The 57,671-nt window shown below is 60.2% G+C and carries 35 protein-coding genes (2 of these 35 cut by a window edge); 8 read left to right on the top strand and 27 right to left on the bottom strand.

Annotation, left to right across the window (positions count from 1 at the left end):
- On the top strand, positions 1-88 hold the 3' end of the coding sequence (locus D2E23_RS06060; protein ID WP_126030084.1) for a tautomerase family protein. It extends 260 nt beyond the left edge of the window; the window shows 88 of its 348 coding nt (coding positions 261-348); the start codon falls outside the window, past its left edge; its stop codon occupies positions 86-88.
- 424 nt (positions 89-512) lie between these two features.
- Here the strand turns inward: D2E23_RS06060 and rplI are convergent, their stop codons facing one another.
- From rplI to rpsF, 4 genes are all read right to left on the bottom strand, one after another.
- A complete protein-coding gene (gene rplI / locus D2E23_RS06055; protein WP_093961240.1) occupies positions 513-965 on the bottom strand; it encodes a 50S ribosomal protein L9 in 453 nt (150 codons plus the stop codon).
- Positions 966-980: 15 nt separating this feature from the next.
- Positions 981-1,229 (bottom strand): 30S ribosomal protein S18, encoded by a 249-nt coding sequence (rpsR, locus tag D2E23_RS06050; RefSeq protein ID WP_093961239.1) that lies wholly within the window; start codon positions 1,227-1,229, stop codon positions 981-983.
- 133 nt (positions 1,230-1,362) lie between these two features.
- A complete protein-coding gene (locus tag D2E23_RS06045; protein ID WP_126030083.1) occupies positions 1,363-2,025 on the bottom strand; it encodes a single-stranded DNA-binding protein in 663 nt (220 codons plus the stop codon).
- 135 nt (positions 2,026-2,160) lie between these two features.
- The gene (gene rpsF / locus D2E23_RS06040) at positions 2,161-2,457 is read right to left on the bottom strand and encodes a 30S ribosomal protein S6 (protein WP_126030082.1); all 297 of its coding nucleotides are present in this window, start codon (positions 2,455-2,457) and stop codon (positions 2,161-2,163) included.
- A gap of 480 nt (positions 2,458-2,937) precedes the next feature.
- Between rpsF and D2E23_RS06035 the strand changes: the two genes are divergently transcribed.
- Positions 2,938-3,570, top strand: a complete 633-nt coding sequence (locus tag D2E23_RS06035) for a hypothetical protein (RefSeq protein ID WP_126030081.1) — start codon at positions 2,938-2,940, stop codon at positions 3,568-3,570.
- Between the two features lie 412 nt (positions 3,571-3,982).
- Here D2E23_RS06035 and D2E23_RS06030 read toward each other — a convergent pair whose 3' ends face one another.
- The 3 genes from D2E23_RS06030 to D2E23_RS06020 form a co-directional block, all read right to left on the bottom strand.
- Entirely contained in the window at positions 3,983-8,101 is a 4,119-nt protein-coding gene (locus D2E23_RS06030) for an AAA family ATPase (protein WP_126030080.1), read from the bottom strand.
- Positions 8,098-9,861, bottom strand: a complete 1,764-nt coding sequence (locus tag D2E23_RS06025) for an exonuclease SbcCD subunit D (RefSeq protein WP_126030079.1) — start codon at positions 9,859-9,861, stop codon at positions 8,098-8,100. Before D2E23_RS06025 ends, D2E23_RS06030 begins: the two co-directional genes overlap by 4 nt.
- A 234-nt stretch (positions 9,862-10,095) precedes the next feature.
- The gene (locus D2E23_RS06020) at positions 10,096-11,289 is read right to left on the bottom strand and encodes an SLC13 family permease (protein WP_126030078.1); all 1,194 of its coding nucleotides are present in this window, start codon (positions 11,287-11,289) and stop codon (positions 10,096-10,098) included.
- Positions 11,290-11,733: 444 nt separating this feature from the next.
- Between D2E23_RS06020 and D2E23_RS06015 the strand changes: the two genes are divergently transcribed.
- The 3 genes from D2E23_RS06015 to rfbB all read left to right on the top strand — a co-directional run bounded on the left by D2E23_RS06015 (position 11,734) and on the right by rfbB (position 14,486).
- Positions 11,734-12,513 carry an SDR family oxidoreductase gene (locus D2E23_RS06015; RefSeq protein WP_126030077.1) on the top strand — a complete coding sequence of 260 codons (780 nt, stop codon included), beginning with the start codon at positions 11,734-11,736 and terminating at the stop codon, positions 12,511-12,513.
- A 159-nt stretch (positions 12,514-12,672) separates the two neighbouring features.
- Positions 12,673-13,314 carry an SGNH/GDSL hydrolase family protein gene (locus D2E23_RS06010; RefSeq protein ID WP_126030076.1) on the top strand — a complete coding sequence of 214 codons (642 nt, stop codon included), beginning with the start codon at positions 12,673-12,675 and terminating at the stop codon, positions 13,312-13,314.
- A 68-nt stretch (positions 13,315-13,382) separates the two neighbouring features.
- The gene (gene rfbB, locus D2E23_RS06005; protein WP_164520712.1) at positions 13,383-14,486 is read left to right on the top strand and encodes a dTDP-glucose 4,6-dehydratase; all 1,104 of its coding nucleotides are present in this window, start codon (positions 13,383-13,385) and stop codon (positions 14,484-14,486) included.
- A 250-nt stretch (positions 14,487-14,736) separates the two neighbouring features.
- Here rfbB and D2E23_RS06000 read toward each other — a convergent pair whose 3' ends face one another.
- From D2E23_RS06000 to D2E23_RS05970, 7 genes are all read right to left on the bottom strand, one after another.
- Positions 14,737-15,432 carry an NUDIX hydrolase gene (locus D2E23_RS06000; RefSeq protein ID WP_126030074.1) on the bottom strand — a complete coding sequence of 232 codons (696 nt, stop codon included), beginning with the start codon at positions 15,430-15,432 and terminating at the stop codon, positions 14,737-14,739.
- 522 nt (positions 15,433-15,954) lie between these two features.
- Positions 15,955-17,130 (bottom strand): UDP-galactopyranose mutase, encoded by a 1,176-nt coding sequence (gene glf, locus D2E23_RS05995; protein WP_126030073.1) that lies wholly within the window; start codon positions 17,128-17,130, stop codon positions 15,955-15,957.
- Between the two features lie 499 nt (positions 17,131-17,629).
- The gene (locus D2E23_RS05990) at positions 17,630-19,732 is read right to left on the bottom strand and encodes a glycosyltransferase (protein WP_126030072.1); all 2,103 of its coding nucleotides are present in this window, start codon (positions 19,730-19,732) and stop codon (positions 17,630-17,632) included.
- 5 nt (positions 19,733-19,737) lie between these two features.
- Positions 19,738-21,183 carry an ABC transporter ATP-binding protein gene (locus D2E23_RS05985; protein ID WP_126030071.1) on the bottom strand — a complete coding sequence of 482 codons (1,446 nt, stop codon included), beginning with the start codon at positions 21,181-21,183 and terminating at the stop codon, positions 19,738-19,740.
- Entirely contained in the window at positions 21,183-22,007 is an 825-nt protein-coding gene (locus D2E23_RS05980; protein ID WP_206432006.1) for an ABC transporter permease, read from the bottom strand. Before D2E23_RS05980 ends, D2E23_RS05985 begins: the two co-directional genes overlap by 1 nt.
- Before the next feature lie 132 nt (positions 22,008-22,139).
- The gene (locus D2E23_RS05975) at positions 22,140-22,520 is read right to left on the bottom strand and encodes a type II toxin-antitoxin system PemK/MazF family toxin (RefSeq protein WP_126030069.1); all 381 of its coding nucleotides are present in this window, start codon (positions 22,518-22,520) and stop codon (positions 22,140-22,142) included.
- A complete protein-coding gene (locus D2E23_RS05970) occupies positions 22,517-22,777 on the bottom strand; it encodes an AbrB/MazE/SpoVT family DNA-binding domain-containing protein (protein WP_126030068.1) in 261 nt (86 codons plus the stop codon). Before D2E23_RS05970 ends, D2E23_RS05975 begins: the two co-directional genes overlap by 4 nt.
- A 97-nt stretch (positions 22,778-22,874) precedes the next feature.
- On the opposite strand from D2E23_RS05970, the gene D2E23_RS05965 reads away from it, so the two are divergent.
- On the top strand, positions 22,875-25,100 hold the full coding sequence (locus D2E23_RS05965) for a glycosyltransferase (protein ID WP_126030067.1): 2,226 nt from the start codon (positions 22,875-22,877) through the stop codon (positions 25,098-25,100).
- Between the two features lie 210 nt (positions 25,101-25,310).
- Here the strand turns inward: D2E23_RS05965 and tagD are convergent, their stop codons facing one another.
- The 3 genes from tagD to D2E23_RS05950 form a co-directional block, all read right to left on the bottom strand.
- On the bottom strand, positions 25,311-25,712 hold the full coding sequence (gene tagD / locus D2E23_RS05960) for a glycerol-3-phosphate cytidylyltransferase (RefSeq protein ID WP_126030066.1): 402 nt from the start codon (positions 25,710-25,712) through the stop codon (positions 25,311-25,313).
- 40 nt (positions 25,713-25,752) lie between these two features.
- A complete protein-coding gene (locus D2E23_RS05955) occupies positions 25,753-26,943 on the bottom strand; it encodes a LicD family protein (RefSeq protein ID WP_126030065.1) in 1,191 nt (396 codons plus the stop codon).
- Between the two features lie 238 nt (positions 26,944-27,181).
- Positions 27,182-29,326 (bottom strand): DUF6020 family protein, encoded by a 2,145-nt coding sequence (locus tag D2E23_RS05950; RefSeq protein WP_126030064.1) that lies wholly within the window; start codon positions 29,324-29,326, stop codon positions 27,182-27,184.
- Positions 29,327-29,557: 231 nt separating this feature from the next.
- Between D2E23_RS05950 and D2E23_RS05945 the strand changes: the two genes are divergently transcribed.
- Positions 29,558-31,189, top strand: a complete 1,632-nt coding sequence (locus tag D2E23_RS05945) for a glycosyltransferase family 39 protein (protein WP_126030063.1) — start codon at positions 29,558-29,560, stop codon at positions 31,187-31,189.
- Positions 31,190-31,229: 40 nt separating this feature from the next.
- On the opposite strand, the gene D2E23_RS05940 is transcribed toward D2E23_RS05945, so the two are convergent.
- The 3 genes from D2E23_RS05940 to D2E23_RS05930 are packed head-to-tail and all read right to left on the bottom strand — an operon-like array spanning position 31,230 to position 33,982.
- Positions 31,230-32,102, bottom strand: a complete 873-nt coding sequence (locus D2E23_RS05940) for a hypothetical protein (protein ID WP_126030062.1) — start codon at positions 32,100-32,102, stop codon at positions 31,230-31,232.
- Between the two features lie 10 nt (positions 32,103-32,112).
- Positions 32,113-32,988: a hypothetical protein gene (locus tag D2E23_RS05935; protein WP_126030061.1), complete on the bottom strand. Its 876-nt coding sequence runs from the start codon at positions 32,986-32,988 to the stop codon at positions 32,113-32,115.
- A gap of 25 nt (positions 32,989-33,013) precedes the next feature.
- Positions 33,014-33,982, bottom strand: coding sequence for a glycosyltransferase family 2 protein (locus D2E23_RS05930; RefSeq protein ID WP_241227239.1), 969 nt, complete (start codon positions 33,980-33,982; stop codon positions 33,014-33,016).
- A gap of 417 nt (positions 33,983-34,399) precedes the next feature.
- Between D2E23_RS05930 and D2E23_RS05925 the strand changes: the two genes are divergently transcribed.
- Positions 34,400-34,633, top strand: a complete 234-nt coding sequence (locus tag D2E23_RS05925) for a hypothetical protein (RefSeq protein WP_126030060.1) — start codon at positions 34,400-34,402, stop codon at positions 34,631-34,633.
- Positions 34,634-35,573: 940 nt separating this feature from the next.
- On the opposite strand, the gene D2E23_RS05920 is transcribed toward D2E23_RS05925, so the two are convergent.
- The 7 genes from D2E23_RS05920 to D2E23_RS05890 all read right to left on the bottom strand — a co-directional run.
- Positions 35,574-38,099 carry an RICIN domain-containing protein gene (locus tag D2E23_RS05920; protein WP_126030059.1) on the bottom strand — a complete coding sequence of 842 codons (2,526 nt, stop codon included), beginning with the start codon at positions 38,097-38,099 and terminating at the stop codon, positions 35,574-35,576.
- A complete protein-coding gene (locus D2E23_RS05915; RefSeq protein WP_126030058.1) occupies positions 38,096-39,904 on the bottom strand; it encodes a pectinesterase family protein in 1,809 nt (602 codons plus the stop codon). Before D2E23_RS05915 ends, D2E23_RS05920 begins: the two co-directional genes overlap by 4 nt.
- Positions 39,905-40,311: 407 nt before the next feature.
- Complete coding sequence (locus D2E23_RS05910) at positions 40,312-41,649, bottom strand: RNA-binding domain-containing protein (protein ID WP_126030057.1); 1,338 nt, start codon at positions 41,647-41,649, stop codon at positions 40,312-40,314.
- Positions 41,650-41,905: 256 nt separating this feature from the next.
- Positions 41,906-46,540, bottom strand: coding sequence for an RICIN domain-containing protein (locus D2E23_RS05905; RefSeq protein ID WP_126030056.1), 4,635 nt, complete (start codon positions 46,538-46,540; stop codon positions 41,906-41,908).
- A 556-nt stretch (positions 46,541-47,096) separates the two neighbouring features.
- The gene (locus D2E23_RS05900; protein WP_164520711.1) at positions 47,097-52,631 is read right to left on the bottom strand and encodes a glycosyl hydrolase 53 family protein; all 5,535 of its coding nucleotides are present in this window, start codon (positions 52,629-52,631) and stop codon (positions 47,097-47,099) included.
- Positions 52,632-53,277: 646 nt separating this feature from the next.
- On the bottom strand, positions 53,278-56,754 hold the full coding sequence (locus D2E23_RS05895) for an RICIN domain-containing protein (protein WP_164520710.1): 3,477 nt from the start codon (positions 56,752-56,754) through the stop codon (positions 53,278-53,280).
- A gap of 539 nt (positions 56,755-57,293) precedes the next feature.
- Positions 57,294-57,671: the final stretch of an MFS transporter gene (locus D2E23_RS05890; protein ID WP_164520709.1), read on the bottom strand. It continues 1,041 nt past the right edge of the window; only the last 378 of its 1,419 coding nucleotides appear in the window; the start codon falls outside the window, past its right edge — the gene reads right to left on this strand; the stop codon is at positions 57,294-57,296.

The following is a 57,671-nucleotide window of genomic DNA, read 5'->3' as shown; positions in this document are numbered from 1 at the left end:
GGAGGATGTGCTCGGCATCCCCTCCAACCGCGTCTACATCCGCTACACGGCGACGACGGACTGGGGTTGGAGCGGCCGCAACTTCTAGTCTTTCTCCGTCGCGAGCCCCTCGCGCTCGACCATGGCTCCCCTCGCTGAGGGGAGCTGTCGGTGCAGCCGACTGAGGGGAGATGGAGATACACACCACAGGGGATAGCACGGTTTGCCTGCGGGGTCTGTTTGGACGCAGGGAAACACTCCCCGCTTCCCGGAATGCAGGACTCCCCTCAGTCCGCCATACGGCGGACAGCTCCCCTCGGCGGCGAGGGGAGCCATGGGTTATGATGCGCCGTGCCAAGTCCACCAAACAAACAAAAAGGGCCCCGCAGACGCGCAACTGCAATGCGCGAATCTGCGGGGCCCTTTGGGCTTAAGCTCGGGTCGGTCGATTATCGACTGACATCATTCCCACGAAGCCCGGAATCAAACCGAATTAAACGGAATCAAACCGGACCGAACCGCGGTGAACGAAATCAGGCGGCGACCACCTTGATGGTGAAGTTGGCGGAGATCTCCGGGTGGAGCTGGACCGTAGCGGCGAACTCGCCGGTGGTCTTGATGTTCTCCACGGTGATGTCCTTGGCCTCGACGGCGGTGCCCTTGGCGGACAGCTCCTGAGCAACGTGCTTGGTGGAGATGGCGCCGAACAGCTTGCCGGACTCGGAGACCTTGGCGGCGATCTCGACGACGGTGCCCTCGATGGCGTTCTTGGCGGCCACGGCGTCCTCGCGAGTGGCGAGAGCGGCGGCACGGCGAGCGCGCTGCATCTGCTCGATCTGAGCGGCGGCACCCTTGCTCCACGCGAAGGCGAGGCCCTGCGGGATCAGGTAGTTGCGGGCGTAGCCCGGCTTCACCTCGACGACGTCGCCGGAGTGGCCCAGGTTGCTAACGGTGGTGGTGAGAATAACCTTGGTATCCTTAGCCATTGCTAAATCCTCCTATCAGCGGCCGGAAGTGGCGTACGGCAGCAGAGCCATCTCGCGGGCGTTCTTGATGGCCTTGGCGAGCTCGCGCTGCTCCTGGACGGTGACGCCGGTGATACGACGGGAACGGATCTTGCCGCGATCGGAGATGAACTTGCGCAGCAGAGCCACGTCCTTGTAATCGATCTCGGTAACCTTGGCAGCCTTCAGCGGGTTCGGCTTCTTCTTGAACGGCTTCACCGGCGGCTGCGGCCTCTTGCGTGACATATGCACTCCTTACAAATTACGACTGATGTCTTTGACTTTGTGTCGGCCTGTGCCGACTTTGTGTCTGTTGTCTGTTCGTCATGCCGCCCGGCTGTGGCCTGTGCCCGCCGTTGACGGTTGACGATGGTAAGCGTTAGAACTCCGGCTCGTCGTCTCCGCCACCGAAATCGTTGGTGGCTCCGAACGAACCGTACGAACCCGAGGCGTCGGCACCGCTCGACCACGGATCGGCCGCGGGGGCGGCCGGCGCGGACTGGTGCTGCGGAGCGGCCTGAGCGGCTGCACCGCCCTGGTATCCGCCCGAATATCCACCGGAGTATCCGCCCTGGTAGCCTCCCTGCGCGGGAGCCGCATTGTTGCGCGGGGCACCGGCGAATCCGCCACCCTGGCCTGCGCCCTGGTAGCCGCCGTTGCCTCCGTTGCTGTTGCGGGTCACCTGTGCGGTGTTGCGCGACAGTGCGGGTCCGATCTCATCCACGCGCAGCTCCACCACCGTGCGGGTGCTGCCGTCGTTGGCGGTGTAGGAACGCTGGGTCAGGCGGCCCTGCGCGATCACGCGCATGCCCTTGGCCAGCGACGCCTGGATGTTGGAAGCGATCGGGTTGTAGTTCGAATCCCATGCCGAGCAGCGGAGGAACAGCGCTTCGCCGTCCTCCCACTGACCCGACTGCCTGTTGTAGGTGCGGGGGGTGGAGGCGATGGTGAAGTTCGCCACCGTGGCACCACTCGGAATGGTACGCAGTTCAGGATCGGCCGTGAGGTTGCCCACGACCGTGATGACGGTATCTCCTGCCATGATTCAGCCTTCCTGGTTCGCCGCACCCTCGCCGTGGCTTGGGTTCGGCCGGGAATCGTACTTCGTTGACGTTCTATGCTCTAGAGGTTCTAGACGTGTAAGACGTGGGAAGTGATTCGGGCTATGCCCGAAGGATCACTTGGCGTCCTTACGAAGAATCTTCGTACGGATGATGGACTCGTTGAGGTTCAGCAGACGGTCGAGCTCGGCGCTGGTGGCCGGTTCGGCGGTGTACTCGACGACGGCGTAGTTGCCTTCGGTCTTGCCGGCGATCTCGTAGGCCAGCTTGCGACGGCCCCAGTAATCGGTGCTGTCGATGGTGCCCTTTTCATCGGTGACAACCGTGAGGAACTGCTCGGTGAGCTTCTTCAGTGCTCGTTCATCCAGCTCGGGATCGGCAATGAGCATCAGTTCATACTTGTGCGCAGACATCACCCACCTCCTTCGGACTAAAGGCCATGGACGGTCCATGGCAGGAGTGTGTAAGCGCGTGCCCAAAATGGGCAACTCTCATAAGCTACACTCCCCCGAGGACTACGACTGCGGCGAGTTGCGTTTTGCACTGCGTCGACTTTCCACAGCGGCCATCCTGCACTGATTTATCGAGATCATGTCGGGACGTCCGCAAACCAAACGATCGGCGACCACCCTTCCCCACCCCAATCTCCACCAAACTCCCAGCCGACTTCCAGCCGCGTCGGCTTAGCTATATACAGATCGTTATTTCAACAGATCATGCAACAGTGTCGTTTCAAGGCGACGATGACGACCTGACCGACACACAAACCGCAACTGCACGGATTACAACGGAAACCGCGCGGGCCACGCGCACGGCATGGCGATCAGATTCGCCGTGTCATTGACGGATCGGCGACATGACCATTGTGGCGCCGACCAACGAAGGGGGACATCATGGTATTCGGTTTTCTCAAAGACGCGTTGTCGAACGGCGCCGGCGATCTGCTCGGTCAGGTGGCCGAAAACGCCGGACTTTCCGACGTCGTGGGTTCGGTGCTGGGTGATGGCACCGCCGCCGCGCAGGATGCGGTAGGCGGGCTCGCCGATGCGGCAGGTGGATTGACCGGAGCCGCCGACGACTTCGGCGCGACCGCGCAGGATGCGGTATCGGGACTGACCGGCGCCACCGAGAATCTTGGTTCGGTCGCGCAGGACGCGACAGCTGGACTAGGCGACGCCGCGAGCGGACTGTCTGATGCCGGTTCGGGACTGGCCGATGCCGGCGCAGGCCTAGCCGATGCCGGGCAGACGGCGCTCAGCGATCTGGCCGGTTCCGGTTTGACTGATGCCGCGAGCGGCGTATGGGAAAGCGTGACCAGCGGCAACTTCAGCGGCGCGCTTGATGGTCTGTCCGCGGCCGATGCCGATCTGGGTGGCACGCTGCAGAGCGCGACCGACGGCTTGGCCGGCGCGGCCGGGGACGCGCTCGGCAACGCAAACCTGCAGGACGCCGCCGGGTCGCTCGGTGACGCAGCGGGATCCCTGAGCGACGCCGCGAGCGAACTGTTCGGCCGTCTTTTCGGCTGATCCGATAATCTCGGAATCTGAGCGAACGCCTTCATCCGTAGGCTCCCTAGGATGCAGGGCCTATCGAAATAGTCGGCCAGACGCTCCCCACCCACAGGCTCCCCTCGCTGAGGGGAGCTGTCGGCGAAAGCCGACTGGGGGGAGCACTGGTCCCATGGCATTTGCCCGTATGCTCCCCTCAGTCACGCTTTGCGTGACAGCTCCCCTCAGGGAGGGGAGCCGGAGCTACTGTGGCCGTCCCTCGGATGGTGGATCGATCTGTGCGGGACCGATGTGGCTCGCCGGCGAACTTGCCCGAGTTCTCATGCACACCGCTGGTATTTTGCCCGCATGCTCCCCTCAGTCACGCTTTGCGTGTCGGCTCCCCTCAGGGAGGGGAGCCGACGCTATTTGAGCCGTGCGGGAATCGTGCTCACACCGTTACGGTGAGGCGGCTGGCGGAGTCCTCGTTGATGCGGGTCACGCTGATCCGTTCGGCGATCTGATCCTTCAGCTGTCCTACGTGCGAGATCACACCGATGTCACGATGCCGGCTCATCGCACGCAGCACGTCAAGCACGTCGTCGAGGTACTCCTCCGACAGTGAGCCGAATCCCTCGTCGATGAACAACGTATCCATGGAAATGCCGCCGTTCTCCGCCTGGATGATGTCGGCGAGCGCCAACGCGAGCGCGAGCGACACGAAGAACGTCTCACCGCCGGACAGCGTGGTGGCCTCGCACGCGAGGTCGCTGCGCCGGTCGAATACTTCGATCGGCAGACCGGTCTTGGCGGTACGGCCCTCGTGCGCGCCGAGTCGCAGTTCGTAGACACCGCCCTTGATGTCGCGGAGGATTTCGTTGGCTCGGTCGAGCACGTCGCGGAATCGTTCGGTGACGGCGTAGGTGACGAGCGAGAGGCCTTCGTTTGCGGTGCCGGTGGCGAGTGATCCCGCGCGGCCGCCGGCGAGTAGCGCCATGTCGCGTACGGGCACGAATCGCGCCGACGACGATACCCACAGATCGAGCGCCGCCCGCAGCGCGGTCGCGGTCCGTTCACGTTCCACGTCGAGATTCCGGTCCTGTTCCTCCATACGGATGGCGGCGTCGCGGTCGGATTCCGCGCGGCGCACGGTCGATTCGAGTTCCCGTACGATCGCGCTCAGCCGGTCGGGCTCGGGCAACGATTCGAGTGCCTCGTCGGTCGATGGACGCGACTGCTGCGACTGACGCAACCGCTGCACGGGGGTCGTCTCCGATTCGACGGTATCGCCTGCCACAGATGCGTTGACCTCGGACACTTCCCCGCCGTCAGTTGTGAATATGCTGCCGACGTCAGTACCGTCGCCATTCGCACCGCCGGCATCAGCACCGACGTCCATACCATTGCCATCTGCATCGCCATCACCGTCGCCCTCAACACCATCATCAGCCCCGGCATCAGCCGCATACTGCGCCAGCACCGACCGCACGATGTCCGACGCCAGCTGGACCCGCAACGCGTCCAGGGTGCGCCGCACCTCGGCCTGGGTCGCATGATCGTCGCGGTCGAATCGGTCGATCTCGGACTGCAACCGCTGAGCCGCGGCAGTGTCGAGGCACGCCGCCAACGCCGTTTCGACCGTCTCGAAACCGCTCTGCGCCAACGCCTCGTCGTACGCCGTCGACACTGCAGACAGCTGGCGTTTGATCTCCTGCAACGCGGCGGCAAGCGCGCCGACCCGCTGCTCCAAAGCGTTGCGTTGTTTGATCTTCTGATCGATCCGGTCGACTTCGCGCGCTGCACGCTCGCACACGGCAATGACGTCGTTCGCTGCACGCTCGGCAACGACCGCACGCTCGGCAACGTCGTCGATGCGTTCGGCGAGCGCGGCCAACTCATCGGATATGGCGGCATCGTCCGACGCGGACATGACGGACTCACCGGATTTCGTGTCATCGGATACGTCGGGAACGAATTCCTTGGATATGCGCACCCCGGCATCCACACCAGATTCGAGTCCTGCTGCCGTCCCGGACTCGACATTCGTCGCGACCGCATCATTCAGCGTATTGACGGCAGCGTCTTCGTAACCGGATGCCTCCGCCTTCCCCGGTGCAGGCATCGCCTGCACCGCCGCCGCGCATGATTCCACGGCCGCACGAGCCAGTTCCAGCGCTCCGGATGCCTCGGCCTTTGCCACGTCCGCGCGATGCTCGCATTGGGCGACCCGATCGCCGGCGTCATGAAGCTTCTGCAGTCGCGCTTCCAACCGGGCTCGTTCCTTGCCGAGCTCGCGTATGCCGTCCAGTTCCTTGCGAGCCTGTGCGACCGCGGCTTCGGCGTCCGCGACGCTCATGTCTTGGGACTGTTCGGTTTCCGCCTCGATACGCGCCTTGCACACCGCCACCGCGCCTTCGGCTTCGGTCACGTGTTGTGCGGCGCGGCGAGCCGCCTGGTCGAGCTGGTTCAGCCTTGCCTCGTCGGGCACTGATTCGCCCGCGAGGGTATCGGCGCTCGCAGTCCGTTGCACGGCCGGATGCGGGTGATCCACGCTGCCGCACACCGGGCACGGCTGTCCGTCCGCGAGCTCTCCCGCCAGCCGCGCGGCACCCGCAGCGAAGAACGCCCGCCGCGCCTGCGTGTAGGCGTCGTCAGCCTCACGCCGCCGCTGCATTGCACGCTCGACGGCGGTCTGTAGATCCACCAGTCGGCCCTCCTCGGTCTGCCGTTTGCGCGCATGGTCGAGCACGGTTCGGGCGGATTGCAAGCGATCCTGCAGACCCGACCGCGTGGCTTCGCGACGGATCGCGTCCTCCAGCTGCTGCCGCAGTTCCGCTTCAGTGGCCTCATGGTCCAGTTCCCGCAGCGTCGCACGGGCCGACTCCGTCGCATCCTCGCACAACCGGACCTGCGACCGGGCACGATCGGCCTTGTTCCACGCGGCACGAGCGGCACCGGCACGCACGCCGAGTTCCTTGGCGGCGCGCAGGTTCGCTTCGGCGGCGGGACGACCGGCCGCCACGGCGTTCTCTCGTTCGCGCGCGGCGGTCAGCTCGTCCATAGGCTCGTACGCGTCGAGCTCGGACTTGGCCTTTTGCAATGCGGCGTCGCTTTCCGCCCGACGCCCCTGTACGGCGTTCAGTTCGCGTTGGGCGCGCGCCACGGGTTCGGCAGACGCGGAATCCCGCAGCCGGTCGCGCATGGCGTCGATATCGCGCCGGCGTCGTTCCAGCGCATCCCGCCGATCGACCGCATCCCGATACGCCTTATCGACGGACGACAGTCGACGCATGGCATCGAGCCTGCGCTGTTCGTTGTCGAGTCGGGTCGATGCCATCGTCAACGCGTCGTGACTGCGTTCAAGCAGATCGGCCGACGCCGTGGCAATGGCCGTCACATGACGGTCGAGCGCGTCCGCGATGTCGGACGGGCTCATGGCGGGCTCGGCCAGATCGCCGTCGTCGGTCAGGCACCAGTTCGCCCTGATCACGTCCAACGGATCGGCAGGAGCATCGTTCTCGGCACTGTTCTCGGCGTCGGCACCAGCACTGGCATCGCCGTCATCACCGAGATCGTCGGTCCTTCCGAAATCGAATGACGCCGAGTCAAGGTCAAGTCCTGCGGACTCGAAATCAAAATCCCCGAGCTCAAAGGACCCGTCACGTTCGTCTTCGACCGCAATCACAGCGGACGCATCGGTCTCCGCCGCAGCATCTCCCCCGTCGACACCGCCGACAGCGTCGCCGTCAGCACCATCGACACCATCGCCGCCAGCACCATCGCCATCGGCATCCACGTCGCGCACACGTCGTTCGATCGCCTCGGCGTTGCTGCGCGCATCGCGGATCGCGGCCACCACATCACGGCGCTGCGCGGTCACGTCATCGGCCTGAGCCTTACGCATCTCGTCGAGCGTTTTCTGGATCGACTCGTACACGTCCGCCTCGAACAGGCTCTTGATCAGCTGCGTACGCTCCTCCGGCTTGCACCGTAGGAAACCGGAGAACTGGCCCTGCGCGAGCATCACGGTCTTGGAGAACTGATCGCGCGTCAGATGCAGCAGCCGCAGAATCTCCGTACCGGTGTCACGCGCCTGACTCGCCAGCACCGTGTGATGGTCCGCGTCCTCGGCGTAGTCGAAGTATCGCGTGGCCGTGCCGTCGAGCGCGTCAGACCCATTCGGCAGCAGCGCTTCGAGACCGTCGTCCACCTTCCACAGCACGCCTTTGGCGTTCACCGACACCGTGCCTTCGCCGCGCTTTTTACGACGCTCGTAGGCCGGCTCGCGACGTACGCGATAAAACGCATCGTTGAGTTCGAAGATCAGTTCCACGTACGACGGCGTCTGGTCGGTGCCGAGGAAACGCGAGCGCAGACGGTCCTTGCTGGCCACGTCCACCGACACGTCTCCATACAGCGCGAAGCTGATGCAGTCAAGGATCGTTGATTTTCCGGCGCCGGTCTCGCCCTCGATCAGGAACATGTGCGACCGGTTGAGCGCCGCGAAGTCGATGGAATACTCCTGTTCGTACGGTCCGATGCCCTTGAACCGCATGCCGATGAGTTTCATGCGCGGACTCCTTTCTCGTTCCTGGCCGCGACGTTCCCTCGGCCTTTCGCATCGTCCTTCGTACCGGCACCGGCGGCGTGCACGCGTTCGACGGCGTCGCGCAGTACGGCGAGTTCGCTGTCGTTCGGATCGCGGCCGAGCGTGTACCGGACGAATCCTTCGAGCACATCGATCTCGCTGTGCGTTTCACGTAGGTTCGCCATGGTGCGGTCGTTGCCGTTGATGCTGCCGTGATCGGCTCGTCGTGTGATTTCGAAGTTCTTCTCCAACGCGTTGTCGTACGCGACGTCGAGCTTCTGATACATGCCGTGCGGGTAGGCGTCGGCGACCACGGTGAGCGACACCCAGTCGTGACGATATTCCGTGGCAAGGGTGCCGAGCAGTTCGTCGGGAGAGCCTTTGAGCTGGACGAGTGCGGGCTGACCGGATTCCACGGGGATCGTGCGGACGGCGATGCACGGACGCGTATCGGAACCGGCGGAGCCGTTGGGGTTGTTGGAGTTTCCGGAGTTGCCGATGCCGGCGGCGATGCTGGGCTCGATGGAATGTGATACGACCGAGTCGGTAGGGTCAGAGTCGGTAGGGGTGGAGTCGGCGGAGACGCCGGTGACGACAGACTGTAGTGCGGCCGGGTCGGCGGGAGAGTCGGGGACGGTGAGATCGCCGGAACGGGATGCAGCTGAGTCGGCAGGCAGATCGACGATCGTGACGCTCTTGCCGTTGCCGACCGTCGGCGGCGTGCACGATTCCGAGAACGAGTAGGCGAGTAGCGATCCCGCGTATCGGGCGATGGGCGGCATCGGCGCAACCACGCCGGCCGAGGCACCGGCCGGAACGTCAGTCGTCGTATCGGACGAAATGCCAGCCGCAACGCCAGCCGACGCAGGGATGCGCACCTGCTGGGCGCGATGCAGGTGGCCGAGCGCCAGATAATCCAGGCCACTGTCGGAGAACACTGCGGCAGGCACGCTGTCCACGCCGCCGATGGTGAGGTTCCGCTCCGAATCGCTAGGGGATGCGCCGGAGACGAACGCGTGGGCCATGAGCACCGCATGGAACGGCACGCCGTCGGCCTTCGCTTCGGCTCGACGACGTTGCAGATCGGCACGGATCAGACGCATCGCAGCAGTCATCACGCCTTCGTGCGAACGCGGGATGCGGGAAGCGGAGGCGTCCGGGTTATCCCCAGAGTTTTGGAGGTTGTCCCCTTCAAAGGCATGGCCTGCGGCGGGTCCGGCGACTTCGTCATCGACGGGCGCATGTTCGCCCGCTTCCACGAGCAGTTTCTCCAATACGGGCCGCGCCACGTCCGGGTCCAGGTATGGCATCGCGTACACGGCCAGGCGCTCGCCGGTCGTATCTCCCCCGCGCGTCACGATCACCGGTTCCGCGATCCGCGCGGTGTCGCAGCACAGGTGCAGATTCGGGCGCATCATTCTTGAACCAAACCCGAGTTTGCGCGCGGAGTCATGGTTGCCGGGCGTCACGATCACATCCACTGCCGGGCGTCCCTCGTCATCCTCGAGCGAAGTCAGCCGTGTCAGCACGTCATCGAGCAGATCCACCGAAGCCGCGGAGGGCATCGGGGAGTCATACACGTCACCGGACACGCAGACCACGTCAACGTGTTCGCGCCGCACGGTGTCGACCAGCCAGTCGAGCGCCCGCCGTTGGTATTCGGCCAGGTCCAGGCCCTTGAACCGCCGCCCGATGTGCCAATCCGAAGTGTGGAGAATCCTCATGAGCTCCAGATTAGTCATTCACGAATTCCGAAGTCCGTGAGCGGGACAGGCCGTGGGATAAATCGAACATGCGACGTTCGTTTCCAATCCCTTGACGTCCGGTAATGTTCGTTTTCGCTCAACCGGATCAAGCGCCGGTCTGAATCATCGATTTCAAAATCGCAGAACTGCAAAGTAGCGAAAATCAAGCCTTGGAATATCAACGCTCTCATTACGCTACTTTGCAGTTCTGCGATTTTTTCGGCGAGAAACCTACTCGATAACGAGCGCCAGACCCACCAGCGCGATCAAAAACACCACATTCATGCCGGTGTACACGGCCAGATAGCGGCCGCGATGCTCCGGATACTTCGCCACCACGCCCTTGTAGGAGATCAGCGACGCCATGGACGCGATCAGCGTGCCCATGCCGCCCAGATTCGTGCCGATGATCAGCTCGCGCCACGCGTCGGAGAAGCCGGATAGCAGCAGCGTGGTCGGCACGTTGCTGATCACCTGGCTGAACGCCACGCCCAGCTCGAGCGGGTGCCCGCCCACCAGCGACTCGGCCAGCGATGAGAACGCCGGTACGCGACGCATGTTGCCGATGAAGATGAAGAACATGCAGAACGTGAGCGGCAGGCACCAATCGACCTTGGCGAATGCGCGACGGTCGCAGAACAGGAACGTGACGAACACGATCGCCACCATGAGCCACAGCGGCAGCACGCCGCCCACGCCCAGCAGGCAGATCAGGAACAGCAACGAATACACCACGGTGCGCCAGCCGCCGTACCCCGCACCATAGCCGGTGATGCGGATCTCGTCGGGCTGCGGCTGCGTGGGGTTCGGCGCGAGCACGCCCTGCTCGATGCCCTGCGCGCCGAGGTTCTCGAACTGCGAGACCTCGCGGTCGCCGAACACGAACCAGATGATCGCCACGAGCAGCACTGCCGCGAGTCCCGAATACGGCGCCATGATGGTCAGGAACTCCGGGGTGCCAATGCCGGAGACGGCCTTAAGATACAGGTTGTGCGCGTTGCCAATTGGCGTGAGCATGGCGCCCAGATTCGCGCCGAGCGTCATGAGCGTGGCTACCAGGCAGATCTGCACCTCCATGTCGGCCATGATGAGCACGGCCACGGCGAACGGGATGAACGTGACGAGTGCCACGTCGTTGGTCACGAGCATGCCGGAGAAGAACGGGAGCGCCACGAGCGTGAGGATCAGTCCACGGGCCGTGCGTACGCGGCCGAGCAGCTTCGCGCCGATGATGCGGAAGACGCCGATGCGCTGGAATCCGCAGACGACGAGCATCAGGCAGGCCAGCTGCGAGATGGTGTTCATATGGATGTAGCCGGCGTATTCGGCGTCCGGGGGGACGATGAAGCAGGAGATGAGCGCGAGGATCGCGGCTACCACAAGTACGGTTTCACGTTTAAGCACCTCGATGATCCAGCGCTTCAATGGCCATTCCTCCGTGAATCAGCGTGAAACAAACAGAAAAGCAACCGCACGACATCCAATCGTGAGATTGTGCAGCGATGCCGCGCGGCGCTCTTTCATCGTACGCCAAAAACGCCGATTTCTACGTAGTTTCGTAAAAATTCCCCATAGTTACGTAGTAAATCTCGTTCCCCGCCGCGCTCTTCTCACCGTGCTTCTCCAGAAAAGAGCCACCATACCCCCACCGTGCTCCCTCCAAGGGAGGGAGCTGTCGCGCAAACGCGCGACTGAGGGAGGGAACCGACACCGGCACAGACCAAAAACCCAAGCCACACCGCGCGCAACCCCTCCCTCTGTCCCGACTCCGTCGCGACATCTCCCTCCCACGGAGGGAGAACACGGGGGCAACCATCGTTGCGACACTAGAATCGGAACCGAACGCAACCCCACGCAAAGGAGCACACCATGTCACAGGAATCCTCCTCCCCCACCTCTTCCACATCCGCCCGCACCGCCGTGGTGACGGGCGCGTCCAGCGGCATCGGCGCCGCAACCGTCCGCACGCTCACCGCCGCCGGCTGGACGGTGTTCGCACTCGCCCGTCGCGAAGCCAAGCTCAACGCGCTCGCCGCGGAGACCGGCTGCACGCCGATCGTCACCGACATCACCGACGAGGAATCCACGCAGGCCGCGGTCGATCGCATTCTCGCCGCCGGCCCGGTGAAGGCGCTGGTCAACTGCGCGGGCGGCGCGATCGGCAAGGATCCGGTCGCCACGGCCAACCTCGACGACTGGCGCGCCATGTACGAGCTCAACGTGCTCGGCACGCTGCGCATCACGCAGAAGCTGCTGCCCGCACTCAAGGAGTCGTCCGGCAGCGTGCTGGTGATCTCGTCCACCGCGGGCATCGAACCGTACGAGGGCGGCGCCGGCTACTGCGCGTCCAAGTTCGCCGAACGCGTGATGGCGCGCGTGCTGCGACTGGAGCTGATCGGCGAGCCGGTGCGCGTGATCGACATCGCGCCGGGCATGGTGCACACCGACGAGTTCTCCGTCAAGCGCTTCCACGGCGACGCCGCCAAGGCCGAGGCCGTGTACGCCGGCGTGCCCGATCCGCTCAAGGCGGAGGACATCGCCGAATGCGTGCGCTGGGCGCTCGAACAGCCCGACACGGTGGACGTGGACCAGATCGTGGTGCGCCCGCGCGCCGAAGGCTCCTACACCAAGGTCTACCGTCAGGCGTGAGCCCGGCCCTTCTTCCGATCCTCCAGTTCCCCTCAGTCCGTCTCCGGCCGCCGACTGAGGGGAGCCTACTTAGGGGAACAGCCCCCCCATGGCTTTTCTGCGAACACCAAATACAGGCAACTGCAACACCAACCCGCCGCCCACACCTACAGTGGAATCATGAAGAACCTACTTTGCTTCGGTGATTCCAACACGTTCGGCACCAATCCGGCCAAGCCGGGCACCCGTCACCCGTTCGACGTGCGCTGGACCGGACGTCTCACCACGCTGCTCGGACCGCAATGGCGCGTGATCGAGGAAGGCATGGGCGGCCGCACCACGGTGTTCGACAATCCGCTCGAACCGCAGCGCGCCGGCATCCAGGCGCTGCCGATCGTACTGCAGTCGCAGCGCCCGCTCGACTGCGCGATCGTGAGCCTCGGCACCAACGATCTCAAGGAGATCTTCCACGCCTCCCCGCGCACGATCGCCGCGGCGGCCGAGCAGGTGTGCGCCGCGATCCGCGACTACCCGTACGGCGGCTGCGGCCCGGCTCCAAGGATCCTGCTCGTCTCCCCCATCGCCGTGAAGCCCGGCATCTCGCGCAGCCCGTACGTCGGATTCGAGGAGGACGCCGTGGAGCGCTCGCAGCGTCTAGCCCCGTTCTACCGCGAGGTTGCAGAGAGGAACGGCTGGATGTTTCTCGACGCCTCCACCGTGGCCGAGGCCAGCGATCTTGACAAGCTCCACATGGGCCCGGAGAGCCACGCCCGTCTGGCCGAAGCGATCGCCGACATCATTCGCAGCGAGTTCGCCGACTGAGCCCGCCGACTTCGAAAACCAAAACAGGACGCGGCGGGGAATCATCATCGTTCAATATCATGGAGGCCATGACCATCACGCCTTCCCCTGAACCGACCGCCGCGTCCATTCCGGGCACCGCGCGCCCGCACACGCCCCTGCACACGCCCCGCAACCTGCTCGTCACCGGCGGTGCGGGATTCATCGGCGCGAACTTCGTGCACTGGATCGCCGCGAACCATCCGAACGTGCACGTGACGGTGCTCGACGCGCTCACCTACGCCGGCAATCGCGCCAGCCTCAACGGCGTCGATCCGAATCGACTCACGTTCGTCCGCGGCGACATCTGCGATCGCACGCTGGCCGAACGACTGCTGCACGAACATGGCATCGACACGGTCGTGCATTTCGCCGCGGAATCGCACAACGACAATTCGATTCTCGACGCGTCACCGTTCCTCACCACAAACGTGACCGGCACGTACACACTGCTCGAGGCGGTGCGCCGCGAACGCGACGAGCATGGCCGCGATATCCGCTTCCATCACATCTCCACCGACGAGGTGTACGGCGATCTGGCGCTCGACGAGCCGCGCAAGTTCACGGAGACCACGGCGTACAATCCGTCGAGCCCGTATTCGGCGTCGAAGGCGGCGAGCGATCATCTGGTGCGCGCGTGGCATCGCACGTACGGCCTGGCGACGACGATCTCGAACTGTTCGAACAATTACGGCGCGTACCAGCATGTGGAAAAGTTCATTCCGCGGCAGATCACGAACATCCTCGCCGGGATCCGTCCGAAGCTGTACGGACAGGGGCTGGCCGTGCGCGACTGGATTCATGTGGACGATCACTGCGACGCGGTGTGGCGGATTCTCACGCACGGCCGCGTGGGCGAGACATATCTGGTGGGCGCGGACGGCGAGCGCAGCAACATCGATGTGCTGCGCATGATTCTGTCTCGTATGGGACTGCCGGAGGACGCGTTCGATCATGTGAACGATCGGCCGGGCGGCGACCGCCGGTATGCGATCGATGCGTCGAAGATCATGCGGGAGTTGGGGTGGCGGCCGCGGCATGCGGATTTCGCGCGCGGTTTGGATCAGACGATCGACTGGTATCGCACGCATGAGGACTGGTGGCGCCCCGCGAAGGCCGCCACCGAGGAAAAGTACCGGCTTCAGGGCCACTGATTTTGAGGTGGGTCGGGGAAGGATTATTCCACTTGCAGGACGAGCTATTGCCTCGTCGATTCGTCGCCGTCGGCTCCCCTCAGTCTGCCTCCGGCAGCCAGCTCCCCTCAGCGAGGGGAGCCAGCCGTTATGAGCATTGGCTCCCCTCGCTGAGGGGAGCTGTCAGCGAAGATGACTGAGGGGAGCGAGCGCTACTCTTCAGTCTCGCCCTACTTCCCGATTCGGTTTCGCTCCGCTCCCCGACCTCGCCCTACTTCTCTTCGGCTTCTACCTCGCGGCGGGTCTTCCAGATCAGGTAGGCGGCCAGGGTGATGCCGTCCATGATGTTGCCTTCGGCGATCATCGTGTCGATCTCCTCGGGGGTGAGCCATGCGAGGGTGGCACCGTCGAGGTCGTCCAGACCGGCCAGGCTGCCGTCGGAGAGCACGCCGGCCTCGTCGAGCGAATCCGAATCAACGTCGAGCTCCACCACGGCGATGGAGTCGCGCAGCTTGCACGTGTCGGCGTGCATCATCTGCAGCAGGCGACGGGACGTGGCCTTCACACCGGCCTCGCTCGCCAGCTCGCGCTCGGCGGTGGCGCCGGAGACCTCGCCGGGGGCGCCCATGCTGCGCGGAAACTCCCATTCGAACGAGTCGGTGGCGATGCGCCAGTGGCGGGCGAGCAGCAGTCGACCCTCGTGCACGGCGATGCACACCGCGCCGGGCTGGCCACCATTCACCTGAGCGAAGAGGATGGGATGCACCTGCGCCGCCTCATCGGCGCCTTCGGGGGCACTCTCGCCCGCGCCCGCAACCACGGGGGTGTCATCCACGCTCACATCGGCCTGAATAACGGTGAACTGGGCCTCGTCATCACCCTGAAACACGACCTTCTCGTCGTGCACGATCAGGTTCGATTCGAGTCCGGTACGGATAGCGGCCACGGTGCCGTTGGCGTCGGTCATTGGTCCTCCACACTACGTAGGAATTTCATCACTGTGAGTCAGACTACTCCCAGAATGCCGGGAGTTCAGCCGATTCCAGCAATCCTGAGACTCTTTGAACGATCTTTTTTTGGCTTTTCAGATGTAATGTGCGAGTGAACACGAAAATCGAACATTGCCACACGAAAAATGTTCGGTTTTGGGGTGTGGGATAGGGGGTGTTTTTACCGACCATCGCACAACTCGAAGATACCGAAAATCGAACCGCTAAATTTCAAGCCTCGAATAACGGTATCTTCGAGTTGTGAACCGCCGCCCCCAAAGACCTCGAAAATCCGCCCTCCAGGAGCTCACAAAACACCCCATTCCCGCACATGAGCTCACAGACTCCGCCGTAAGGCCTCAAACACCGGCCGCGAACCTTCCACGCGCCCATGTATTCCGCGTATCCTCGCACCCCCATAACGCAAACGGCGGCCGGAATGATCGAAAGGCTCCTGCGAGCGCTTTATGCATCATTCCGACCGCCGACGCAATCACTCCCTACTTCTTCAGCAGCGGCTCCACCTGCTCCTCGTACGCGGTGAGCGCGGTGTCGATCACGTTGTGCATGTCGTAGTACTTGTACGTGCCGAGACGGCCGCCGAACACGACCTTCGGCTCGGCCGCGGCCTTCTCCGCGTAGCGCGCGTACAGCTCCTTGTCGGCGTCGGTGTTCACCGGGTAGTACGGCTCGTCGCCGCGCTCGGCGAAGCGGGAGTACTCCTCCCACACCACGGTCTTCTCGTGGTTCTGCTGGTCGTAGCGCTCCGGGTTGAAGTTCTTGAACTCGATGGCGCGGGTGTACGGCACGTCGGCGTCGGAGAAGTTCATGACCGGGCAGCCGAAGTGGTCGTCCTCGTCGTAGCGGACCTCCTTGAAGTCCACGGTGCGCCACTTGAGGTCGCCGAGCTCGTAGTCGAAGTAGCGGTCGACCGGGCCGGTGTAGACCACGGGCACGCCGGCGGCGAGCAGCGCCTTCTTGTTGAACGGCTGGGACTCGTCGAAGAAGTCCACGCCGAGGGTCACGTGGATGCGCGGATCGTCGATCATGCGCTCCATCCACTTGGTGTAGCCGTCCTTGGGCAGGCCCTCCCAGGTGTCCTTGAAGTAGCGGTTGTCGTAGTTGTAGCGCACGGGCAGACGCTTGATGATGTCGGCCGGCAGCTCGCTCGGGTCGGTCTGCCACTGCTTGGCGGTGTAGTTCTTGATGAACGCCTCGTACAGCGGGCGGCCGATCAGCTGGATGCCCTTGTCGTTGAGGTTCTGCGGATCCGTGCCCGCCAGCTCGCCCGCCTGCTCGGCGATGAGCGCCTTGGCTTCGGCCGGGGTGTAGTGCGCGCGGAAGAACTGGTTGATCGTGCCCAGGTTGGTGGGCAGCGGGTAGACTTCGCCGTTGTGCGTGGCGTACACGCGGTGCACGTAGTCGGTGAACTCGGTGAAGCGGTTGACGTAGTCCCACACGCGCTTGTTGGAGGTGTGGAACAGGTGCGCGCCGTACTTGTGGATCTCGGCGCCGGTCTCCTCGTCCACGTAGGAGTAGGCGTTGCCGCCGATGTGATCGCGGACGTCGATGATCTCAACCTTCACGCCCAGGTGCTCCACCGCCTGCTGCGCGACCGTCAGTCCGAACAGACCGGCGCCGACGATCACCAGATCCGGGTAGGTGTTCTCAGCCATGTGCAACCTTTCTATGTTTGATTTTCCGCTACGGACCATAGTACTTGCGACGATGCCAAGCGCCTTTGGCGGGTGCGAGCGCGAGGATGGTCGCACCGATTCGCTCACCCGTCGGCTTGAGTGGCGTGTCTGACCGCGTCGATCTGCGGCCAACGGTCCGAGCTGTGTTGCGGATGGCGAATATGGGCATGGAGAGGGGCCGGAGTGAGGCCCTGAATCCGCGGGATTCACAGCGCGAATACCCCGTTCCCTGCTATTCACAGCACCAAACACCCGCCGCGAGGGGCCTCAGACTTCCGATAGGCGCTGTGAATCGCAGATTCCGCCGACCTTGCCAGACTTTTGGGGCGTCAAATGGACGTTTCCGGCTCTTTGGGGCGCCAAATTCCCGAAAATCGACGCGAAAACGGGATGTTGACGCCCCAAAGAGCGGATTCCGGGATATTGGCGCCCCAAATCCCAGCATCCGGAGCGTCAACAAGCCCGAATAGCGCAGACCCTACTTCTTCAGGGAGTCGCCACCCTGCTCCGCAGCAGCAGCCGCCTTGTCCACGGCGAAGATGCGGCGCCACGTCTCGATCGACGGCAGATCGTACGCACGGTATTCGGCGGAGAGCCGCTTCCAGTTGCGCACGAGCTCGCTGGCCAGACGGTAGCCCTCCCACATGCTCTTGCGGAATCGTGGATTGTCGCGCTTGAACCAGGCCACGGAGTTGCCGTCGGGCGTGGTGACCAGCGCCGAGTCGATGCCGGCGAACGCGAGCCACGTCCACGCGGTGTCCTGCGCGGTGATCGCCACGTCGGGCTTGGCATTCGCGCCCACGCGCGCGCGACGACCCGGCATCAGGCTGCGCACGATCTGACGGATGCCGCCCTTGCGACGGGCCTTCGCCCCCTGCGGACGGTAGCGCGGCGACACGAGCTCGTGATCCGGCTCCGGGAAGTCGTCGAAGCTGGGCTTGGCCTGCGCGTCGGTGAACTGCCCGCGCAGTTCGCGCATCTCGCCGAGCTTGGTGGGCAGGCAGTCGACGATGTACTGCGGTCCGCGCAGGATGTCGCGCAGTGCCTGGTGACGCAGCGCCATGGCGGAATAGATGAATCGCAGTCCCAGGCTGGCGTCGCTGTACAGGTTCTCGAAGATCACGCGACGCGACGGTTCGGGCTTGAGCATCAGCGCGGCGATCCAACGGTTGCGGTTGGTGAAGTACTCCTCCCACGTGCGCGCGTTGTCCTTGCCGTGCCACGCCTGATGCCACACGGCCACGCCCGGCAGGCACACCGTCGGGAATCCGGCGCGCTTGGCGCGCAGACCGTATTCGATGTCGTCGAACTTGATGAACACGGGCAGCGACAGACCGATCTTCTTGAGCACGGCGACGGGGATCATGCACATCCACCAGCCGTTGAAGTCCTCGTCCACACGCTGATGACGTTCGGGCGCGTCACGCAGCGGTTCGACGGAGAAGTCGTGGTTGTAGCCCATGCCGCGCGACGGGACCATCCACATGCGGTACCAGTCCACGCGCTCGCCCTGCGAGTAGAGCACGGTGCGGTTGTCGAGGTGGAGCATGCCGCCGCCGACGAGCGTGGGACGCACGGTGTAGTCGGAGAACTGCAGCGCGCGCAGAATCGCCTCGGGCTCGCTGATGGCGTCGTCGTCGAGCAGCAAGCAGTACGTGCTCTTGCCGGCCTCCACGGTTTCGAACATGCCGCGCGAGAAGCCGCCGGAGCCGCCGAGGTTGCGCTGGCGGATGTAGGTGAGCTGCGGGCCGAGTTCCTTGGCCACGGCCGGGAATCCGGTCTGGTTCTGCACCAGGTCGTTGCCCTGATCGGTGCAGTAGATGGTGTCGAGACGCTTGCGCAGTTCGGTGGCCTCGCTCATGGCGACGAGCTGGTTGAGGCAGTACGACGGACGGTTGAACGTGGCGATGGCGATGGACAGCGTGGTGTTGGCGTCGGCCACGCGACGGTCCTGCGGCACCTGCCATGCGGCGTGCGTGATAGTCAGATCGTTGGCGGAGGACGCTTCGGCGTCGAACCAGAAGTAGCCGCCGTCCATGAGATCGGTCATCGGCACTTCCGCGGCGATGGTGCGGTTGCGTGCCGCTTTGGTGGAGCCGGAACCCTCGACGGTGATCGTGGCGACCGGGAAGGAGAGACCGCGTCCGTTGGAACGGTAGAGCAGCACACGTCCGGTGCCGCTTGCGGTGGCGACGAATCGTACGGAGTCGACGCGTGTCCAGCGACGCCAGTAGCTGGCGGGGAACGCGTTGAAGAACGTGCACAGCGAGGTGCGCTGACCGGCCGTCACGCGGATCTCGTCGCGCGAGGTGACGGTGAACGAGTCGGTGCGCACGCCGCCGGATGCGCCGACGCCGGTCACCGAGCCGCGTACGAGATGCTGGAACTTGGACTCGTTCATCTGTCCGAATTCCAGCGTCTTCATGTCGATGCGCGAATCCAGCATGGTTTCGGAAAGATGCTGGGGCGTCCAGTCGATCGCGTACAGCGGCATGGTCAGATCGGCGTCGCGCGTGGGGTAGACGATGCGGACCACGGTCTCCCAGATGCGGGACGCGGAGTCGGATTTGGAATCAGCCATTGCTATCACTTTCCTTCGGTTTTCGCTGCCTGATCAGTCGCAGCCGTGGTCTCAGCCGCATCGTCGGCTGCGACGGACACACCGATCTTGCCCTTCTTCTGGGCTTCGATCTGCGCCACCTTGCCGGTGATCTCCACGTCGTCGCCGACGGGTTCGATCTGCAGCACGCGGTTGTTGATCAGCGCATAGTCCCAGTTGCGCGGGTCGCGGATCACGAACGTGCAGGCGCGCTCATCGACGGCCACAGCCACCATGTCGGTGTTGTTCGGATTGGCCGGGCTGGGCGTACGCAGCGAGGTGAACAGTCGGAACTCGCCGTTGTTGAACAGGCTAAGCGGCATTTCGAAGTGCACGGTGTGGTGGCCGTGCTCCTTCATCTTGAACGTCTTGGCGCCGGTGTCGAACGTGATGCCGCCACGGCGAATGTCGTGCAGCGCGATCGCCAGGTAGAAGTCGCCCGGCTCGTCGTACTGGTATTCCACGGCGAAGCGGAACGTGTCGGAGCTCTTGCACACGGCGCCGGACTCGGCATACGTGCGCAGGATCGGGCAGCGTTCGTTCAGGCCGTTCGGGTAGATGCCCTGCTCGCGCACCTTGGCGGCAGCCTTCTCGCCCTTCTTCTTCTCGGCCTCGATGTTGGCCAGCGTGTAGCGGTCGGCCACGGATTCGGTGTTGCCGCGGGCCACGATCTCGCCGTCCTGGATCATGATGGCGTTCGTGCAGTACTTCTTCACGGAGCCCATGTCATGCGTCACGAGGATGACGGTCTTGGTGGGGTCCTTCTTCACTTCGGTGAAGAAGTCGTCGCACTTGCGCTGGAACGCCTCATCACCCACGGCCAGCACCTCGTCGAGCACGAGGATGTCGCCCTGGGCCTTGATGGCCACGGAGAACGCAAGTCGAACCTGCATGCCGGACGAGTAATTCTTGAGCTTCTGGTCCATGAACTCCTCGAGCTCGGCGAACTCGACGATGTCGTCGTACATCGCGTCGATCTCTTCGGTGGTGAAGCCCAACAGGCAGCCGTTGAGATACACGTTCTCTCGGCCGGTGAGCTCCGGATTGAAGCCCACACCGAGCTCGATGAACGGCACGAGCTTGCCCTTCACGCTCACGCTGCCCTTGTTCGGGTAGTAGATCTGCGAGATGATCTTCAGGAGCGTGGACTTGCCGCCACCGTTTCGGCCGACGATGCCGAAGAATTCGCCCTGATGCACCTGGAAGTCAATGTCCTTGAGCACTTCCTGGGTCTTGTAGCCCTTGATGCCCTTGGTCCAGTTGATGAACGCCTGCTTGAGGCCGGTGGCCTGCTCGGTCGGCAGCTTGAAGCTCTTGCCGACGTGGTTCACGGACAGCACCACGGGGGCGTCCGCGAACGGGGTCTTGGACGTCTTCAGCTCCTGTCCGTTTTCGGAGACCGTATAGTTGTCGGTCACGTTCTTCTCGCTCATCACATCACCTCCGCGAACTTGCGGCTGTTCACGCGGAACACGTGAATGCCGACCCACAGCAGAATCACGGTCAGGGCCAGCGGGATCGCCGGCACCCACCAGTGGCCGAACTGGTTCCACACGGTCGGCTGGGTCTCCGGCGCAATGAAGTTGTGGCGGATGTCCTGAATGGTCTGCGCGATCGGGTTGAGCAGCTCGTATCGGGCCACCTCTGCGTAGAAGCCGCCCTTGCTGGTCACGTAGCTCAGCGGGTAGATGATCGGCATGCCGTAGAAGATGAGCTGCTGCAGCACCTCCCAGATGTGCGCGATGTCGCGGTAGTAGGCGTACATGGTGCTGAAGATCAATGCCATGCCGAGCGCGAGCGCCCACAGCTGGATCACGTTCAGCGGCAGCAGCAGCACGCGCCACGTGAACTGCACATGGTTGAAGAGCGCGAAGATCAGCACCACCACGTAGTTGATGGCGAGGCTGATCATGGATCCGCAGGTCGCCGACACCACGACGATGTAGTTCGGGAAGTGGATCTTGCGCAGCAGGTCGCCGCGGTCGACGATGGCGTGCAGACCAATGGACGTGGCCTCGGCCACGAAGTTCCACGAGCAGATGCCGAGCAGCAGCACGACGGGGTATGTGGGGGTTCCGTCGGTCATGCGGAGGAACTTGCCGAACACCACATACATCACTGCGAACAGCATCAGCGGCTTGAGCACGGACCATGCCACGCCGAGGAACGAGCCCTGGTATCGCAGTTTGAAATCAGTCTTGACCAGTCCACGCAGCACGATCAGCGCGTAGCTGTACCGGTCCTGGATTCGTTTCATCACTGTCTTCACGGCGTTCCATCGTATCAGCGAGCCGATATAACAACGCTTGCGAGCCGTCCGATGGGCACATGGTCTGCGCATAGGCAAGTACCGCACTTTGTCCCCGTTTGGCGTTTGGGAGGCAGCCCGTTACTCGTAACTTGGGATGACCATCATCTCGGGCTGGATATAGCAGCTGATCAGTGTTCCCGTGATCTGATCCATGTCATCGGCTTTGAGACGGCCGATTCTTACGGGGTTACGTTCCTCTAGGTCAAGGGCACGAATCTGTTCGACCTGCGCATAGCCGTCGATCCACCCGTCGCCGTCCTCCCGTCGGACGGGCGTGATCGGCAGATGCAGTTCGAAGTCGCCACGGCCGTGAGAGATCGCGATGACGACGGTGAGGCTGCAGTTTCGATTGAAGTCGTCGTTGCTGACGACGACAACGGGACGACGTTTCCTTTGCTCATGTCCCTTGGCCGGATCGAGATCGACGAGAAGCACGTCTCCGTATCGCCATGCGGTCACAATGCCTCCTCGCCCACGGCAGACCCGCCAAGCTCTTCGACGGCCTTGTACTCCTCGGTGCGATCACGGAATACGTCGGCCAGACGCGGGACTCGGATGATTCTGACGTTCTTGCGAATCGGACGAAGTACGATGGCGCCGTCCTTGACGGTTGCTTCGATGCGGGAGCCATCGGTCATGCCCACCTGTTCGCGCATATCTTTGGGCAGACGTACGGCCTGTGCATTGCCCCACTTGCTGAGTGTCAACGTAGTCATTGTCGCCGCCTCCTTAATCAGAACTATGTATATCCAAGTATATACATTATGGGCGACGCAGCCATTCAATGGCATGCTGCACGGTATTATCGAAAGTATGCCCAAAATCTCGATTATCGTTCCGATCTATAATGTCGAAACCTACCTGACGCAGTGTCTTGAATCCATCCGAGTACAGACGTTCAAGGACTGGGAATGCCTGATGTTCTCCGATGGCAGCAAGGACGGCTCGCTGGACATCATGAAGTCCTTCGCAGCCAAGGATGACCGTTTCAAGGTCATCGACAAGAAGAACGAAGGCTACGGCGCCACCTGCAACCGCGGCCTTGAAATGGCGCAGGGCGAGTGGATCAGCATCATCGAGCCCGACGACTTCATCGACCCGAACATGTACGCCCGACTGCTGGGCAGCGCCTCGTCCACGCAGGGCACGGTCGACATCATCAAGAGCTCCTACTGGCTGTTCTACGACGGCCACGACGGCTACAAGGATGCGCTGCTGACCCCGAACCTGTCGAACATGATGCCGCAGCGCCGCACCGAGTTCACGCTCAACGAGTTCGCGGAGCCGTTCTACCACCACCCGTCCATCTGGTCGGCGATCTACCGCAAGGCCTTCCTCAATGGCGACAACAAGGCCGGCATGACGATCCGATTCAAGCCCATTCCCGGCGCCGGCTGGACCGACAACCCGTTCTTCGCACAGACGATGGTGCTGGCCGACCGCATCTCCTGGCTGCCCGGCAAGTACTACTACTATCGTCAGACCAACCCGGGCGCGTCCTCGCTGCTCAAGGACTACCACATGCCGTTCGACCGTCTGCGCGAGATGCGTGCGTTCCTCGATACGCAGGACATCTCCGACGACGTGCGTCACGCGTTCTACTCGCGTGAGTTCGACTACATCACCTCCGTGATCGGCGAGTTCGGATTCGACGACAAGGACGAGGAGATCCGCAGCCTCATCCGCGAGGTCTTCGACTCCATGGACCGCAAGGAAGTGCTGCTCATGCTCGGCCGCCTGCGCCCCGAGTTCGTGGACTACTACCTTGACTTCATGGGCGAATCCTACGAGATTCACCCGCACGAGCGCCCGGTGGCTCCGGAGCTGTCGATCGTGCTGCTCACCAAGGATGCCCGTTCCTGGATCGTGGACGCGTTCGAGGCGTATTCGAAGTTCAAGAACCTGCCGTGCGAGTTCGTGATCGTGGACGCCGGCTCGCAGGACAGCACCGTGAATGTGGCCCGTCAGTTCGCGGCCAAGGACAAGCGCTTCACCGTGCGGGAGCTGCCGTCCGACGCCACCATGACCGAGCTGGTGGACGAGGCGCTCGCCACCGTGCGCGGCACCTACACCATGTTCATCCCCTCGCACTTCGTGATCGGCGAGAAGACGCTGCGCGCGGCCCTGGCCGGCGCCCGCCGCACCAACTCCGACATCGCGCTGCTCGACATCGGCAACATCCACTGCGACTACCTGATCGAGAAGCTGATCAACAAGGGCTACGGCACCCCCGAGTCCTACATGGACGCCCCGGAGAACAAGCGCGGCCCGATCTACGGTCCGTTCGCCGCAACCGACATCCCCGAACTGGCGATGGCCTCGAACCGCGACTACTCGTGGCACAAGGTGTACAACACCGCGTTCCTGAAGAACCACGGCTTCAAGGCCGACGAGCACGACATCGCCGACAACCTGCTCGGCCTGGGCGCGCAGGCACTGCTGGCCACCGAGTCGCTGGTGTTCCTCGACCTCAAGACCGACTGGGACATCCGCGACATCCAGCGCAAGCAGGTGGGCGGCGCGTTCTGGCTGTCGCTCGAGAAGATCATCCCCTACACCTCCGAGCCGGAGACCGATATCGAGTCCGTGCTGGCCGTGGGCGAGATGCTGCACGAGCGCGGCGTGTACGACACATTCGAGAAGAGCTACCTGAACATGCTGCTCAGCAGCTTCATGTTCGGTCTGCAGACCCGCTACACGCCCGAACGCATCACCGAGTTCCTGGACACGTACCTCGACAAGGTGGCCGCCACGCTTGACATCGACAAGCACGGCGCGCTGTACTTCTACGACACCGACGCGTTCAACAACTTCCAGAAGATCACGTTCGGCGGCAAGCGCACGCTGGACCTGTGGCTGGAGGAGCGTGCGCTCGCCGACGAGGACGGCATCTTCGGCCGCGACAAGGCCCTGGAGGAGATCCATCGCTCCGCCCGCTTCCGCATCGGCGAGAACGCGGTGAACACGATGAAGCGCTTCGCCCCGTCGAGCCTCGTGGCCACCGCCCAGGAGAAGGCCCGCCTCCTCAAGCGCGGCTGAGCGAGCGGCGTCCCGTCCTTCCCTCTGAAGGAGTCCGCCTACCACAGGTGGACTCCTTTCTTTCTATCCTTCCCCTTGAGGGGAAGGTGTCCGCCAACGGCGGACGGATGAGGTGCCCACCCAACAACCCCCAACGCCAAGAGGCGACCCACAAGGGCCGCCTCTTCTCAGATGTTTCTCGTATGCCTTATATATCGCTCTCTTACCGCATCACGCCTCAGGCACCAGATGCTCAAGATCCCCCTTGATCTTGGACGTGCTGATCTCCGGCGTGCGCTGCAGATACACGACATCGCACACGTCCTTGAGATCGTCGAACTTGCCTTCCCAATCGGAGCCCATCACAAAGGTATCGACCCGATACAGCAGCACATCGTTGCGCTTCTGCTCCCATGCCTCCTCGGGAATGACCAGATCCACGTATCGTAGTGACTCCAGCAGATCCTTGCGCTGTTCATAGGGGAAATAGGCCTTCTTGCCCTTGCCAGCGTTGAATTCGTCAGTCGAAAGACCGACGATCAGATAATCGCCAAGTTCACGGGCGCGCTTGAGTAGGTTGATGTGGCCGTAGTGTAGCAGGTCGAACGTGCCGTAAGTGATTACACGTCGCATGTTGGTGTTGTCCTCTCGTATCGTCTTTCTATTCTTCTTCTCAGTCGTTGGATGCGTTGTCACCGAAGGAGTTGTCGGCGTCAGCCGATTCCGTGGATACGGATTTCGCAATCGAATCCCTGACGTCGGACTGTTCCACCAGCGTGGGGTCAACGTGAACGAAATGGCTGTTGATGTCCTTCGGCAGCGCATAGATATCGCCGTAATTACGGTTGAGGACCGTCATTGGCTTAGCCGGAACCAGATAGTCATGGCCTTCGAATGACAGCGAGCCATTTGGGAACATGTCATTAATGTCGTACAGTCGGATCGCGCGATTGTCGATGTTGTCGATGCCGTACATGACGCCCGCGGCTTCCGATTTCGACACCACGAGACCCAGATTCTCCATCTCCCGCTGGGATTGCGCGAAGATTTCGGCGAATTCCCCCGCCTCCGGTTCCGTGGACTGCAAGTAGCCATGATCCAGCCAGCGCTCGTAGTTGTCTGTGCGCAGATTCTCGATCAGACGGTCGCGTACCTTCTGACGTTCGTCGTACAGCGAGACGGAAGTGGTGTTCACGTAGTCATAGAGGAAGATGTCCACGAAGCAGGGATTGGTAGTATCGGCCGACATGAATCGAATCTGACGGCAGAACACGTACGGGTCGAGCACGATCGATACCCGGTACCTGCGGCTTTCCTCGGAATCCTTGTCGTTGACGATCGAGATCAGTCGGTCCACGTCGTCGCGCATCATGCCGAGATCGGTATCGTCGTCCCACGGGATGAATCCGCCGTGACGCACGGCACCCAGAAGAGAACCGAAATCTAGCCAGTATTTCAGATCATAACGTCGGCAAAGCTGGTCAAACTCCTCCATAAGCCGAGCACTACCATTCTGGATGAGACGCTTGGCGCCCGTAGCCTTGGGCAGGGAGTGGAAGAAACGCTCCTTGGCCTGCTGCAGGGTTTCGTCGTCGCGGCGATAGTTCTCCCACGCGAACATCTTCATGTGCGAATCGTGCGCGTCCAGATCGGCGTCGATACGGTCGAATCGCGGCAACAGCACCTCGTGCACCTTGTAGTTCAGATTCATGTTGATGCCATTGTCGGCCTGCTCGATGCGCGCAAACAGCACATCCTTGATCTCATGAATCTCTCGACGCAGATCTTCGAGCTCATTACGCGTCTGGGCGACCGCCCGCTTCGATGAGGGCAGGTGCCCGGCAAACTTATGGAACGAGGACATAACTTCTTCCTCTCCTCAGCGTAGGTACTACAGAGTTTCGGTGATTACTACATAGTAATACGTGAACAGGAGGTGAAGAGAGGGTGAACTAGTGGGAAGCCCCGAGCATTCGATTACAACAGTAGTCGCGGGAATAATCGAGGCTTTGGAAAAGTTCCGGCATGCCGATAGCTCGGAACCGTTTGCAGACAATTCGCCTGCTTGCAATTCAGCAACCAGCATGCTGGAACTCAAACGATCATTCCTTGACTGCGGAAGCCTCGGTTGCACTCTTGCGACCATTCAATTCGATAAACGGTATGGCGATGATCATTATGGCGCCGAAAGCCAAGGTCCATGTGTATCGGGTTTGGTGTGCGGGAGATAGCATCAAAGTAGCTATGGTAAGCCACCACGGCACGAACAATATCAGTCGATCATAATTACGCCGGATGCAACATAGCGCGAATGAGAGCAGAGGAATCCAAGATACATAAATCGCTTCAGTCATAAATAGAGAGATCCCCGGCATATGCGTCAACACCGTATAAAGTGCCGATCCGTACTTTTGCGGCTGAGAACGATCTGCAGATTCAAAGGTGCTCTTGTACTCAGGAAGAATCAAATTACTTCCCATTTGCTCCCACCCCCATCGCACATACCAGCCTTCGTCATAGTACGGACCTATAACAAATGGATCGCGCAACCACGGAACGGAATGAAGATAACTACCAGGGTGCCGTATCCCTAGCTTTACCCAAAGAAAGAGGAAATTGAATATGTCGGAGGTCTTAGCATTCCGATTAAAACATTGATCCTTAATCTCATCCGCACTGTTGATCTCTTTCCCGTCATTCGTATCAACAGTAAAAATATTGTCTAATTGTGAGACATTACATATAATTACTGCATTAAATATGCGCCGGTCCTTTTCCGAAAAATCATTAGAATGAACCGCTGCAGTGTATGCAGTCTGCTGCAGGGGGATTGCCACCATTTCCTGCTTTCCGCCAGGAGTAATATGCAGCACAGGAAAAACCAGAATAGAAATTACTGCAACAAGAACCGGTACCACCGCGGCAATACATAAAGAAACCATCCTCTTCCTCAGAAAGAGAGAAAACACAAGAAAAGTGATTACCACTACTTCTAGCGCAATCTTACGCATTTCAGCACAAAGAAGTGACAAAATAATAATACCGACAACCAACGAAGGCGCTATACGAAGACTTCGCTTTATTCTTCGAATATATTCAACAATTAAAAGCATCAGTATTAGAAATACCGGCATGGCTGTTGAATCTTTAACAATCGACATTTCCAGTCGCGGAAAAATAGGGTTAAAACTCACAAAGAGCAGTAAGGCGAAACATATTCTCCAAGAGAGGCGCAAAACATCTCCCAAATAACAAATAATGATCGCAAAAGCCAGAGAGGTCAATACAACCTGCAAAAAGGCAAGTAACCATAATCCCCATGCCTCACTCCCAAAGTAAAGACCCAGATGATCAAAGAAACCGTATATTACGGTATCCAACCATGGATGGTGATCGCTAATAGAATATCCTGCTAAAACCTTGCCAGTTGAAGGATCCCAAGCCTGACCGGTTCTACCCCACATTATTTGAGCAACGGTATCCGCCGCAATATTAGCCGGCCAAAGAAAATATGTCCAAGGCAACCAGCAGATAAAAATAAAGATAAAACATTTAGCTACACCAGTCGCACATAAATGAAATAGCTCATTCAAGCATCGCGCAATACCAGACGACGATTCAACAACATATCTCTTTAAAATAGAACGCAAACAAATATGAATTTTTTTCAAAGAAACATCGTTCTGACTATTGTTCCACCACGAAAAGAACAATGAAAACAATGAACAGAAAAGAAGTACATACCCGATATAGCGCGTTATGGTATAAGTCCAATACCATATGGTCCGATATTGATCGCCCACATACGGAGTGAAAATGATGACGGATAAGGGATCCAGTTGTACATGAGATGCATTATGAAGCGGCACCGATACGGTAAGAGCAAGCAGGGCACCGGATATAACCGACCAACATCGAATTCGGTTTTCCTCCTGCAGAAAGCATAGAAATCCAATAAGCTCAAGGACAAATATCGAACAAAAAATCAGAAAACCGGTAATAGCATTCTGGCTTCCTAAATATCGAGCTATATCCTCGGAGAAGGAGGTGTAATCCAAAAATATCTTTTCGTTAGAAAATGAGACCGTTGATGAGAATGTGCTGATTGCACTGGAACATGCAACAAGAGGAATGGTACCCAAAACAAAGTGACCATCGAAAAATCCACCTTTAAGTTTTCTAGAAGTTTCATCAACGCCCTTCCCATCTATCGTCGGTCGGCCCCGGAAGCCATTGCACAATTTCACTTGTACACCCCCATATCATTCATTGCTCGGATATATGCCATAACTATATATCACATATATAAATTATGCCGGCGTTCTGAAATGCATAATCAAAAATACATAATCAAAACTGCGCAAAAGGATATTTGAGCATAAGTCCTATAACATTGCAACGTCCGGACTTCTCCAAGGATAGGCATAACATATATCTAACATTAATCCCGAAGATCACAGAGAGATACTGAGAACTTTATGAATACTGAACGATCGACGATCTCCCCACCGCGGGAGAAAACCAAGAAACTATTCCGGGTTTCCACAATTGGAAATGGGATACAGACACTGGCCATTTGGGCGTCTATCATTTTCTTTTCTATCGTCGGGATGATTTCTTTAATCATCACCACAACGATGCCGGATTACACCTACAACGTACAATTTACTACTAGAAATTGGTGGATCGTTTTAATACTGTCCATTGTCGTTGTATCAATTCTTAGCCTTCTAAGCCATAAAGACATACTGCAGAAGATTGATACAAGAGTTCTATCTCACGTTCTAGTAGGGTATAGCGTTATTTTCGGCGTCTTTTGGGCTGCTTTAGCCAATGTCTGGCCCGAATGGGACCCATTCTATGTCTTAAAAGCAGCTCAGGCGACATCAGATCCTAGCTTACAGCTGCAATGCCCCGGAGATGAGGTTTCCTGGATCCTCTGTCCAGGCGGATATCTCGAACGTTCCCCCTATCAGATCCCATTAGTTTTGTTCGATAAGTTTTTATATTATATTTTTGGAACGGGAACCTATCTAGCATTTGAGTTTATTAATGTACTCTGCACGGCGGCAACTTTCTATCTTCTCGGAAAATTAGCCGAATATATTTTCTCGGAAAAGCGTTTCACGAACACAACACTTCTGCTTTGTTTCGCATTCCTTCCGCTAATTTTCTATATAACCTTTGCATATGGAAATACTCTCGCCCTCCCCTTCCTCATTGCCGCACTTATTTTGCAAGTCAATTATTTTAAGAATCGACAACTACGATATGCGGTCATTTCGCTAGTTTGTCTAGTAATTGGTCTTTTATTCAAATCCAGCATGATCTATGTCTTAGCAGCAATGGTGGTTATTTGGATCATTGCCGCACTAAAAGACAGGAGCCTTCGAGATGGCATTTGCATCATCCTCGCTATTGTTTTTTACATAACCTCTGGGTTCATCACTTCGGCGAGTGCTGAATATCTGGGCCTGAACCCAAATAATGGTGAACCAAAAACAGTTTGGATCGCGATGGGCTTGCAAAAACCTTCCAAATCAAGCCCTAATAATTATGGATGGTATAACGGATACCCTCTTAAATGGGCTCCAGAAAATTACGATCTCTCCCAGATTGAGGTCGAGTCCAAAGAATCGATAAAACAATCCATTTCCGATTTCAAAAACGACCCTGCATACGCTTGGACCTTTTTCTCCAAAAAGTTTCTATCCGAATGGACAGATCCGCTTTACGAATCCCTGCTGGCGAGTAACTGGTCACATCGAGGAAATGATCGACCAATAATGTCAGAACGAGAAATCAGTCCTGTACTGCACTCCATTTATTATGGAAAAGCCAATAAAATGATCCTTTTACTAATGGATACCCTGCAATTCCTTCTTCTATTCGGAACTACGGTAACCGTATTTTACAAACGCAAGGAATTGTCAATTCATCAAATAGCCCCCGCCATAATACCCTTAGGAATGGCCTTGCTTTACCTCCTTTGGGAAGCACAATCGCAATACATCATGCCAGCCTACATAGTAATGATCCCCTTTGCCGGAGCTGGTTTGGTGATAACGGCCGATAAGTTTAGCCAAGTGATCAATCGCATAAAGTCCTAGTCAGCCTAGTGGGTGCGGTGCTTCTAAAAAAGCACCGCACCTACGCAGCCCTCTTACGACAGAAAATCACAACCCCCACCATCACAAGTGACGAGACTACCGAGATAATTTCTCCAATGCGCCACGAAATTGGCTCTATAAAATGAATTGTTACGGAACCTCTATACCCATTAGGGATATGCAGAACCATAACACCATCTTGATTCGCAGATAACCTAAAAGCGGAAGAGTCCTTCTCCGCTTGCACAACATAATGCGGATACATAAGCAGAGGAACCGTTACCTCAGCCCCGGAGGATGCAGAGGTAACCATCATATATACTTTTCCGCCATTCTTTTCATAAGTAGAGATAGAAACGTTTTTTGATGACGGATATTTTTCCTGATTGGCGATCAAAGTACCAACATCGGATTTCGAAGGTAGGTATTCTCCACTCATAACACCATAATTTCCGGTCGGTTTAAATTCTGATGAGGAAATATCGCCCACCGGCTCAGTATTCTGCATCCAGGTAGTTGTAGCGACTCCGCACTCAATGACGCAAAGAGCAATGAGAGAGGCCACAACCGACATATAAAGCGTTCGATAACCACCGTTTGTTTTTAATACAAAAATTCCAATACAGGAAATAAATACAAGAAGCATACTTGCGACACCAAGCAATCTCCACGGGAATTGGACTGTCGCAACTATCGATATTAGCTTATTCCAAAAATCAAATCGAGAATAAGACCAGTGAAAGAACGTAGTCGATGCAAAAAGGACACAAAATACGATTACTGCAGTCAGTAAACCAATTCTTATCCACGATTTATTGAACCTATTGCGGTCGGTCAAAATCGCTGCGACGACAAACACAACGGTGCCTGCCAGAAGAGACCATCCAACGCCAAAGGGCATATCCTGTGACATATCGACGCCCTCAACACTTGCGCCCCTCATTGGCACAAAAAGCATAAACAACTGGGACGGCTGAAGCGCATGGAGCGCTGCCGAGTCCATTTTTTTCTTCTACGCTTAAGGATCCGACCTTCATATCGACATTCCGGTAAAAATCCAAGAATGGCACAAGGAACCACAAAGTCAGGCCAATAGAGAGACCCAGCGATGCGAAAAGTCTCTTCCAGATAAGAGCTGAATGATTGCGAATTAACCCTGCAATAATAAATGCGACAACAACAGGAAGAACCAAAATCACACTAACAGTATGTGATAGTAAAATTCCTGAGCTTCCAACAGCAACCCATATCCAAGAGAATCCGAATCGATCTACGCGATCAAAAAACATAGAATAAAGACCATAAAAAAGCACCGGAAAGAACAGCAGTGCTGTATATTCACCAACGGATGCCCTCAGATACACATCTTCTAAACGATATGGAGACAACGTCCATAAATAGGTCGCCAAAATCCCCATCATTACGGAATTAAAAATTTTCCGCCCTACAAAGTAGGTGATTATTATTGTAAATAAATTAATTAAGAGAACAAATACCTTATAGGCACTTGTTACTGACAGTCCGAGTAACCTCAACAGTCCCGAGGGATATAGCAATAAATCCCCATACAGAATGGAGACAGGATATCCATATCCGTTTAACTGAGAGTACTGCATACGAACGGGAAACTGACCTTCTTTAAAAGCATCAGCGATTCCCTGTATACGATATAAATGAAAGACTAGATCATGCCCTGCCGTGGAAATCGGCAGGTAAGACATAAACATTGGAACGTTTACAATTACAAACAAGGTGAGGAGGGCAACAACCGTTACCCTCCCCCTCTTCGAATAATGCATCTTAAAAGGTTCCTTCATTGAGTAATTACTCGGAAATCTTCTGTTCCTGCACCAGATAATTCGGCCGCCCCTTGGTCTGCATGAAAATGCGACCAAGATATTCGCCGATGATGCCAAGGCTGAGCAGCTGGACACCGCCAAGGATGAGAACTACAACCATGGTCGACGCGTAGCCGGGTACGTCAATGCCCCACACAAATGTCTTAACCAAAATCACAATCGCGTAGATGACCGCCGCCAGAGAAACGATGCTTCCCACCCAAGTTGCGATCTTCAGCGGCGCCGTTGTGAAACTGGTAATGCCGTCCATAGCCAGATGGAACAACTTCAGATAGTTCCACTTGGTCTTGCCAGCCACACGCTTGTCGCGATCGTACAGGAACTCGATCTTCTTGAAACCGATCCAACTGAACAACGCCTTGGAGTTGCGCTCCGACTCGTCCAGACGCTTCAGCGCATCAATGCACTTGCGATCCAACAGGCGGAAGTCACCAGTGTCTTTCTGAATAGCCACACCGGATACCTTCTGCAGCAGATCGTAATACCAACGGCTCGTGGCCTTCTTCAGCCAGCTCTCTCCCTCACGCGAACGCCGACGCGCATACACATCGTCATACCCCTGCATCCACAGTTCAGCCATCTGAGGAATCAGTTCCGGCGGATCCTGCAGATCAGCGTCGATGATTACCAGACCATCCGTATGCACGTTCTCGATGCCCGCGTACATGGCCTTTTCCTTGCCGAAGTTGCGGGACAGGAAGATGTACTCCACGTACGAGTGCTTGCTTGCGTATTCCTTGATCAGGGGACGGGTATCGTCCTTGGACCCGTCGTCAACGAACAGCAACGTATAGTCCAGAGTCTCGGACTGCGAGACCAGCGCATCCATGCGGTCGAACAGGATCGGCAATGACTCCTGCTCGTTGTAGCACGGAATAAGAACCGTGATGGTCCGCTTCATCGAATCTTCTGAGGAGTTCTTTCGCTCGCTCATGTTCGTCCTCGCCTCATACCTTCTCCCCTCACCCCAGTGAAGGGCCGTAGATTTTCGTATTACACACAGCTAACAGGATTCTACCCCATAAGATTCTTAGGATTGCTCATACCCAATGTGACCGTGCCGGTTATGAGCATTCTTAACAGGTCTAATGCCCCATAGACCGCATAACGACGATGAATAATGATGCCCCATCAACCAATAAGGGAGAGCATTGCAATCACAACGCCATCGGCGGGGCGATCGCTGTTAAGCCGAACACTTCATAGTACTGCGGCTAGTCATACGGAGTAGGCAGAAACGCCACTGCTTCAACATCGATATGATGTCCGTCTGATGTCAATTAAGTATCTATATAACATATAGCTGAAGCAAGAAGACGCTCAAAATCACACAAGAACGAGGAGGCTTTTAATGAATAGCGCAAGCGGAAACAAGCCCGGTAAGGGAACACTCACCGGCGATCAACTCGATCGCATATTCGACGAGGGCGAAGATGTGCTTCAGTATGCCGATCTGGAGCACCCCATAGTTGAACATCACCCGCCCCGAGAAAAGCCCGAGAACATCGAAGCCCGGCAGCAGGCCAACGCTCACGAAGGCAAGGTCTTTACCAGCATCGACGACCTCATGAGGGATCTGGGATAACACGACACACAAGAAAGTGGAGGCCCTTTCAGTCCGGCATAGCTGGGCAGCCCACCCTGCGAGCGAAAACGAGCTTTACTCGTGATTATCATCGTCTGTTAACCCGTTCGACCCCTGAGGCCCAGTCAACATTTTCCTTACCGAAAGTTGAAGGAAGTCCCGCTTACCGGCAACTATCATTCAGACAAAGACAAATGGCCTCAGCAACACATGCCGAGGCCATCGAAGTAGAGCGTCTCAGCCTTTCGCCGAAGCAAGATAGAGAGAATACCGCTGCGGAAAGAATCCACCAAGCAATCACTCCGGTAACCGGATGATTACTCAGTACATCACGGTTTCAGCCTTGCACACGGAGGGCTGCCAACGTCATATCACGACAGCCCTTTGCTGCTAAAGAGGACGTCTGAATCGCCCTATCGAATCGGAACCCAACGAAGCTGAATGTTCAAAGTGCTTCACAGCTGAGCCGGCTCTTTCATCGACACCGTCAGTATATTGAATCCGACGAGAGCCAGTTAAGTTCAATACCAGATTTCTTACTGTCTCATGATTTCGCCATATTTTATTCAGCCAAGCGATACACCATAGCTGGGTCTCTACTTTCACGCACGATCAGATTCCGTTGCGTAAGAGAACGAAGCAGCTTCGCCGCGGTCGCCTGCGAAACATCTATCAATGACTGCATCTCGGCACGGATAGCGCCCATCCCCCTGCCACATCCGACCTTATAGTCTTTCTTATCTGATCGTTTAATAGATTGGTGGATCGTTGCGGCTTCTGCAAACGACTTCCCGAACAGACGAATGGGCCGGCATCCGCCAAGGAATGTGGAAAGAGGTGGCCGACTCCTTTGGGGTTGGAGTCGGCCATCTCATCGGTTACGCTGCGTGTAGCGGCTTTCCCTCAAGGGGAAGCCGATGGCGATATGCGCGGTACTGGATCACTTCTTGTTGAAGGTCCAGTGCTGGGCGGCGGAGTTGTTGGACGACCACATCTGGATGTTGGTTCCGTTCGTGGTGCCACCGTTGTCGGCATCGATCACGAAGTCCTCGCGCAGGGCGGAATGCAGGGTGACCGCACCGTTCTTGTCCTTCACCAGCACCCACTTCTGGGCACGGGAACCGTTGGACGACCACTGCTGCACGTTCGCGCCATCGCCCGTGGAGGCGTTGGAGACGTCCAGCACCTTGCCGGACTTGGCGTTGGTGAGCGTCACGTAGCCGTTCCCGTCGTGCGACACCTTCCACGCCTGGGCGTCGGTGCCGTTGGACTCGTACAGCTGCACGTTCGCGCCATCATCCGAGGAGCCACCAGCCACATCGAAGCGCATGGCCTTCTTGGCCGTGGACGCGATCTCGTACGTGCCGTCCGCCACATCACCCTGGTGATCGGCGGCCAGCTTGTCGAGACGATCCCGGCTCGTGGTGGTCTTCTTCAGACGCCAGCGCTGGGCCGCGGAGTCGTTCGAAGAGAAGATCTGCACATTGGTACCATCCGCGGTGTCGCCGCCAGCCACGTCGAGCACCAGATTCTCCGCGGCGCCGGACTGGATCTTGAAGCCGTTCGCGGTGGACACCGCGATCCACTTCTGAGCCCAGGTGCCATTGCCGGAGAACTGCTGCACGTTCGCACCCGGATCGGTGGAACCATTCGACACGTCAAGCACCTTGCCGGAGCCGGCGTTGGTGATGGTCAGATAGCCGTCGGCGTCGTGCCTGATGGTCCACGCCTGAGCGTCGGTGCCGTTGCCGGAGAAGATCTGCACGTTCGCACCATCATCATGCGAACCATTCGACACGTCAAGCACCTCCGCGTGCCTCTTGCCCGCGGCGAACTTGTACGTACCGTCGGCGATGTCGTTGCGATGCTCGTCGGCCAGCCTGTCGAGACGATCACGCGGAGTCTCCGCACCACTGATCCTCCACTGCTGGGCCACGGAACCGTTGCCATCGAAAACCTGAACCGCGATGCCATCGGCATTCACACCACCCTGCACATCAAGCGCAAGACTGGTGCTGGCCGAAGCGATGGTCAACGCGGAATCAGTACCCGACAACTCCCACTCAATCGCCGCGCCGGCATCATCCTTCTGCTGGGTCACGGCCTCACCGGCGACATCACCATGAGCAAGGAACAGACCGGAGTTCACGTTCTTGATCGTGTAGTTGCCATTGTCAAGATGCCTGAACTTGAAACGCTGCGCCATCGTGCCATTGGCGGAATACAACTGCGCACGAGCACCCACGGCCTTGGACGCATTGGTCATATCCACCACGCGCGAACCATCCTCCATCGCCGTGGCGATCACATACGTGCCGTCCTTCAACGTCACGTCCACGTTCACCGTCACATCCAGACCCTTCGCCTTGCCCGTCGCGGTGAACGAACCGATGGTGAAGAACCGCTGCGAATCCACGGAACTCCAGTCCACGGCCTCCTCGGTCGTGGAACCATCGGCCCACTTCACCTTCGCGGTCTTGGGCAGCTGCGCCACCGTACCCACATTCGTGGTCACATCCGCAAGCTTCTCCACACTCACCGGAGCGTTCTCCACCGTCACCTTCACCGTCACATCAAGACCGGCCGCCTTGCCCTTCACCTCGAACGAACCGGGCTTCGCATACGAATCCGCAGAAACCGCATCCCACGACACAGCCTCATCAGTCACGGAATTATCAGACCACGTCACCTTCGCGGTCTTCGGCAATGTCGGAGCCACACCCTCGCGGGTCGTCACGCCAGCCGGAGCGGCAACGGAAACCGCAGTCTTCTCAGGAGCGGGCGCCGCCTCCACAGTCACCGTGACCGTCACGTCAAGACCGGCCGCCTTACCCTTGACCTCGAACGTGCCGGCCTGCGCATACGACTCGGCGGGTACCTCATCCCATGTCACCGTCTCATCGGTCACGGAATTATCGGACCACGTCACCTTCGCAGTGGCGGGCAGCGTCGGAGCCGTACCGGCCTGCGTAGTCACACCGGCCGGAGCGGCAACGGAAACGGCGGTCTTCTGCGGCTCGGGAGGCGTGGTGCTGTTATCAGCGGACGGATCCCACTTGCCGGCGCCCGTGCCGATGTCCATCTTGGAAAGCAGATCAGAGCGCGTGGACGTCAGCTGATCGGCGGTCAGCGTCACGCCCTTGCCCACCAGGAATTCCTTGCGCTGGGCGTTGTCGGTCACCGTGTAGTCGTAGGTCGGCGCGGCCGTGCCGTTCTCGTCGGTCGAGTTGTATTCGACGAATCGCACGGCGGGATGGTAGCTCACGTCCACATTCTTGCCGTCGAGCTTGCGCGACCAGGTGCTCCAGCGCGTATCGACCTTCTGGCCGCCACTGGTCACCGTGGCCTTCACACCCGACACCTTGGACTCCAGCACCGTGGTGGCGCTCGACGCACCCGCCGGATACTTGCCGGTCTCCTGCTGCGTGAAATCGTAGCCGGTGATGGCACCGGACGCGTCGGTCACCTGCTTGACCTCGGTCTGCCACGGACGACCCAGCGTCGCCTTCCATTGCCCGCGTCAACGGTGAACACGCACTTGTCGAACACCAGACCGGTGTGGTCCTTATTCGTGTTCGGCGCGGTGAAGTAGCCGTTGTCCTTGCCCGCGAAGTGAGCCATGTGCAGCGTGGTGTCGTAGATATACGCGTCGGCCGAGCCGAACACGAAGTCCACGGTGCCTTCGATGTAGCTGTTCTCCACGTTCACGCGACCGTTGCCGTTGAACCACACCGTGTCCTGGCGGCCGATCATACGGCAGTTCACCAGATTCACCTTGTCGGCGGACGAGTAGAACGCCACGGCCGGGGTCTGCGAGCCCTCCTCGGGGTGCGTGGTGATGTTGAAGTCGTTCTGGAACGTGATGCCGTACGCGCTGAAGCCGTCGGCCTTCACCAGCACCGTGCCGGACGTGTTCGTACCGGCCGCGTGCGCCTTGTCGTACTTCGCGTCCTTGTCGGGCGTCACGTCGCCCATCGCCGCGTAGTACGCCTCGTGGATGGTCACGGCCTGCTTGGCGGTCTCGTCGGCGTTGCGGAACACCACGCCGGGCTTGGTCACCGTCACCTGCTCCTGATAGTCGCCGGGCGCGATCTTCAGCGTCAGACGGTCGGTGAGCGAGGAGTCGTTCGCGTTGAGCGCGTCCTGAATGGTCTGGTACTGGTAGTCCGCGCCCTTGCCGACGGTGACCGTGCGGGTCGTGGCGGCCGGCGTATCGGAACCGTAGTCCACGCTGATCGTGGTCAGGTAGAAGCTGCCCGTGCCGGTGAAGCTCAACGGCACGTAACGGGCGCTGCCATCCGAGGATGCGGGGACGGCGGCCGCCTTGCCCACGGCGATGTCATTGCCGTCGAGCTGGAGGCCGAGATTGGCGTTGTTGTTGCCCTGCACAGTGACGCTCACGCCCTGCGCGTCGGCGGCGATCGGCAGGTACAGCGTGGTGCCGCCGTTCACCTGGGTGTCGGATGCGCGCAGGTACACCTTGCCGGAGGTGGCGTCGATCTTGATGTCGTCGAAGCTGCCCTTGGCTCCCTGTACGGTCGGGTTCGCGGCGTCCACCGCGTTGCCGTTGGCGTCCTTGAGCAGGCTGGCGTTCGACGCGTTGAATGTGTAGGTCTTGTCCTTCGCCTGCACGTCGGGCGTGCCGTAGCCGCTGTCGGACGCGTAGTCGATCACGATCGCGGTGGCATAGTTGGCCGCGGTGAACTCGACCTTCACGTACTTGGGGAAGTCGGCCTTGTTGGCGTCCGCGACGGTCACAGCCTCGTTCGTGGTGTGGTCGGCGCCATCCACGACGATGGCAGTGTTGCCCTGCGAGGCGGCGATCTTCACGCTCACGCCCTTGGCGTCATACGCGACGGGGATGTAAAGCACGGTGCCGGCGTTGATCTGCGCGTCCTTGTTGGTGGAGCGGACGGCGAACTTGGCGCCGGTCGCGGTCGCGTCGACCTTGACGGCGTTGAACGAACCCTGCGCCTGCTCGATCTTCGCGGTGCCGGTGGCGTCCGCGGCGATCGGATTGCCGGACGCATCCTTGAGCCCGTCCGTGGACGCGAAGTCAATCGTGGTGTCCTTGGCTTCGGTCTCGCCGGGGGTGCCGGGGAATTCGGATGTGGCCGGATCGGTCGTCTGATTTGTTGAAGTGATGGTGGTATCGGATTGTTCCGACGTGGTCGTGGCCGCATTGGCCGGCACTGCGACGGCAAGCGCCATCGCCCCGGCCGCGATCACGCCCAACGCCGTTTTCCATACGGTGTTCTCATGCGTCATCATGATGCCTTGATCTCTCGAACCAACGAGGCGGCAAAAACACAAACAACAGCCTTGTCGTCTCACCTGTTGCAACGGCCGAGGCCGTCTGCGCCCATCATACGACGCGCCTGCCCCCTACGCATCCCCTCCGATACCGCTGCGGACGTCGCGGACAAGGATATCCGCCTCAACGTATGCTAAAGGCCGCCGATGTCGTATCATCGACGGCCTTTGCAGCTAAAGAGGACGCCTTAATCGCCCTATCGAATCAGAACCCAACGAAGCTGAACGTTCAAGTGGCCACCTAAAGTGCTTCGCAGTTGAGCCGGCCCTTTCATCGACACCTTCAGTATATTGAATCCAACGAAATCCAGTTCAAAATTAAGCTCAATATCAGATTCCTTACTGCCTCATGACTTCGCCATACTTTATTCAGTCAGGCGATACACCGTTGCCGGGCCGTTGCCCTCGCGCACGATCATGTCCCGTTGCATAAGAGAACGAAGCAGCTTCGCCGCGGTCGCCTGCGAAACAGCCAACAGCGACTGCACCTCGGCACGGGTAGCGACACCATGCTTCTCGACATAATCAAGAATTCTACGTTCCCGGTCATTCACCGGCTGCGGAGAATCACTATGCGATCGATCGTCACCCGTTCCCTGACCGGCAAAACGTCTCCGAGGCAGTACAAGCCGGAACACATGATCACTGATGTTGAATTCCGGCTGATCGGCCTCTCCGGAATAATCCGCCAGAATACGGCGAATTCCCGTTCCGTAGGCCTCCACAAGATGCAGCCGGTAGAACACATTCGCCAATTTGGGATTGCGCTGGCACGAAATGCCGTTGAACATGTCAGAGCGAGTCAACGAGTCCGGCAAGCCACCCGGGTTGAGGAATTCCATACGATCTGGGAACACGCTGACCAACGAGGGAGCGCCCAACGCATAATCACGATGCACGATCATGTTCAGCAGCGCCTCACGCAATGTCAATGGCGTATACGCATACTCATCCACGCGTTTCAGTCCCTCGGTCCGGGAGCTTACCGGATTATGACGATTCACAAATGCCGCAACCTGATCGATCTGATCGAACAAGGATCCGGAAAACTCCTGACGGTCCAAGAACGTCTCCTTGTCAGACTCGGTGAATTCTGCCGCCTTGATCGACACCGTGCACTGGTCAGACAGCAGCCATGCCAGATTCGTGAACATGCCATCCGCATTCACCATGCCCAACGTACGCATAGATGCAGTGGTGAATGCCATTCCAGCGTTATGGAACGCATGCTCCGCCGATCGGAACGTCAGGTCTTGCGTAATGCTTACAGCCTCCTCATATGAATCGCCGGCCGTGTTCCGCAGCATGTCCACGATCGCAGATTCCGAAGCAGGAATCGACGCGGCCCCCGATCGCACATATACTCCGGCCGGGCGAATGCCCTTGTCCGCCAAATAGTAAGGCCTATTCGTCCCGCGCCCGACACGCACCGCAACAACCACAGCCTTATCTCTTGCTTCCGATTCAACCGATACGAAAGGCATCAGATCGGGACGTATGCCATCGGAAATCGCCTGTGTGGCCTGTCTCATCGACTCATCGGCATTCTCCACACCACAAATACGCCCGTCATCATCCACGCCAAGCCAGATGGTTCCACCATCCGTATTCGCAAACGCAACTGCCGAGCGTTTGGCGCCCTGCACCCAGTCCCGCTTGAACTCCGTATGCAGTCCCTCCGACGATTCCACCATATCGATCATTCTCCTGCCGTATCCGATCTTATATCTTATCTTATCTTATTAAATCTTATCTTATCTTATCGTTAATAGATTGATAGATAGCCGTGATTGCCGGGAGGTGACGCCGACAAAGTCGGCCAACAACGCAGAATGCCGCAACTGCCAAAGCAGTTGCGGCATTCCTTTTCCCGGCTTACGCCGGTTCACCTTATCGGTTACGCTGCGTGTAGCGGCTTTCCCTCAAGGGGAAGCCGATGGCGATATGCGCGGTACTGGATCACTTCTTGTTGAAGGTCCAGTGCTGGGCGGCGGAGTTGTTGGACGACCACATCTGGATGTTGGTTCCGTTCGTGGTGCCACCGTTGTCGGCATCGATCACGAAGTCCTCGCGCAGGGCGGAATGCAGGGTGACCGCACCGTTCTTGTCCTTCACCAGCACCCACTTCTGGGCACGGGAACCGTTGGACGACCACTGCTGCACGTTCGCGCCATCGCCCGTGGAGGCGTTGGAGACGTCCAGCACCTTGCCGGACTTGGCGTTGGTGAGCGTCACGTAGCCGTTCCCGTCGTGCGACACCTTCCACGCCTGGGCGTCGGTGCCGTTGGACTCGTACAGCTGCACGTTCGCGCCATCATCCGAGGAGCCACCAGCCACATCGAAGCGCATGGCCTTCTTGGCCGTGGACGCGATCTCGTACGTGCCGTCCGCCACATCACCCTGGTGATCGGCGGCCAGCTTGTCGAGACGATCCCGGCTCGTGGTGGTCTTCTTCAGACGCCAGCGCTGGGCCGCGGAGTCGTTCGAAGAGAAGATCTGCACATTGGTACCATCCGCGGTGTCGCCGCCAGCCACGTCGAGCACCAGATTCTCCGCGGCGCCGGACTGGATCGTGAAGCCGTTCGCGGTGGACACCGCGATCCACTTCTGAGCCCAGGTGCCATTGCCGGAGAACTGCTGCACGTTCGCACCCGGATCGGTGGAACCATTCGACACGTCAAGCACCTTGCCGGAGCCGGCGTTGGTGATGGTCAGATAGCCGTCGGCGTCGTGCCTGATGGTCCACGCCTGAGCGTCGGTGCCGTTGCCGGAGAAGATCTGCACGTTCGCGCCATCATCATGCGAACCATTCGACACGTCAAGCACCTCCGCGTTCCTCTTGCCCGCGGCGAACTTGTACGTACCGTCGGCGATGTCGTTGCGATGCTCGTCGGCCAGCCTGTCGAGACGATCACGCGGAGTCTCCGCACCACTGATCCTCCACTGCTGGGCCACGGAACCGTTGCCATCGAAAACCTGAACCGCGATGCCATCGGCATTCACGCCACCCTGCACATCAAGCGCAAGACTCGTGCTGGCCGAAGCGATGGTCAACGCGGAATCAGTACCCGACAACTCCCACTCAATCGCCGCGCCGGCATCATCCTTCTGCTGGGTCACGGCCTCACCGGCGACATCACCATGAGCAAGGAACAGACCGGAGTTCACGTTCTTGATCGTGTAGTTGCCATTGTCAAGATGCCTGAACTTGAAACGCTGCGCCATCGTGCCATTGGCGGAATACAACTGCGCACGAGCACCCACGGCCTTGGACGCATTGGTCATATCCACCACGCGCGAACCATCCTCCATCGCCGTGGCGATCACATACGTGCCGTCCTTCAACGTCACGTCCACGTTCACCGTCACATCCAGACCCTTCGCCTTGCCCGTCGCGGTGAACGAACCGATGGTGAAGAACCGCTGCGAATCCACGGAACTCCAGTCCACGGCCTCCTCGGTCGTGGAACCATCGGCCCACTTCACCTTCGCGGTCTTGGGCAGCTGCGCCACCGTACCCACATTCGTGGTCACATCCGCAAGCTTCTCCACACTCACCGGAGCGTTCTCCACCGTCACCTTCACCGTCACATCAAGACCGGCCGCCTTGCCCTTCACCTCGAACGAACCGGGCTTCGCATACGAATCCGCAGAAACCGCATCCCACGACACAGCCTCATCAGTCTCGCTGCCGTCGGCCCACACGCCCTTGACGGTGGTGGGCAGCTTCGGGGCCACGCCCATCGCGGTGGTCACGGGGTCGGGGTTCTTCACCGAGACGATCTTGGACGGGTCCTGGCCGGCGGCCATGGGCACCACGGTGCGCTGGAACGGGGTGCTGATCTTGTTGGCGCCGAGACGCTTCACCGGGGTCATCACGTAGTTGGCCTTGGTGGTGTCCACGTTGGCGGTCTTGCTGTGCAGCGGGTTCCAGTCGTCGGCGAGCAGCATGACGGTGGGCTTGTTGTTGGCGTCCTGATACTGCAGCACGTAGGTCGGCTGGCCGATGTACGTGCGGGTATTGGAGTCGGTGTTGCCCCAGTTCTTGCGGGCCTCGTCGCGGCTCTGCAGCTCGGTGAGGCCGGTCCAGCCGTTCGGGTCCTCAATGTTCGACGTGCTTGCGTACTCGGTCTGCGTCGGATCCCAGTAATCCTGGGCGGACGTGATCATGTACGTACGGCCGTTCTCCTTGAACAGGCTCGGCGCCTCACGGTAGCTCACGTTCGGGAACTGGTAGGAACCGTCCGGGTCCACGCCCGTGTACGTGTCGTTGAGTCGGAACAAACGCACCTTCTCGGTGGACGAGACGATGTACGCCTTGCCGGTGTCGGGGTCGGCCCATGCGGACAGATCGCGCGAGGCGACCGGCGTGAGCTTGCCGTCCACGTTCACCTTTGGCTGGGCGTGCACCTGGCCGTCCTGCCACTTGAGCGGCTGGTACTTGCCGTCCACGGTGTCGGACTGGAACGCCACGAGCTGCGAGGAGCCGTAGCCCACGGTGCCTTCCCAGTGCGCCCAGATCAGGTACTTGCCGGTCTTGGCGTTCTTGAGGATGTGCGGGCGTTCGATCTTGCAGCCGAGCTTGGAGTTCTGCAGGTACTGCGGGTGCTTCTTGACCAACGCCTTGTACTCGTCACGGCCCTTTTCCTGAGTTCCCTCGTTATAGTTGAGCACCTTCGACGTGAGTCCGTCGACGTTGCCGTCGCAGTATTCCGCGGCGTTCGCGTCGTCGATGCTGGTCACGGCGTTGTCGAACTGCCAGTTGACGAGGTCCTTGGACTTGTACATGTTGATCGTCGTGTACAGCCACTGGTTCGCGAACACGCCGCCGGCGCCGTTGTAGTCGGTCGGCACGTTGTCGGGCGCGCCCTGGCCGACCCAGTAGAAGGTGTCGCCGTCCTTGAGCACGGAGCCGCCGTGGGCCTGGATCACCTGACCGTCGGTGGTCTTCCACGCGGTGAGGTTGGTCAGGTAGGTGCCCTCCTGCGGGGCGGCGGGCGTCTCGTACACCTGCGGCTCGGCCTTGGCGGTGAGCTTCACGCCGTTGTTCTCGAAGTTGATGGTGACGTCCTTGGTCTGCTCATCGTTGTCGAGCGTCGGCTTGTCGGCCGTCCAGTAGACGAGCTTCTGCTTGCCGGCCTTGTTCTTGTAGACCGCGCGGTACACGTCGTCGGCGTTCTGGAAGGTGCCGTCGACGTAGCTGTAACCCTTGAGCGCCAGCGTCACGTTCTTGATAATGTCGTACGACTCGGTGGTCTTCACGGCACCGGGGTTGCTCGCATCGTTGTCGTCGTTGATGCTGAACGAATCATAGCCAACCATGCGGTACGGCGAGGCGAGGTTCAGACCCTTGATGTCCTTGACGAGCAGCTGGCGGATCAGCCAGATGCCCTGCAGTCGTGAATCCTTCGGGATCTTGTCGAAGCCGCAGGACCAGCTGGTCTCGGTGCCGCCGGCGGAGCAGCCGAACTCGGAATCCATGAAGTCGTAGCCGGCGACCGGGCTGGACGCGAGCGGGCCTTCCGGGGAGCTGATCCAGTAGCCGTGGCCGGACAGCGCGGTAGCGTGCGCGGCCTTCATCTCGTCCTGGTACTGGCTGAGCTTGCCCGGACCGGAGAAGTTGCCCCACACGTAGGCGGCGTTCGGATCATACTGCTGGATGGTGTCGCCGATGAACTGGTCGAGTTCGATCCACTGGATCTTGGCCTCGTCCTTGTTGTTGCCGCCGGGCCAGTGCTCCTCGGACTCCGGCTCGTTGAACGACTCCCAGATGATGCCCTTGTTGGCAAACTTCTGGATGGCGTGGGCGATCGTGTCCTTCACCTGCTGCTTGGTGAACGACGGCACGGTCTTGTACACCTGGTTCGGATCGGGGTTGCTCACGGCCTTGGGGTCGGGGTTGCCCTGGCTAAAGTAGATGACCGGCTTGAGGCCGGCGTCAAGAATGTGCTGGATGATCTGATCCGGCAGATCGGTGCTCGGCGAGCAGTTGCCCGGCACCGACTGGTCGCAGTTCGGGTCGGCCGCGTTGAGCGGGCTGATCAGGTACGACGTCTTCACGTACGTCATGCCGGATTCCTTGACGAGCTTGATCTGCGCGTCGAGCGACTTCAGATTCGGCTCGGTCGGGCGCGTGCCCGGGCCCTTCCATCCGTACTCGCCGGCGGCGAGATCGCTCTGGCTGTAGGCCTGCGGAGCGTCGGCATCATTGCCCGACGCGCTTTCGGTCTGGTTCACATCCGCGGTGGATGCACGATCCACCTGCAGCGTGCTCTGCTTCGGCGTCTTGGTGTCGCCGACGTTCTGCGTACCCCACTGATACGGCCAGAGGAAGTATGCGACCGTCTGATCGAACGGTGCCGTCTTGGACGGCAGACCGGACTTCGCGATCTCCAGTTCCTCGTTGGACGTGTCGGTGGTGTCGGCCGCGGTCTGCACGGATGCGTCCGCGGTGGTCTGCACCGTTGCGGGCGCCGCCGAGGCAGCCGATGTGGTGACCGCCGCCATTGCCATACCCATGGATACGGCACATAACGCGGCGATCACTTTGAACGGTGCCCTTGCCGCACCGCTCGGGTTCTTCGCCTTACTCATACCTCATAATTCCCTTCTTCCGCCCGCACCTCGACGGGCGAAGTCACGCGAATTATAAGATCAGTAGACATTACAAGGGGAGTTAGCGCTCACATTTGCCATATTTTGCCCAAAAGTGTGATCACACTACGTAAAAAACCGCACACGAAACAGTTGCGTTTCACCGTCATATACAACGCTTCGTTCTCCCTCCAAGGGAGGGAGATGTCACGGCAAAGCCGTGACAGAGGGAGGGCTCGAATCCCACTACCCCGGCTTCCCCTTGAGGGGCCGAGCCGTAAAGAAAACGCCAGCGGCGTTTTCAGGCGAGGGCGAGCCGACAGGCGAGCAGAAAAAGACGCGGTCGAAGACCGTCCTCACTTGCAGGACGGTGTCAGCCGAAGGCTGACGGATGAGGTGATGCCGACGCAGTCGGCCGACAACGCAGGATGCCGCAACTGTCAAAGCAGTTGCGGCATCCTATTTCTCCAGCTACGCCGGCCCCACCTCATCAGTCACGCTGCGCGTGACAGCTTCCCCTCAAGGGGAAGCCGCTGCGCAGGGCATGTGGAGCAACCTACTTCTTCACGAAGGTCCAGCGCTGGGCGGCGGAACCGTTGGAGCTCCACATCTGGATGTTGGTGCCGTTCGTGGTGCCGCCGGCGGCCGCGTCGATCACGAAGTTCTCACGCAGCGCGGAGATCAGCGTGATCGAACCGTTGGCGTTCTTCTCCAGAATCCACTTCTGCGCCCACGATCCGTTGGAACCATACTGCTGCACGTTCGCGCCCTCGGCCGTGGATGCGCCGGAGATGTCCAGCACCTTGCCCGAGGCCACGTTGGTCAGCGTCGCATAGCCCTTGGCGTCGATCGACACCTTCCAACGCTGCGCATTCGTGCCGTTGGCACCGTACAGCTGCACGTTCGCACCGTCGTCACGGGAGGCGCCCACCACGTCGAAGCGCATGGAATCCTTAGCCGTCGACGCGATCTCATACGTGCCCTCGGCCACGTCAGACTTGTGCTCGGCGGCAAGCTCATCGATGCGCGTGCGCAGCGTCTTGGCCGCGGAGAACGACCAGCGCTGGGCCTTGGTGTCGTTCGAATCCCAGATCTGCACGTTCGCGCCGTTCGCGGAGGAGCCGCCCGACACGTCGATCACCAGGTTCGGGCTCAGCGCGGAGACCAGCTTGAACGCGTTGCCAGACTTCACAGCCACCCACTTCTGAGCGTACGTGCCGTTGGAGTCGTACTGCTGCACGTTCGCACCGTTGTTGGCCGAACCGCCGGACACGTCGAGCACCTTGCCGGAGTTGGCGTTCTTCAACGTCACATAACCGTCGTCGTCGTGCGTCACCTTCCAGATCTGCGCGTCGGTGCCGTTGGAACCGTACAGTTGCACGTTCGCACCGTTGCCGGTCGAAGCGCCGGTCACGTCGAGCACCGCAGAATCCTTAAGCGCGGACGACACCGTGTACGTGCCGTTCTTCAGATCGTCGCGATGATCGTCGGCCAGGCGGTCGAGCTTCTCACGCGGGCTGGTGGCGTCGAGGAACTTCCAACGCTGGGCCAGATTCACGCCGTCCTGCGTGAACGACCACAGCTGCAGCAGACTGCCATTGCTGTTGTTCGCGCCGGGCACGTCGAGCGCCATGTTCTCCAGGCCGTTGACGGCCGGACGGATCGTGAACGAACCGTCGTCCGTCAGGTCGATCCGCCATTCGGTGCCGTACGTGTCGGAGCCCTCACGCTGCTGGATGCGCGAACCGTTGCCGGCGCGCAGCGAGTAGGCCAGCGGCAGACGCGAACCCTGATTCACGATCGTGTAGTTGCCGTTCTTCAGCGCGGTCACGCGATACTTCTGCGCGGCGGTGCCGTTGCGGTCATACAGCTGCACGTTCGCGCGGGCCGCGGTGGAGCCACCGGGGATGTCGAACACGCGCTCGCCGCCGTTCAGCGCGGTGGCGATGGCGTACGTGCCGGTGCCGATCGTGACGTTCACGTGCACGGTCACGCCCTGATCCCAGCCGTCGATCGTGCCGTGCACGTCGAAGGAGCCCACCTGCGCGTACTGCGACTTGGCGACGGCGTCCCACTTCACGTCGGCCTTGGCGGTCTTGCCGTCGGACCACGTGACCTCAACGGTCTTGGGCAGGGTCGGCGCCTTGCGGGCCGGCGTGCTCACGGCATCCGGGGCGGCAACGGCCACGATGTTCTTCCACTGCGCGTACAGCTGCACGTCGGCGGTCACCGCGGTGTTGAAGTCGTAGGCGTCACGGCCTTCGGCATCCGTGGTCCAACCGGTGAACGTGTAGCCGGAACGGGTCGGATCGGCAGGCTTTTCGGCCTTCTTGCCCTCGGCCACCTTCTGCTCGGCAGTGGAGGAGCCACCGCGCGAATCGAATCGCACGGTATACGCACGGACCAGCTTCGACGTGGCCTCGCCCAGCGTGGCGGCCGCATCCTGGATCTGCTTGTCCGTGGCGTTTTGGTCGGCCAGCACCTTGCGCGCGTTCTCACGGGCGTCGGCGAGCGCCTTCCACGAGTCGGCGGTGTAGTCGTTCTCGTTGAGCTTGCCGGCGGCGTTGAGACTGTTCTGCAGGCTGTTGCGGTCGCCGGGTTCGACGGTGATGTCGAACGTGGCGGTCTGCTTGCCGCTCTGCGAGCCGGCGGGCGCGTAGGTGACGGTCACGGTCTTGGTGCCGACCGTGCTCATGTCGGGGCTGGAGACCGTGTACTCGGACTGGTCGAGCGTGCGCTGCGATCCGTCGGCGAGCTTGGCGGCCACGGTAAGGCCCGTGGCGTCGAACGTGTCGCCCACGTGGTAGCTGGTCTTGGTCGGGTTCGCGGTGATGGCGAGTCCGGTCACGCCGGGCGTCCACTTGGCGTACAGGTCGAACACGCCGTTGGCCTGGTCGGTGAGGTTGCTCACCTTCTGGCCGTCGTCGAACGAGTCGCCGGTGCCGTCGGCCTTAGTGTTCCAGCCGTTGAAGGTCCAGCCGTCGCGCGTGAACGTGTTCTTGGTCAGTTCCACGTCCTTGCCGTAGGCGAGTTTCTGATCGCTGGTCTTCTCCGGGTTGGAGCCGTCGTTCGCGTGGAAGCGCACGGTGTAGGAGTTGGTGCCCCACTGCGCGTACAGCGTCGTGTCACCGGTCACGGGCTTGGAGAAGTCAACCGCGTTCTTGCCTTCCTTGTCGGTGGTCCAGCCGGTGAACGAGTAGCCGGCGCGCACCGGGTCGGCGGGCTTGCTGATCGTGGAGCCGTCCTTAACGGTGACGGACTGCATGGCGTCGCCGCCCTGCGTGTCGAAGGAGACGGTACGGTCAGCGATGATCTGCGTGAACGCCTTGAGCGACTGCAGCGCGTTGCCGTGATCGTCGAACAGCGCCTGGTTGTCCCAGCCGGATGCGCCCCAGCTGTCGTACTCGGTGTTGTTCGGATCGTTATCCTTCGAGTATTCGCTGGCCCAGCCGGTGCCGTAGTCGTTGGAGTACGTGCGGTTGATCTGCCAGTGGTTGGTGCCGGGCACGACGGCGATCCACGCGGGCTCCCAGTAGAACGCGCCGAGGCCCAGATCGGTGCCGTTGTCGGTTTCGGTCACGGTCTTCATGATGTCGTGGATCACGTCGGCCTGGCCCTGAGCGCTGGCCGCGTAGTCGCTGACGCCGCCGTCGGTGAGGTTGTTCGCGAATCCGTCGCTGTCGCTCGTGGTGAACGGCTGACTGAACTCCATGACCGCGAACTTCTTCTTGTACGTTTCGGTGATGACCTTCTCGCTCTTGACGAGCGCGGCCATGCCGTCGTGCGAGTCGGTGTTGTCGCTGCCGGCGGACCAGAACGGGTAGTAGGTCATGCCGAACACGTCGTAGTCGAGTCCGTACTTCTGGAAGTTGTCGGCGATCACGTTGACGGTCCACGAATCGGAATACATCATGTGCACGGCGATCTGCGTGCTCGGGGATTCCTTGCGGATCACCTTGGCGGCGGAGTTCATGAGTTCGACGAGCCTGCCCCAGTTAGGGTCCTTGTCGAAGCTGTAGCCGTTGCTGCACACGGTGACGCCGAGCAGGCCGCAGTTGCTTTCGTTGCCGATCTGCACCATGCCGAGGTCCACGTTGTTGTCCTTCATGGCCTTCATGAATTCGGCGGTGTAGTCGGCCACGTCGGTCTTCAGCTGATCGTAGGAGTGGCCCTTCCACGCCTTGGGCGTGCGCCACGACGACGAGTAGAAGTCGTTGTAGTGGATGTCGACGTTGACCTTGAGACCGTACTTGGTGGCCTCCTTGGCCATTTCGGTCACGTTCTTCAGATCGTTGTTGCCGCCGCCGTAGGAGCGGCCCTGCGCGTCCTTCGGATCGTTGAACAGGCGCAGACGCACCCAGTTCATGCCGTTGTCCTTGAGGATCTTGAACAGCGGCTCTTCCTTGCCCTCGAAGTTCTTGAAGCGCACGCCGGCCGCGTAGAGCGCCTGGTAGCTGGAGACGTCGGCGCCGCGGATGGTGTCGTTCGTCACCGTGGGGATGGATTCCACGGATGCGGTCTCCTTGGATGCGCCGGTGTCGGAGCCGTCGGCGTACGGGTCCTGCGCGGCGGGCACCAGATCGGCGTCGGACGGGTTCGCGGCGGCGAGCTGCGCGAACATCTTCAGGGACTGCAGCGGCTGGCCGAGATCGTCGAACAGCGCGGCGTCATCCTGCTGGGAGGCGCCGCCGTTGTTCGCGTAGTCCACGTAGTCGGCGGCGTACTTGCTCACCCAGCCGGTGCCGTACTCGTTGGCGGCGTTCCAGTTGTCGTCGGCGTGCCACAGACCGGCCTTGACGGCGATCCACGTGGCGTCGCCGTAGAACACGCCGGCACCGTTCGCGTTGTTCTTGGCGGAGACGATCGACTTGCACAGGCTGCGCATGTAGTCGGCCTGCGCCTGCGGGCTGAGCGTCTTGCCGGCGGCGATCAGATCGTCGCCGCCCGTGGTGTTGGACTGGCCGTCGGAATCGTACTGCGTGAACGGGTAGAGCGTGTCGAGTACGGTCATGGACTTGCCGTACTCCTCGGAGACCATCTTGCGGGTCTGCGCGAGGGCGGCAAGGTCGTCGTACGCGGCGTACACCTTGGTGCCGAGCACGTCGTAGTCCACTTTGTAGTACTTGAGCATGTCCACGTACGTGGTGACCAGCACCGGGGTGACGGACGAGACGCCCACAGCGATCTTGGTGTTCCTGCTGTTGGCGGAGATGGCCTTGCTAGCCTCCTCGATGAGCGTGGCGATGGCCTCCCAGTTGTCCATGCCGAGGAAGCCGCCCTGCAGCGCCTTGTCCTCGTAGTACGGGGAGCTGATCTCGCTGCCGATCGTGACCATATCGGGGGTCACGCCGCCGGACTTGAGCGTGGCGAGCGACTGCTTGGTGTAGTCGGCCACCTTGGTCTTCAGGTCGTCCTTGGAGGTGGGCCAGCCCTTCGGCAGCTTCTGCACGGTCTTGGACGTGTAGAAGTCGGAGTAGAGGAACTGGATGTTCACCTTGAGACCGTTGGCCTGAGCCACCTTGGCGGTCTTCAGCGCGTTGTCGAGCGTGGGGTTGCCGCCGCCGTAGGTGTTGCCTTTGGCGTCGGCGGGGTTCACGGCCACCTTGAGCAGCACATAGTTCACGCCGCTGGCCTTGAGCAGCTGCATCAGGCCGGCGTCGTCGATCTCGTTGCCGTTGAAGTCGTGGAACTTCACGCCCGCGGTCTTCTCGGCCTGGTACGAGGTGAGGTTCACGCCGCGCACAGTGTCGGCGGTCATGGAGGAGACGCCGGTCACGCTGGCCGGAAGCTTCGTCACGCCGGTGTCGGTGCCCTCGTTCCATGCCGGGGGATAGTTGGGGTTCTCCGCGGTGGGCGCGGCGGACGCCGGAGTCTGGGACGACTCCTCAAGAAGCTGCTGCTGCGCGGACGCCGCGTTCTTTGCGGCCTCGGCCCGTTTGGCGGCGCTGGACGAGGCGTAATCCTGCCCGACGTTTGCAGTGGTGTTTGCCGCGGTGCTCGACGTTGTCGCGGCGGATGCCATCGACGCCGGAACCAGCATCGACAGCGCCGCCACGGCAGCGCATACCGCAGCCAGGGGTTTCCTGCTCATTCTCTTCCTTCGTGTGTTCCTGCTGTTTTCCTCATGCGGATCCACGCGCATGACTGCAGATGAACCCACATATGCAGCCGACGGAAGACTCCTCAATTGTCTTCACGCCGAACCGGTCAAACATCACGAATCTTACCATTCGGTAAGCATAAGCCCCGCCCCAATTTGCCAACGATTGCGCCCGTTCCCGAGGAAGGCGGACCCACCCCATCGTTCTCCCTCCAAGGGAGGGAGATGTCACGGCAAAGCCGTGACAGAGGGAGGGCTCGAATCCTTGAAACCCACCTTCCCGCGAGGGGCTGAGCCATAGAGAAAACGCCAGCAACATTTTCAGACAAGTCCAAGCCGACGCCCCGCTAACCCGGCTTCCCCTTGAGGGGAAGCTGTCGGCGCTAGCCGACTGATGAGGTGACGCCGACGATAGTCGGCCAAGACACAGAATGCCGCAACTGCACTGCAGTTGCGGCATCCCTATCTTCCGGCTTACGCCGATCCCACCTCATCAGTCACGCTGCGCGTGACAGCTTCCCCTCAAGGGGAAGCCGCTGCGCGAGCGACTATGCGGACGCACGCCCTCCCTCAGTCCGGCATAGCCGGACAGCTCCCTCCCTCGGAGGGAGCACACAGGCTGGGGCTCAGCGTGTGATTACTTCCTGTTGAAGGTCCAGCGCTGGGCGGTGGAATCGTTGGACGTCCACATCTGGATGTTGGTGCCGTTGCCGATCGCTCCGCCGGCGGCGTCAATCACGAAGTTCTCCTTGAGCGCGGAACGCAGCGTGATCGAACCGTCGCTGTTCTTCACGGCGATCCACTTCTGCGCCCAACTGCCGTTGGAATCCCACTGCTGCACGTTCGCGCCGTTCGCCGTGGACGCGCCGGAAATGTCGAGCACCCTGCCGGAATTCATGTTCGTCAGCGTCACGTATCCGAGGGAATCATGCGACACCTTCCACGCCTGTGCGTTCGTGCCATTCGACGCATACAGCTGCACATTCGCGCCGTTGTCACGCGAACCGCCCACTACGTCGAAACGCATCGTCTTCTTCGCCGTCGAGGCGATCTCGACCGTACCGTCGGCCACATCGGACTTGTGCGCGGCCGCGAGCGCGTTCAGTCGGGTGCGCGCGGTCTGCACGGCGGTGAACGTCCAGCGCTGCGCCTTGGAATTGTTCGACGAATAAACCTGCACGTTCGTGCCGTTCGTGGAGGATGCGCCGGTCACGTCGAGCACGATCTCGTCCTTGGCATTCGCGGCGGAGCGGATCGCATACGAACCGTCGGACTGTTTGATCACGACCCACTTCTGCGCGGTCGTGCCGTTGGAATCGTACTGCTGCACGTTCACGCCGGAGTTGGCCGTGCCGCCCGACACGTCGAGTACCTTGCCGGAGTTGGCGTTCGTGAACGTCACGTAGCCGTTGTCGTCATGCGATACCGTCCACGTCTGGGCGGCGGTGCCGTTGGATCCGTAGAGCTGCACGTTCGCGCCGTTGTCGGACGATGCGCCGGTCACGTCGAGCACGGCGGAATCCTTGAGCTTGGTCGACACCTTGTACGTGCCGTCCTTGATGTCGTCCTTGTGCTGTGCGGCGAGCGTGTTCAACTTGTCGCGGGACGTGGGCGCTTCGGCGATGGTCCATTGCTGGGCGGCGGTGCCGTTGGCGGCGTAGATCTGCAGTCCGGTGCCGCTGGTCGTGGCGCCGCCGGGCAGGTCGATTGCGCGATTGGAGCCGGATCCGATGAGCGAGAACGCGGAGGAACTGCCCGCCACGTCGGTCGTGCCGTCGGCGCCTTCCGCGGTGCGCACGAGCCAGTGCTGGGCGGCGGAACCGTTGGAATCCCACTGCTGGATGGTGGAACCGTTGCCGGTGGATCCGTTCGCGACGTCGATCACACGGCCGGAGTTGACGTTGGTGATCGTGTACACACCGTTGCCGACCTGCTTGAAACGGAACAGCTGCGCGTCGGTGCCGTTGTCGTCGTAGATCTGCAGACGCGCGCCGTTGCTGCCGGACCCGCCGGACACGTCGATCACCCTGCTCGTGCCGGACTTGCCGGACGCGGCGGCCACGGACTGGATCTTCACGGCCTTGGTGGTGATCGTCTTGGTGGCGGACGCGATCAGGAACTTCTGCGCGTCGGTGCCGTTGGGCGTGTAGAGGTCGATCTTGGTGCGGTCGCTCGTGTTACCGCCGGTGATGTCGAGCACCCAGTTGCCGAGCGCAGACTGGAGGTAATAGCCGGTGCCGGAATTGCGGATGAACCAGCGCTGGGCGGCGCTGCCGTTGGGTGTGAACTGCTGGACCTTCGCGCCGTTGGACGCGCTGCCGTTTGCCACGTCGAGCGCCTTGCCGGAGTTGACGTTGGTGATCACGTAGCTGCCGTCGGACTGTTTGGCGAACTTGAAGCGCTGCGCGGTGGAGTTGTTGTAGGAGTACAGCTGGAGCTGCGTGCCGTCGGCGGTGCTGTAGTCGGGCACGTCGAGGCCGGCGGAGTCGCGCGATTTCGCGTTGATGTAGTAGACGCCGTCGGGGATGGTGACCTTGGCGAGGGTGTCGATCTGCGGAACGAGCAGCTTCTGCACCTTGTTACGGATGTCGTCCATGCGGTCCCACATCTTCTGGCCGGGGCAGGCGGTGTTGTTGGCGCTGTCGGACTGGTGGGACTTGTCGCCGTGGCCGGTGATGCGCGGCTGGGTGCCCTTGTATTCGAACGTGTCCTTGGCGTTTGTGATGCCGAGCGCGTTGAACTCCCAGGCGATGGCTGCGGACACCGAGTTGATGGCGGCTTCGGACGGGGCCTGGGTGGTGAAGTCGCCGAGCACGACCACGCCGAACGTGGCCGAGTTGAAGCCACGGGAGTGGGCGCCGATCGCCTCGCTGGCGGGGACGACCTGGTTGTCGACGCCTTCGTCGCGACCTTCCCAGATGCCGCCGTACTTGTCGACGAGGAGGTTGTAGCCGATGTCGCCCCAACCGTTGGACGTGTTGTGGTACACGTAGATGCCGTTGATGAGGGCGGGGACCTCGGCCTGCGTGTAGTTGTTGGCGGGCTGGTAGGTGTGGTGGACCACGGCGCCCTGCCAGTGGCCGCTGTTGTCGGGCTTCCACTGGCGGGCCGGGTTGCCGGACTGCCACCATTCCTCGCGGGTGTGGATGCGGCCGGCGGAGGTGATGGCGTCGGCGGCGGTGCGGACGGAGGGGGTGGTAGCTGAGGTGGATGCGGCAGATGCTGCCTCGGTCGTTTGCAGTTGTGCCGTGGCGCTCGCGGTGTTGCTATCCACAGAGTTTTCCGCGTTATCCACTGTCGTGGCGGACTCGGTTGCCGACGACGAGACGACGGCCGCGGCGGAATCCGCAGACTTGTCCCCGTTATTCACATTCGAACTGTTCGTATTCGCACTGGTGTCGGCACTGGTCTTTGCGGTACCTTCGGCGGAGTAGCCGGGGTCGACGGTGATGAACTTCGCCTCGGTGATCGTCTGGCCGTCCACCGGGGTCAGACGGGCCTCGGCCTCGGTGGCCAGACCTACGTAGTATGCGGGGCTGGAGCCCATCTTGCCGAGATCGTCGTCGACCGAGGGCAGGGTCTGCCATTCGCTCCACGCGTTGTCCTTGAAGTAGCGCAGCTCGAGCTTCGGCGCCTTGGCCGTGTCGGTCATGTCCTGCTGTTTCCAGGTCACACCCACCGTAGCCAGGCCGTTGAGGTCGGCGGCGGCGATCAGGGCGTTGGCCCCGGTGCCGTCGGCAAGCCCGTCGGACTTGGAGCTATCCCCTTCGGAACCATTGGAACCATTGGGCTGAGCGCCATCAGCCTGGGCGTCCCCGGATTCATCCCCCTCATCACTCTGCGCATCCAACCCGTAGGTGGACGCGTCCGAAGCGGAAACGAACGACTCTTCCGCGGTCTGCGGAACATGCGTCTTCTCAACCTTCGCCGGACCATCCACGGAGGTATCAGTCACCGTGGAGGCAGCGCCGGAATCACTCTGCGACGCGAACGAGGAAGTCTGCGCGGAATTGGCCGCGGAAGCAACGGAGGTCACTCCTCCGGCAACCGTGGAGTCATCGGCCGGCGCAGCCACGGCCGCGCCCACCGGCATCAGCATTGCCGTCGCAGCCACTCCCCCAACTACTGCCTTCACAATCCGGGACCATATACCCATATTCCACCCACTTCCTTCTAGGCACACGTAATTTCGAACTTACCCGCACCTCGGGTCACCCGTTCCTGAACGTACGCCACACGCCGCCGGTGCGCAGCCGCGCGACCAAAATCGAGGCTAACCTCCGTTGTGGAGGTCCTTGTCAAAGTACACACACGCCCCAGCTGCATCAATGCAGATAGTTCCAAGCCCAAAACTAGTAGAATTCAACATATTCACGGTCCCCTCTACTTTGACAGAGACCTCCACATCGGCAGTTAGGACCCCGCAACCTCTCAGATCAACACCACAACCCGAAGATAGCCCCACAATCAGCCCCCAGCCATGCGAACGAGTAAATATAGTTGGCAATTCTCCTCGGGATATCGGCATAATCATTGCAAACGTCCTTGTCGGGGACGGGGTAAGCCGGCAATAACCGAAAAGTGTCTGCACAAGATATCTCGTGCAGACACCATGTCATAGGGATCCAGCAAATATCCGCTAGTCCTGTTCCATCAGCCCTCATCCAGCTCTGCGAGGCTCAGACCTCGGGTCTCACGAGCCGTAAAGGCTGAGATGGCGGCAGCAACCATACAGACGGCGATAAAAATGCCCACAGGCACCCAGCCCATAGGACCGGGCTTGACCAACGCGGCAGCGATCGTAGGTGCGAATCCAACCACGATCAGGCCCAACTGGGTACCCACCGCGTAACCGGTGTAACGGACACGCGACGGGAACATCTCCGTGTACATCGGCGCCTGCACAATGTTGCCCGCGGAGCCCAGGATCTGCAGCAGCGCCAGAACGCCCAGAATCAACGCCCAGTTATGCGTGTGCATCACTGCGAACAACACCGGGAACAGCACCGCCAAGCTCAGCACCGAAAGAAT

The sequence above is a fragment of the Bifidobacterium callimiconis genome, assembly GCF_003952005.1.
Classification (GTDB): domain Bacteria; phylum Actinomycetota; class Actinomycetes; order Actinomycetales; family Bifidobacteriaceae; genus Galliscardovia; species Galliscardovia callimiconis.
This window is presented reverse-complemented; position numbering and strand designations above follow the sequence as displayed.

Bases quoted from the DNA above. Each gene is read 5' to 3' on its own strand.
- rplI (WP_093961240.1), bottom strand. From the start codon at position 965: ATGGCTAAGGATACCAAGGTTATTCTCACCACCACCGTTAGCAACCTG.
- rpsR (WP_093961239.1), bottom strand. From the start codon at position 1,229: ATGTCACGCAAGAGGCCGCAGCCGCCGGTGAAGCCGTTCAAGAAGAAG.
- D2E23_RS06045 (WP_126030083.1), bottom strand. From the start codon at position 2,025: ATGGCAGGAGATACCGTCATCACGGTCGTGGGCAACCTCACGGCCGAT.
- rpsF (WP_126030082.1), bottom strand. From the start codon at position 2,457: ATGTCTGCGCACAAGTATGAACTGATGCTCATTGCCGATCCCGAGCTG.
- D2E23_RS06035 (WP_126030081.1), top strand. From the start codon at position 2,938: ATGGTATTCGGTTTTCTCAAAGACGCGTTGTCGAACGGCGCCGGCGAT.
- D2E23_RS06030 (WP_126030080.1), bottom strand. From the start codon at position 8,101: ATGAAACTCATCGGCATGCGGTTCAAGGGCATCGGACCGTACGAACAG.
- D2E23_RS06025 (WP_126030079.1), bottom strand. From the start codon at position 9,861: ATGACTAATCTGGAGCTCATGAGGATTCTCCACACTTCGGATTGGCAC.
- D2E23_RS06015 (WP_126030077.1), top strand. From the start codon at position 11,734: ATGTCACAGGAATCCTCCTCCCCCACCTCTTCCACATCCGCCCGCACC.
- D2E23_RS06010 (WP_126030076.1), top strand. From the start codon at position 12,673: ATGAAGAACCTACTTTGCTTCGGTGATTCCAACACGTTCGGCACCAAT.
- rfbB (WP_164520712.1), top strand. From the start codon at position 13,383: ATGACCATCACGCCTTCCCCTGAACCGACCGCCGCGTCCATTCCGGGC.
- D2E23_RS06000 (WP_126030074.1), bottom strand. From the start codon at position 15,432: ATGACCGACGCCAACGGCACCGTGGCCGCTATCCGTACCGGACTCGAA.
- glf (WP_126030073.1), bottom strand. From the start codon at position 17,130: ATGGCTGAGAACACCTACCCGGATCTGGTGATCGTCGGCGCCGGTCTG.
- D2E23_RS05990 (WP_126030072.1), bottom strand. From the start codon at position 19,732: ATGGCTGATTCCAAATCCGACTCCGCGTCCCGCATCTGGGAGACCGTG.
- D2E23_RS05985 (WP_126030071.1), bottom strand. From the start codon at position 21,183: ATGAGCGAGAAGAACGTGACCGACAACTATACGGTCTCCGAAAACGGA.
- D2E23_RS05980 (WP_206432006.1), bottom strand. From the start codon at position 22,007: ATGAAACGAATCCAGGACCGGTACAGCTACGCGCTGATCGTGCTGCGT.
- D2E23_RS05970 (WP_126030068.1), bottom strand. From the start codon at position 22,777: ATGACTACGTTGACACTCAGCAAGTGGGGCAATGCACAGGCCGTACGT.
- D2E23_RS05965 (WP_126030067.1), top strand. From the start codon at position 22,875: ATGCCCAAAATCTCGATTATCGTTCCGATCTATAATGTCGAAACCTAC.
- tagD (WP_126030066.1), bottom strand. From the start codon at position 25,712: ATGCGACGTGTAATCACTTACGGCACGTTCGACCTGCTACACTACGGC.
- D2E23_RS05955 (WP_126030065.1), bottom strand. From the start codon at position 26,943: ATGTCCTCGTTCCATAAGTTTGCCGGGCACCTGCCCTCATCGAAGCGG.
- D2E23_RS05945 (WP_126030063.1), top strand. From the start codon at position 29,558: ATGAATACTGAACGATCGACGATCTCCCCACCGCGGGAGAAAACCAAG.
- D2E23_RS05940 (WP_126030062.1), bottom strand. From the start codon at position 32,102: ATGTCACAGGATATGCCCTTTGGCGTTGGATGGTCTCTTCTGGCAGGC.
- D2E23_RS05935 (WP_126030061.1), bottom strand. From the start codon at position 32,988: ATGCATTATTCGAAGAGGGGGAGGGTAACGGTTGTTGCCCTCCTCACC.
- D2E23_RS05930 (WP_241227239.1), bottom strand. From the start codon at position 33,982: ATGAGCGAGCGAAAGAACTCCTCAGAAGATTCGATGAAGCGGACCATC.
- D2E23_RS05925 (WP_126030060.1), top strand. From the start codon at position 34,400: ATGAATAGCGCAAGCGGAAACAAGCCCGGTAAGGGAACACTCACCGGC.
- D2E23_RS05915 (WP_126030058.1), bottom strand. From the start codon at position 39,904: ATGATGACGCATGAGAACACCGTATGGAAAACGGCGTTGGGCGTGATC.
- D2E23_RS05910 (WP_126030057.1), bottom strand. From the start codon at position 41,649: ATGATCGATATGGTGGAATCGTCGGAGGGACTGCATACGGAGTTCAAG.
- D2E23_RS05905 (WP_126030056.1), bottom strand. From the start codon at position 46,540: ATGAGTAAGGCGAAGAACCCGAGCGGTGCGGCAAGGGCACCGTTCAAA.
- D2E23_RS05900 (WP_164520711.1), bottom strand. From the start codon at position 52,631: ATGAGCAGGAAACCCCTGGCTGCGGTATGCGCTGCCGTGGCGGCGCTG.